Annotated in this window: 29 protein-coding genes and 5 pseudogenes; 14 read left to right on the forward strand and 20 right to left on the reverse strand. The window is 49.7% G+C overall.

Going from position 1 to position 40,420, the window contains the following annotated elements; all coding sequences use genetic code 11:
- Window positions 1–548: autotransporter outer membrane beta-barrel domain-containing protein (locus QUF18_RS18705; protein ID WP_289388792.1), on the forward strand; the 548-nt coding region annotated here is incomplete at its 5' end.
- A gap of 146 nt (window positions 549–694) precedes the next feature.
- Here QUF18_RS18705 and QUF18_RS18710 read toward each other — a convergent pair.
- Window positions 695–1,741: pseudogene (locus QUF18_RS18710) on the reverse strand (IS3 family transposase); the annotation flags it as partial.
- 113 nt (window positions 1,742–1,854) lie between these two features.
- Window positions 1,855–2,079, reverse strand: coding sequence for a hypothetical protein (locus QUF18_RS18715; RefSeq protein ID WP_374807200.1), 225 nt, complete (start codon window positions 2,077–2,079; stop codon window positions 1,855–1,857).
- A 159-nt stretch (window positions 2,080–2,238) separates the two neighbouring features.
- On the opposite strand from QUF18_RS18715, the gene QUF18_RS18720 reads away from it, so the two are divergent.
- The 6 genes and pseudogenes from QUF18_RS18720 (at window position 2,239) to QUF18_RS18745 (ending at window position 9,090) form a co-directional block, all read left to right on the forward strand.
- A complete protein-coding gene (locus QUF18_RS18720) occupies window positions 2,239–3,429 on the forward strand; it encodes a hypothetical protein (RefSeq protein WP_289388793.1) in 1,191 nt (396 codons plus the stop codon).
- A gap of 154 nt (window positions 3,430–3,583) precedes the next feature.
- Window positions 3,584–4,792 (forward strand): hypothetical protein, encoded by a 1,209-nt coding sequence (locus tag QUF18_RS18725; protein WP_289388794.1) that lies wholly within the window; start codon window positions 3,584–3,586, stop codon window positions 4,790–4,792.
- A gap of 284 nt (window positions 4,793–5,076) precedes the next feature.
- Entirely contained in the window at window positions 5,077–6,372 is a 1,296-nt protein-coding gene (locus tag QUF18_RS18730; RefSeq protein WP_289388795.1) for a hypothetical protein, read from the forward strand.
- A gap of 180 nt (window positions 6,373–6,552) precedes the next feature.
- Window positions 6,553–7,120 (forward strand): annotated as a pseudogene (locus QUF18_RS18735) (IS6 family transposase).
- A gap of 263 nt (window positions 7,121–7,383) precedes the next feature.
- Window positions 7,384–7,959, forward strand: coding sequence for a DUF1003 domain-containing protein (locus QUF18_RS18740; RefSeq protein ID WP_289388797.1), 576 nt, complete (start codon window positions 7,384–7,386; stop codon window positions 7,957–7,959).
- A 378-nt stretch (window positions 7,960–8,337) separates the two neighbouring features.
- A pseudogene (locus tag QUF18_RS18745) lies at window positions 8,338–9,090 on the forward strand (IS6 family transposase).
- Between the two features lie 130 nt (window positions 9,091–9,220).
- On the opposite strand, the gene QUF18_RS18750 reads toward QUF18_RS18745, so the two are convergent.
- The 11 genes from QUF18_RS18750 to QUF18_RS18800 all read right to left on the reverse strand — a co-directional run bounded on the left by QUF18_RS18750 (window position 9,221) and on the right by QUF18_RS18800 (window position 21,344).
- Complete coding sequence (locus tag QUF18_RS18750; RefSeq protein WP_353074557.1) at window positions 9,221–9,469, reverse strand: hypothetical protein; 249 nt, start codon at window positions 9,467–9,469, stop codon at window positions 9,221–9,223.
- Window positions 9,470–9,607: 138 nt separating this feature from the next.
- Window positions 9,608–11,278 carry a formate--tetrahydrofolate ligase gene (locus tag QUF18_RS18755; protein WP_289388798.1) on the reverse strand — a complete coding sequence of 557 codons (1,671 nt, stop codon included), beginning with the start codon at window positions 11,276–11,278 and terminating at the stop codon, window positions 9,608–9,610.
- A 184-nt stretch (window positions 11,279–11,462) separates the two neighbouring features.
- Window positions 11,463–11,900, reverse strand: a complete 438-nt coding sequence (locus QUF18_RS18760) for a glyoxalase superfamily protein (RefSeq protein WP_289388799.1) — start codon at window positions 11,898–11,900, stop codon at window positions 11,463–11,465.
- Window positions 11,901–12,176: 276 nt separating this feature from the next.
- A complete protein-coding gene (locus tag QUF18_RS18765; RefSeq protein ID WP_289388801.1) occupies window positions 12,177–12,794 on the reverse strand; it encodes an FMN-binding negative transcriptional regulator in 618 nt (205 codons plus the stop codon).
- 13 nt (window positions 12,795–12,807) lie between these two features.
- Window positions 12,808–14,259, reverse strand: coding sequence for an amidase (locus tag QUF18_RS18770; RefSeq protein WP_289388802.1), 1,452 nt, complete (start codon window positions 14,257–14,259; stop codon window positions 12,808–12,810).
- Window positions 14,260–14,326: 67 nt separating this feature from the next.
- On the reverse strand, window positions 14,327–15,883 hold the full coding sequence (locus tag QUF18_RS18775; protein ID WP_289388803.1) for an ABC transporter substrate-binding protein: 1,557 nt from the start codon (window positions 15,881–15,883) through the stop codon (window positions 14,327–14,329).
- A 24-nt stretch (window positions 15,884–15,907) separates the two neighbouring features.
- On the reverse strand, window positions 15,908–16,759 hold the full coding sequence (locus tag QUF18_RS18780) for an alpha/beta hydrolase family protein (protein ID WP_289388804.1): 852 nt from the start codon (window positions 16,757–16,759) through the stop codon (window positions 15,908–15,910).
- 23 nt (window positions 16,760–16,782) lie between these two features.
- Window positions 16,783–18,417, reverse strand: a complete 1,635-nt coding sequence (locus QUF18_RS18785; protein ID WP_289388805.1) for an ABC transporter ATP-binding protein — start codon at window positions 18,415–18,417, stop codon at window positions 16,783–16,785.
- The gene (locus QUF18_RS18790) at window positions 18,414–19,232 is read right to left on the reverse strand and encodes an ABC transporter permease (RefSeq protein WP_289388806.1); all 819 of its coding nucleotides are present in this window, start codon (window positions 19,230–19,232) and stop codon (window positions 18,414–18,416) included. Before QUF18_RS18790 ends, QUF18_RS18785 begins: the two co-directional genes overlap by 4 nt.
- Window positions 19,229–20,173, reverse strand: a complete 945-nt coding sequence (locus QUF18_RS18795; protein WP_289388807.1) for an ABC transporter permease — start codon at window positions 20,171–20,173, stop codon at window positions 19,229–19,231. The genes QUF18_RS18790 and QUF18_RS18795 overlap by 4 nt, the downstream gene beginning before the upstream one ends.
- Before the next feature lie 4 nt (window positions 20,174–20,177).
- Entirely contained in the window at window positions 20,178–21,344 is a 1,167-nt protein-coding gene (locus tag QUF18_RS18800; protein ID WP_289388808.1) for a C45 family autoproteolytic acyltransferase/hydrolase, read from the reverse strand.
- A 221-nt stretch (window positions 21,345–21,565) separates the two neighbouring features.
- On the opposite strand from QUF18_RS18800, the gene QUF18_RS18805 reads away from it, so the two are divergent.
- Window positions 21,566–22,495 (forward strand): GntR family transcriptional regulator, encoded by a 930-nt coding sequence (locus QUF18_RS18805; RefSeq protein ID WP_289388809.1) that lies wholly within the window; start codon window positions 21,566–21,568, stop codon window positions 22,493–22,495.
- Window positions 22,496–22,529: 34 nt separating this feature from the next.
- Here QUF18_RS18805 and QUF18_RS18810 read toward each other — a convergent pair whose 3' ends face one another.
- From QUF18_RS18810 to QUF18_RS18830, 5 genes are all read right to left on the reverse strand, one after another.
- A complete protein-coding gene (locus QUF18_RS18810) occupies window positions 22,530–23,258 on the reverse strand; it encodes a copper homeostasis protein CutC (protein WP_289388810.1) in 729 nt (242 codons plus the stop codon).
- 9 nt (window positions 23,259–23,267) lie between these two features.
- Window positions 23,268–24,218 (reverse strand): ROK family protein, encoded by a 951-nt coding sequence (locus tag QUF18_RS18815; RefSeq protein ID WP_289388811.1) that lies wholly within the window; start codon window positions 24,216–24,218, stop codon window positions 23,268–23,270.
- An 11-nt stretch (window positions 24,219–24,229) separates the two neighbouring features.
- Window positions 24,230–25,099 (reverse strand): ABC transporter permease, encoded by an 870-nt coding sequence (locus QUF18_RS18820; RefSeq protein ID WP_289388812.1) that lies wholly within the window; start codon window positions 25,097–25,099, stop codon window positions 24,230–24,232.
- Window positions 25,099–26,019 carry an ABC transporter permease gene (locus QUF18_RS18825; protein ID WP_113944296.1) on the reverse strand — a complete coding sequence of 307 codons (921 nt, stop codon included), beginning with the start codon at window positions 26,017–26,019 and terminating at the stop codon, window positions 25,099–25,101. The genes QUF18_RS18820 and QUF18_RS18825 overlap by 1 nt, the downstream gene beginning before the upstream one ends.
- A gap of 81 nt (window positions 26,020–26,100) precedes the next feature.
- Entirely contained in the window at window positions 26,101–27,672 is a 1,572-nt protein-coding gene (locus QUF18_RS18830) for an ABC transporter substrate-binding protein (RefSeq protein ID WP_289388813.1), read from the reverse strand.
- Between the two features lie 136 nt (window positions 27,673–27,808).
- Between QUF18_RS18830 and QUF18_RS18835 the strand changes: the two genes are divergently transcribed.
- From QUF18_RS18835 to QUF18_RS18845, 3 genes are all read left to right on the forward strand, one after another.
- The gene (locus QUF18_RS18835) at window positions 27,809–28,945 is read left to right on the forward strand and encodes an ROK family transcriptional regulator (protein WP_289388814.1); all 1,137 of its coding nucleotides are present in this window, start codon (window positions 27,809–27,811) and stop codon (window positions 28,943–28,945) included.
- Window positions 28,946–28,977: 32 nt separating this feature from the next.
- A complete protein-coding gene (locus QUF18_RS18840) occupies window positions 28,978–30,423 on the forward strand; it encodes a M81 family metallopeptidase (protein ID WP_289388815.1) in 1,446 nt (481 codons plus the stop codon).
- Window positions 30,424–30,510: 87 nt separating this feature from the next.
- Window positions 30,511–32,343, forward strand: a complete 1,833-nt coding sequence (locus QUF18_RS18845) for an ABC transporter ATP-binding protein (protein ID WP_289388816.1) — start codon at window positions 30,511–30,513, stop codon at window positions 32,341–32,343.
- A gap of 243 nt (window positions 32,344–32,586) precedes the next feature.
- On the opposite strand, the pseudogene QUF18_RS20530 reads toward QUF18_RS18845, so the two are convergent.
- A pseudogene (locus QUF18_RS20530) lies at window positions 32,587–32,676 on the reverse strand (IS6 family transposase); the annotation flags it as partial.
- Window positions 32,677–32,801: 125 nt separating this feature from the next.
- Here QUF18_RS20530 and mprF point away from each other — a divergent pair.
- Window positions 32,802–35,405, forward strand: a complete 2,604-nt coding sequence (gene mprF / locus QUF18_RS18850) for a bifunctional lysylphosphatidylglycerol flippase/synthetase MprF (RefSeq protein ID WP_289388819.1) — start codon at window positions 32,802–32,804, stop codon at window positions 35,403–35,405.
- Window positions 35,402–36,811, forward strand: coding sequence for an AcvB/VirJ family lysyl-phosphatidylglycerol hydrolase (locus tag QUF18_RS18855; RefSeq protein ID WP_289388817.1), 1,410 nt, complete (start codon window positions 35,402–35,404; stop codon window positions 36,809–36,811). The genes mprF and QUF18_RS18855 overlap by 4 nt, the downstream gene beginning before the upstream one ends.
- Before the next feature lie 66 nt (window positions 36,812–36,877).
- On the opposite strand, the pseudogene QUF18_RS18860 reads toward QUF18_RS18855, so the two are convergent.
- Window positions 36,878–37,245, reverse strand: a pseudogene (locus QUF18_RS18860) (DDE-type integrase/transposase/recombinase); the annotation flags it as partial.
- A gap of 258 nt (window positions 37,246–37,503) precedes the next feature.
- Here QUF18_RS18860 and QUF18_RS18865 point away from each other — a divergent pair.
- The coding region (locus tag QUF18_RS18865) for an autotransporter outer membrane beta-barrel domain-containing protein (RefSeq protein WP_289388818.1) at window positions 37,504–40,420 on the forward strand (2,917 nt) is incomplete at its 3' end.

Here is a 40,420-nt window from a genome sequence, read left to right on the forward strand (position 1 = left end):
CGCAAGCTATGTGGTATGACAGTGATCTCAACTCAACCACCGCCAATCAATCGCTGATCAACGACAATAAGGGCTTCGGCTATGGTCTGAGCCTTGAAGCTGGCAAACAAGTCGATTTGGATGCCAACTGGTCGTTGACACCACAGGCACAGATGGTGTGGTCATCAGTAAAGTTCGACACATTCAATGATGCATGGGGGGCATCTGTCTCCAATCGTAATGGTGATAGTCTCAATGCCCGGCTTGGTCTCTCTGCGGATTACCGAAATGCTTGGGCAGCGAGCAGCGGCATGATCGCGCGCTCCCATCTCTATGGCATTGTTAATCTTTATCAGGAGTTCATGAGTGGCAACAAAGTCACGGTTGCTGACATGGATTTCAGAAATGAGAATGATACGACATGGGGTGGGATCGGTGCTGGCGGTACTTACGCATGGGCGGATGATAAATATGCGCTCTATGGTGAGGGCTCGCTTAACACCAGCCTCAGCAATTTTGCTGGTAGCTATGCCGTCAAAGGCACTGTCGGGTTCAGGGTTAGATGGTAGCAATCGACGTGGATCTGTTGCAAACGTTTCGACAATAATGTGGGTGATAGCACATAGTTTGACGTACAGTCGTATTGAAGCCGTCGGTTGACTTTTAGGCAAGTTTGAACGACGTGGCTCTCCATTTGGGGTGGACTTGCCCGGAATTAGTGGAGAGCCTCCGCGTGTGATTTTTTTTGTCATCGCTGCGTATGCGATTGGTGATTTATAGCCAAGGGCTGAATGTCTGCGAACCCGATTATAAAAGCCGTCAATATATTCGCCAATAGCCCTTACGGTTTCTTTTCGGGTTGGGAAAACAGTGCGCCATATCGGTTCCGATTTGATGGTTTTAAATACGGTCTCGACTATAGCATTATCATAGCAATTTCCTTTTCCGCTCATGGATGCAAGGATGGCGTGAGTATTGAGGAGCTCTCGATAATCGTACGCGGCATATTGGCTTTCTCTGTCGGAATGCTGAATAAGACCAGGCTTCCTCTGTCGGATTGCAATGACTTTTTGCAATGCACTGATGGCCAGATCTTGTTTCATCCGGTCACGTGCTTCCCAGCCGATAATACGGCGTGAATAAAGGTCAACAACAATGGCCAGATAAAGCCAGCCTTCTGTCGTCCATATATAACTGATATCAATGCCCCATTTCTGATTTGGTGCTTCACACGAGAAATCCTGATCCAGAAGATTTGGGGCGACAGGTTCACGATGATTACTGTCTGTTGTGCGCTTGAAAGCGTCTTTTGCCTTGCTTTCAAGCCGTTTTCGCACATCAGACGGGCTGTTCTATGCCGCCCGACCACAATCCCTTCTTCACACAATTCAATATGCATGCGTGGACTACCATAGGTTTCACGCGACAAGGCAAAGTGATTACGGATGTGAGCCAGAATAATCATATCATCAAGCTGATGACGACTGGGAGCACGATGTTTCCAAATATAATAACCACTCAAACTGATGTCTGCAAAAGCACACAGGCGTGATAGAGACATGGTGGCCTCCTGCGCATCAATGAAAGCAAATTTCATCGACTGTTTTCTTATCCGTCTCAACTCGAGCGAAGAAGGCCGCCGCTTTTTTAATAGCTCATGCTCCTGCCGCAACAATTCATTTTCTTTACGTAGTCGGGCAAGTTCGAGATTGATATCTTCGTGAGGGTCAGAAAGCAGAACCTTTTCTGCAAATTCGCGCTGCTTCAATCGTTGTTCTCCTATCAGATAACACTAACAGAAGCTCTCCAGGTTTGCAGGGCAAGTCCACTCCTCCCTTGCGCCTTCGTGGCGTATCTTCATCAAGATGCCAGACATCAGTGGGTGAAGGTGACTTGCGATGCAATCGTTGCAGTAAGCAAAGAGCCATGCAAGCAGCGCCATCGACGGATCGTTTCGTAAGAAACCTCAACGCCACGCTCAAGCATCATTTCTTCAATTTCACGCAGACTGAGATTAAAGCGGAAATAAAGCCAGATTGCATGCGTTACGATTGAGATTTGGAAGCGATGGTTTTTATACGTCGGGACCTGCTGTTTCATGTTCCCGAAATAGAACCATGACGTTGACGAATAATCAATGTGACAACACTGCGAAGACCCTTACAACAAGCCCGTAATGACCTGTTAATTACTAAAGATAGATAAAAAATTATAACAATATAATATGGATTATATCGTGAGCTACAAAGGAAAAGAGCAATGCCTGTTGCAGATAGCAATAATTCATCGGTTGATGATCTAACATATATATATGATTTAACATTATCACTATCAAACATAAGTGCAGAATTAAGTCCACCTTCAAGTGATTTTGCGAACTCGAATAAAATAAAGGCGACAGTATCATCTTTTTATGTTGATGGTGGGCTACCAGCACAAAATGTAAATATTATACTTCAGATTAATCCACCAGCCAGTATTGTCACGGTTTATGATGAAGATCATGCGTTTATCAGAAGTTATCAGGAAGGCCGATACCGTTTAAAAACAGGTGCAGATGGTAAAGCCGTTATATATTTCGCAAGCACTGGTAATATATATGAATCAATACAATTAATAGCCGAGCGGAACGCCTCATCATTATCTAAGCAGCATATAATATTTTTTGGGGATTATGCGGCCGCGCCGGCCCGTATCCCACCTCCGGTCCTTGATCTTAATGGTAATGATCAATTGGAAATACCGACTGAATCGCCCTATTTTCAGATCACGATCCCCTCACAGACGCCGGCTATTGTAAACACAGGTCTAAATTGTGTTGTAATAACAAATACAAAGCACTTTACGAAACAGAGTTACGCCTCGGCCTTAGAGGAGGGGGTGAAGATACCATCCGCATATCTTGATACTGAAAATAATAACGAAATTGCCTATTTTATTCAAAATAACTCAGATGGTACAACCGTAACCTCACCTAAAGTGACCTTTAAAGCCGTAGGCACGCCCTATACCCATCCGGTGCAATCTGCAGATGGCTCCCGTACTTTGCAGGCACGACCCTATCTAAACGACGGGCAAACTTCAATCACCCCTAATAATGCTAGTAATCTAAAGGTTTTCGTAGAAAATAAAGTAGAAAGCGATGGCAGGCACACATTCGAAGTAGGAGATAAAATAATATTCACGGTCTATATCAATGGTTACTTTAAAGGCAGCGATGTAAAAAAAGTAGATGTCTTTGACCTCCCCGTGATTGAAGTAAAAGAAGATAGACCAGCAAAGATAAATGTAACAATATCTAGCGATAAAATCTCAGGGTTTGGATCCAATACACATAACTCACCCGGTAGATATGAGTTGGATTATGTCGTAAAGCGCTCAAACGAAACAGATATTCCCACGCTGTATCGTCCAGTGAATTGGTTGAAAGGAAACATAGTAACCGTTTGACGGCATCCAATACTAAGTTAATTTAACAAATAAATATACGCTTTCAAGTAATAGTAATTGTTTTAAGAATAGTTTGTTTACTGAATAATATGGCGCAAACGAATATAAGCAAATATTAACAAATATAAATAATTAAATATAAAAGGAATATTAAATGGAAAATAATAACACTAAGACCATTAATGATCAAGATGTTGATTATGTTTATGGAGTATCAATTAAATTTGATAAGACTGGCGTTACAACGAGCTCTTCCCCTATTAAATATGGGACGGCTGACAAAATTAAGGCTACGATTGCTGTTGTTACACTCGTAGATAGCGTTGCTGCAGCAAATACAAAAGTAATAATGCAGATTAATCCACCTTCTGCGGATGTAACTATATTTAATAAAGATGGATCAGTTGCGGTAAATGACGATGACTTAGGGGAGGGTAAATTCTTATTCACCACTGATGGCAGCGGTCAAGTCATCGTTTATTTTGCATCAATTAACAATGGTTACCAGAACGTATCAGCTTACGTGCAGGCAGACGGGAAATCGCCTGCAGTAGAGTACGTTGTCTTCTTTGGGGATTACTCACACGCTGATACTAGCATTCCTTCGCCATCAGTAGACTTAAATGATCAGTCAGTATTAGAGATATCGCAAACCGATCCTTATTTTTACGTTGCATTAATTCAGGCTGATGCTATAGATACCACTCAGGGTAATAGCTGTGTCGCAATAGTTAATAACAAATATTTTAAGAAAATACCTTACCAGGATGCATTGGAATCTACAGGCATGAGCATTCCATCAGCCTGGCTCTCAACTCAAGACAAAAATCAACTCGCTAACTTCATCGAAAATGATGTATCGGCCGTGGTTTTCTCCTCTCCTACATTAGAGTTCCTTGCAGAAGGAACACCGTACAATCATCCAAAGATCGATCCCGTCAACCTACCGCGCAACCTTACCTCTCGCCCCTATTTAAATACAGGGCAGACTTCAATAACGCCAAGTAATTATTCCAATCTTTATGTTTCTATCGATAGGGCTGTAGAGCCAGGCGGTGGCTATACATACAATCTTAATGATAAGATTAAATTCACAATGTATGTAAACGGTTTCTTTGCGGGTTCCATTCTCTCAAACGTCACTGTGTTCGATTTAAATGATTTCACAGTTAAAGCTTCGTGTCCCGACACTGTTAGTGTACAGATTCCTGCGGCAAATCTAGAAGGGTTTGGTGCAAATATCTCAAACACAGCAGGGCGCTATGATATTGATTATGAAGTGATCCCTGCCAATGAAACTGACCCAAAGAAATATGGACGCCCGGTAAACTGGTTGAAGGGTAATATTAATACTGTGGCTTAAGGTATTATCTGGCTAAATAAATTCAACAAATCATTGTAATAATATGAAATAATGAAACTATATATATTATAAATATGGATATAATTATTACTGCAATAAATATCAATATATGTTATATTAAGATTTATTGTTTGATTGATTAAAGTCTAATTTAATAATAATTATCGGTGATATAATTGTCACTGATAATTTACTTAAGTACATGATTGCAATAGTTAAGCTTTATTAAATTTATATATACTGTATTTAGGCCGAACTGTTATTTTAATCAAAAGGATTTTGCAATGAATGAAACATATTTAAGTATGAAGAATAAAGTACTAAAGGAAAAAAGAAAAGAAAATATATCAGATGAAGAATCTAACACTGCATATGGCTATGGTAGCGTGGCGTCTGGGGCGTTAAGTACCGCATATGGCTCCCATAGTACGTCGAGTGACTCCTGTGTAGCTCTGGGTGAATCTAGCACAGCAACACAACAAAGTGTGGCGGTTGGCTCAGGTGCTACAGCTACTGGCTTAAATAGCACAGCTATGGGTATCTGGGCGCAGGCGACAGGCGAATCCAGCTTGGCTGTAGGCAGCTTTACCTTTGCCACCAATGCGAGAAGTATTGCGATCCAGGGGTTTTCCTCGGGTGTCTCTAGCACTACAGTTGGCGGCAATACTTCAGGTGACTACAGTACTGCGTTTGGTAGTGGCAGTACGGGCAACGGCGCCAATAGCACTGCACTCGGTTACTTTGCCAAGGCCACAAATAATAGTACCGCCGCCGGTCATACTAGTGTAGCTACGGGGAATAATAGTACAGCAATAGGTCAAGGTAGTTCAGCTACAGGATTTGATAGTACCGCCGTCGGTTATGCTAGTGTAGCTATGGGGAATGGTAGTACAGCATTAGGTCAAGGTAGTTCAGCTACAGGATGGAATAGTACATCTATTGGTCGCGGAAGTGAAGCCTTATACGATTTCAACACTGCAATAGGCTCCTCGAGTATAGCCTCGGGCCACAATGCAACTGCAATGGGAGAAAGGAGCAATGCCGTTGGTGATTTTAGCATTGCGATCGGTCAACACAGTGGCGCTGCAAAAGAAGACGCCATCGCGATGGGGCAAGCAGCCCTTGCTACTGGTGACCTTAGTATTGCTATAGGCAATGTCTCTGTATCCTCGGGTCATTACAGTACAGCGCTGGGCTATGATAGCACCGCATCGGGTGATAGCAGTATATCTTTGGGTCAAGATAGTTTGAGCTCGGCATCAAATAGTGTCGCGCTCGGTCAGAACAGCAAGGCCTCAAACGATTTCGCTGTTGCTATCGGTTCAATGAGTTACACTTCTCCAGCCGTTTCAACGACAGGTATAACGATTGGTAATACAGCGTATTACTTTTCTGGTGCCGTAGCAAAGGCTACGCTCAGTATCGGAAACGGTCAAGATCCGATATATAGAGCAATAACTAATATGGCTGCGGGTAGAGTAACTGAAACTTCTACTGACGCAGTGAATGGAAGTCAGCTGAAAGCGGTTGTAAATGCCATAGAAAGAATAAATGCTCGACTTGATTCATTAATGAATTAAGTATGTTCGGGGTTTGAATTGTATTACTTATTCTAACATTTTTCCGTTCCCCATTTGTATTCATAAAGGGGGACGGATTAAGGGCATCCAAACCTTAACTTCGACGTAATACCAAAGGGGTGTTGTCGCGTTAAGCAGTTCACGGTTGCCTGCGTGCCAGCTTGGTCGTAAATTTCGGCGATGCAAACACCAATTGTCAATTTCAAGCGCCACCTTTTTGCACCGCAGATCATTGCTCACGCCGTTTGGCTTTACCTGCGGTTCAACCTGAGCCTGCGTGAAGTTGAGGAAATGCTTCTCGAGCGTGGGATGGACGTTTCCTATGAGACTGTCCGACGTTGGATCGCAAAGTTTGGACCTCAGATTGCTCGTAACCTACAGCGACAAGAAGGCTGCTAAGCGTCTGCTGGCAGCATTGATTAAGCGCAATGGTTTTGTTCCGAAACGCATTGTCACCGATAAACTGCGCTCTTATGGTGCGGCAAAGGCGGATGTAGCTCCCAGCCTCGATCATTGGTCGCACAAGGGCCTCAACAACAGGGCTGAGAATAGCCACCTGCCGTTTCGAAAACGGGAACGAACCATGCTGGGGCACAGATCACCGGGAGCGTTGCAACGGTTTGTATCGATGCATTCCGCAACCCGCAATTGCTTTTCAGTTCCATTCCATCATCCTCGCGCACAAACAATTCGCTACCTTCGTCTCGAAGTATTCGAGGTATGGAGAATTGCAGCTTGTCTTGTCTGAAAATTCAGAACCCTGCACCAAGCTCGTCATCCAAACTTAACGTGACAACAGCTTTTAAACTCTTATCTGTCATTATGGTTTTTCCCCGAGTTGAGTATTCTTATTTATTCAGGCGTGTTGTCAGCAGTATAAGATATGCAGATCGCTTATTGAATTTAATAACCGCGACCTCCTTGATCGCGAAAATCAGTTGCTAAATTGTAATGTTGCGAACGATATTTGTTTACTGAAACATAGAACCCAAAAGTTCAGCGGAGATAAGTATGCCTCAAAACGTAAAGTCAGTGACAGAGAAAGAGTATCATTTTTCTGAACAGGCGATCCATTATCTCGGGAAGCCTTTAGAGGCACTTACTGAAAGAGAGATGCGGATTTTTAAGCGATTGGTTGATCGTCAGACTATTGCACGTAACGTGAATATTGCATTTGATGATAAATTAACAATCGGGCAGCGGCTCGCCGATAAAGTTGCTAAGTTTGGTGGTTCATGGACGTTCATACTTATTTTTGCTGTATTGCTTGTTTTATGGGTGGGCTTAAATTCACTTGCTGCGAGTAAGGCATTTGATCCTTACCCTTATATCTTTTTGAACCTCATCCTATCCATGCTGGCTGCGGTTCAGGCGCCTGTGATTATGATGAGCCAAAACAGACAAGCTGCAAAAGATCGTATGGACGCAGGCCATGATTATGAGATTAATTTAAAGGCTGAAATTGAAATATTAGCTTTGCATGATAAGTTCGACAAGATAGTCCCAACTGACCTGAGTGCGTTGATCGAAAAACAACAGCAACAGATTGACCTGTTATCAAGGTTGGTGATGGAGCAAAAGTCATAAACATTGCTCGCAACACACTTTGGAAGAAGTGAAATGGGTGGCTGTGAAATCATATAAAATCTTTTCAGTAGCTTATACTAGCAGACTTAACCCTGCGTCGTGAAATAAAGCAACTCCTATGTTTGAATATATGGAAGCTAGAAGCTTTCCGATTACATCACACTGCAAAATCTGATTTCCGCCATGCTCGGCGCATTGTCAATCTGATGGATAAGGCTGATTTGATTGCAGGTTATGCCCGCGACTATGACAAATAGCTTCTTGCTGAGGGCTATGGTGTTGAGCAGGGTGTCGAGGAGGAGCTTGTCGCAAAGCTTTTAAATTAGTGATAGCTTAATCACAATATTGGATGCTGATCTCCCGATACAGGAGATCTCCATGCTGTTAAATGCTATCGTTGAGAAACTCAAACACCAATCCAGAAATGACTTGAAAGGCCGTCAGTTTGAGGCCTGTGTGATTATTCAAGCGGTGAGCTGGTATTTACGTTATCCTCTAAGCTACCGAGATGTAGAAGAAATGTTTCTTGGGCGTGGTTTTGAAGTCGACCACTCAACTATCAATCGCTGGGTTTTAGCCTATGCGCCGTTGCTAGAGAAACGTCTAAGACAATTTTAACGTCCTCATTGTGGCTCTATTCGTATTGATGAGACCTATCTCAAAATTCGAGGCCAATGGCGTTATTTGTATCGGGCGATAGATAAAACCGGCAATTCGATTGATTTTCTGTTGATTGCCAAACGGGACTTACCTGCGGCCAAACGTTTCTTCAGGAAGATGCTGAAAAGTGAGCCTTTGCTTGCCTCGGATCGTATAGGAACGGATGGAGCCGGAACGTTTCCACCAGCCATCAACGCAGCCTCACAAGACTTACCCCTTCCAAAAGATCCACTGCACTATATTACCAAACATTTACAACAGGGTATTGAAAGCGATCATTTAAGGCTCAAAAAGAACATGCCCAAGAGTGGGTGTTTCCAATCATTCAATACGGTTCGCAGAACGATAATGGGTTTTGAAGCTATGCTATGGCTTCGCAAAGGCTTTGGGTTTTCAGGAGACTGCAATGTTCTCAGCCAGAATGAGTTGATTGCTCAGTGTTTCGGAATTCAAAGGGTTAAGATAACATGAACATCATTCGCATTTACTCAGAAACACAACCTGCGAAAAACCTTGCGACAAGCCCCTAATTTGCAATCAACTGTTTGGCTTTGAATAGCTGATGGAAAATGCTCCGATACAATGTCTTTGGTCGCGTTACTCAGATCAAGAAATTGCTGCGCCAATTGCGGCGCCCAGACAATATCTGTGCGGTACAGAGGTCTATGTCCGTATTGCCTGCAGCCAGCCATAAGCGATACTGAGCAAACTGATCGGACGAATTGGATGGCATATCGACAATCGTGACTTTATTGCCGGTTGCTGTTTCAAAATCATTCAGTTGCTTACGCAGCAATGCCTGACCGTTGCCCGTATCACCGGAAGCAATAGTTAAATCAGCGGCTATCACAGGCCCTGATACAACAATTAAGATCTGCAACGAGACAATTCGATAAAGAATATTTTTTGAGTTGGAGAGGCTTAGTGTGCTTGCAATACAGACCCCTCCAACCTTTCAAAGCAATAGACTTACATGCTCTTCTCTGAATTAAGAAAGCCCCTGAACTTCCCCGCGTTCATTCAAGTTGATTTTTTCCGCTGAAGGCACGCGTGGCAGACCCGGCATTGTCATAATACTGCCGCAGATCGCAATGATGAAACCGGCACCGGCAGACAATCTGACTTCACGAACAGGAATAGTATGTCCTGTTGGCGCACCTAAAGATGTTGGATCGGCGGAAAAACTATATTGTGTTTTTGCCATGCAAACGGGGAAATGATCAAAACCGGCTTTTTCCCATTGTTCAAGTTGTTTCAATGCCTCAGGCTCAATGCTGACCTGCGCTGCGCCATAGATTTCCTGAGCAACTGTTTGAATTTTCTCCAGCAGAGGAATGTTATCTGCATAGAGCAATTGCAACTGAGCTGTATTGGTATCGGCGAGTTTTGCTACGGCATGAGCAAGTTCTTCTGCCCCTGCACCGCCTTCAGACCAATGTTTGCAGAGAATGGCTTTAACGCCCAGCCCGTTGCAAACTTCATTCAGGACAGCGATTTCCTCATCGGTATCGGTTACAAAATGGTTGATCGCGACGACAACCGGCAGGCCAAATTTCTGCACGTTCTGAATGTGGCGAACAAGATTGACGCTGCCTGCTTTCAGCGCAACCGCATTGCCGATCCCCAGATCGCTTTTCGCAACGCCGCCATTCATTTTAAGCGCGCGGATTGTAGCAACAACGACCACCGCATCAGGGCTGAGGCCCGCTTTGCGACATTTAATGTTGAAGAACTTTTCGGCGCCAAGATCCGCACCAAAACCGGCTTCGGTCACGACATAATCGGCAAGCGCCAGACCGGTTCTGGTAGCGATGACGCTGTTACAGCCATGTGCAATATTGGCGAATGGCCCGCCATGGATGAGAACAGGATTGTTCTCGATTGTTTGCACCAGATTGGGCTGCAAAGCATCTTTGAGCAATACGGTCATAGCACCATCAGCGTTCAAATCGGCCGCAGTAATCGGCTGTTTATCGAGATTATAGCCAACAATGATACGCGCTAAGCGTGACTGAAGATCGGCAAGATCATTGGCAAGACAAAGAATTGCCATAACCTCAGAGGCAACGGAAATATCAAAACCGGCTTCGCGCGGATAACCGTTCGCAGGGCCGCCAAGCGCAACATTGATATTACGCAATGCGCGATCATTCATATCGACAACACGGCGCCAGGTAACACGGCGTGTGTCGAACCTTAAAGCATTGCCCCAATAAATATGATTATCAATCATCGCAGAAAGCAAATTATGGGCACTGCTGATGGCATGAAAATCACCGGTGAAATGTAGGTTAATGTCCTCCATCGGTACGACTTGAGAATAACCGCCGCCTGCGGCACCGCCCTTCATACCAAAATTTGGTCCGAGACTTGGTTCGCGCAGGCAGATAACCGTTTTTTTGCCTATTCTGTTGAGCGCATCACCAAGACCTACCGAGGTCGTGGTTTTGCCTTCACCGGCAGGTGTCGGATTGATCGAGGTCACCAGAATAAGCTTGCCTTTCGGCTTGTCTTTTAACCGGTCTACCGTTGCATGGGTGAGTTTTGCTTTATCATGGCCATAAGGCAGCAAGTCATTCAGATCGAGACCCAGCTTTGCAGCAATTTCAGTAATCGGACGCTTATGTGCCGCGCGCGAGATTTCGATATCAGAATACATTTGAAACTCCTGAGACAGAATGACTTCGAATTTGAACCAAAGCCTTGTTTGGTTCCATAGCAGAAATCGTCCGGCTTTTGGGAGATTTGTTCTAATAATTTGTTGGATGCGAGGTGGTTTTGATGTGGATGAACGGGCAAACAATGATGCTGCCCTGCTTCGTTGAGGGCAGGGCAGCATCATATCAAATGTCCAGTATTAACTGTGACAACCCGTTTGATGTTTTGCGTGGTGAGACGCCGGTATGATCGATGAGTGCGGTAATACGCTGGCGAAAAGCGGAAAAGCTCTCAAAAGTAACGACATCCACGGGTTTATCGAAATGGATTGATATTTCGTATAATCCGTCTGAGCGCTCAGTGATTGTGAGGATTTTGCCAGTAAAAGCCTGATTGAGATAGCGTCCGCTGATGGTTGCACCAATCACGAGCGGGAGTTTGGTATCATTGTTCATTTTTACTACAAGTGCTGAGAGTGTGTTCCAGTCGCGTATGCCATATTGTTTGGCAACGAGTTCCAGCGCGGTGCTATGACTGATGGCGTCCCCATGGTCGTTCATGGCTTGACGTAAACGCCGTGCTTGCAGTTTTAATTCATCTATGGGCGGATATTGTGCCGACATAGGATTAGCCTTTTCTAAGGCACGCGATTACGCTTGAATACGGTGCCCGCATTACCGCTAGCCAGCATGCCTTGAAGGGCTGTGACTTTAACAGCGAGGACTTCACCTTGGAATTATCCGCGGGCGGCAGGTGCCTCGAACCACGGGTTATATGAGTTAAGAATTTGGCACTGTCAAGATATTCGTCCGGATATTTAAAACAGAGAGAGCCGCGCAGCAGGTCAGTTTCTGTGCGCGGCTCAGTTTAAGCTAAAATTATGCTCTGATTATAAAGTGTCAGAGTTTGCAATAATCCCGCATCCGGTCAGCGAGTGTTTGCTGGCCATCTTTATCCAACTGTTCGGTTGCGGCTTGCATATCGCCGCTGCGCTCATCCTGCCCGAGCTTGAATTTCACTTCCATCTTGTCGATAGGCATGGTGTAACCGAGAATATTCGGTAGGCGGCGTCCCATGCCACCGGGACCAAGCTCTTTCATCTGCCACGGCTTGTCGCGGCCTCGCTCCATATGGGTCACCAGATCCTGCAAATGCTGAACAGTCTCGGCATCGCTCATAATCTCCGGCTTGCCGTGAATATGCGCGACCATAAAGCTCCATGTCGGAGCACTGTCGCGCTGCGGATAATTCGGATACCACGAGGAGGAAATATAGCTGCCCTGATCCATCAGAATAGCCACAGAGGGCAGGCCGGAACGCAAATATTGTCCGTGATCATTATTCATCGCAATGTGCGAAATCAGACGACGGTTCTGCCGGTCAATCATAAAGATCGGATGGGAGATCGCCACACCATTCTCATGTGGGGTGATTAATGTGCCCAGCACAGTGCGGTCAATAAGATCAAAAATCTCATCGTCATTATGTGGCTGAAAATAGTCTTTAGTATAAAGCATGTGTTTGATGTCCTCAGGCGCAAATCGCAGGGCGGCGGCTATCCCACGGATAATCACGCTCAAGCTGGGCGGCCAATGTCAGCAGGGTTTCTTCCTTGCCATTTGCCGCAATGAACTGCATGCCGAGCGGTGTGTCTTCCATTATTTGCAGCAGCGGAACACTCATGGCAGGCGCACCGGCGGCATTGACCGGATGGGTGAACATGGTCAGTTCCATGAACTGACGGGCAAAATGCTTCCAGTCATTTGAGCGGACATTCAATGTGCCTTTATCGAAAGGCAGACATGGCAGCACAGGAGAGAGAACTACATCCACGGTGCTGAACATACGTCCGAAACTGCGAGCAATCGAGTTGACCTGATTGCGGGCGCGCAGAATATCCAGACCGCTGAGCGAGCGACCATATTCGGCAAGGCCGAGATTGCTAGGCTCAAAGAAATCGCTGTTGATTGGCTTGTCGAAATCACGCGCCAGATCATCCACTTCCATCGCCGTATAGGTGGCAACCAGTCTGGTAAAAGCGTCGCTTAAAACCTGCGCATCATAATCCGGTGTGATCTCAACAATCTCATGTCCGAGAGCTGCGCACATTTCTGCGGTTTTATGTAAAGCTTCCAGCACAGCCTGCTCGACCGGTGTTTCTAAACCGGTTTTTTGCCACAGACCGATGCGCAATTTACGCGGCGCCTGATTGACCGCCTGCATGAATGTGCCGGTTTTGGCCGGCGCACTGTAAAGCGCCCCTTGCTCTGGTGCGTCTGTCAGGTCGAGCATCAAAGCGCTATCACGCACTGAGCGGGTGAGGACGTGATGGCTCACCAGTCCGCCCCAGTTTTCCGTAGAAACAGGGCCGCAAGGAACGCGTCCGCGGGACGGACGCAGGCCAAACAGACCGGAGCAGGCGGCAGGGATACGGATAGAACCGGCACCGTCATTGCCATAGGCCAGCGGCACCATGCGCGCGGCAACAGCAGCCGCTGCACCGCCGGAGGAGCCGCCAATACTTTTGCTGACATCCCAAGGATTAAGCGTTACGCCATGCAGGCTAGGCTCGGTGGCAATGTTGCAAGAGAATTCCGGCAAATTGGTTTTGCCGATGATAACCAGACCGGCAGCGCGATAACGGGTCACCAGTTCATGATCCCGCTCAGACACATTTCCATCCGCAGCGCGGCAGCCATAGAACATTGGAGCGCCAGCATAAGACGGGCAGTCGTCTTTCAGCAAGGTTGGTACACCAAACAGCGCTCCCTGATCCTGCGGGGATTGAGCGGCAAGGTGTTGCAATTGTTCGTCTGCGGCATCGCGCATTTCGCAGATAACGGCATTCAGTTGCGGATTAACACGGGCAATAGCTGCAAAGGCTTCATCAACCGCTTCACGCGGAGAAAGCACTTTGTCCTTAATGGCTTTCGCCAGACCTGTTGCATCGCTGTCAGTATAATTAAATTCAGGCGCGGCCATAAGGGGTCCTGTTCATAAAGTCATAAAGGGAGAGTGATGCCGGAATATCCGGCATCGCGCATTAGCTTTAGTCTTTTTTGCTCACGCCCCAGAGGCGATGGGTACCGGCCGGCCAGCCTTTGTAATCCGCGACTTTAGGATTAAGCGCTGTGATTGTCGGCAGGTTGAACAGCCCGATAATCGGCACTTGCTTTGCCGCCAGCTGATGCAGCTCATTGTAGATTTTCTTGCGTTCTTCAAAGTCCTGCGTATTCGCAGCCTTGGTGCGCAAAGCAATGGCTTCCTTGTCATCCCACTGATGCGCAGGTTCCTGTGCTTTGTCACCGATCAGCGACTGGTACATCAGCAGCGGATCGAGGCGTGCGGAATAAGCGAAGATTTCCATCTCATAATCGCCGCGGCGATAACGGTCGAGCTGGGTTGCCCAGTCACGCACTTCCAGCTGGGCATTGATGCCGGCCATGTTGAGCATGGCCTGTACAATAGTTGCGACCTGCACGCGGTCATCGCGGTTGGAAACCAGCAGACTGATCGGCTCGCCATTATAACCGGCTTCAGCCAGCAGGGCACGCGCTTTCTCCACATCATAAGCAGGCCATGTGGCGGTGCTTTCATCACGATACGGGCTTTCCGATGGGATGATTGACGGGTTGGCAACATAGCGCCCTTCACCAACGGCACCGACAAGCTGTGTCAGGTCAATGGCATGTGCAATAGCCTGACGCATGCGTACATCTTTGAGACGCGGAGCATTGGTTTGCAGATGCAGGGTCATCCATGACGGTGTTTGCTGAATGTCGACATTCATGGATTTTGCGGTCAGCGTGTCGATCAGTGTCGGGTCGACCTCGTCGATCATATCAATGTCACCGGCAACAAGGCCATTGCTGCGGGTGCTGGCATCCGGCACCGTCATGAAGCGCAGGGTCGGAATAAGTGCTTGTTTGTTACCGGCATAGCCGTCTTTGTCGCCGGTAAGAGCGCTGTAATCATCGAATTTTTTCAGCTCAACATAACGGCCGGTCTGCCAGTCGCTAAATAGATAAGGGCCGGTGCCGACAGGCTTGTCAAATTTGCCGTCTGCAGTAACAGAAGAGGGGTGGAGTATCCATGGCGTGCACTGAATTGTCGCCAGCGTCATCAGAAAATTTGGTGCCGGTGCGTTGAATTTCACTGTAACAGTATAATCATCCGCAGCACTCACATCTTCAATCGCTGCGCCGATTGTACCATTATACCGGCCGGCACATTGAAAGTCGGTTTCTGCGTTTAGATAGCGTTTGAAATTCCAGACAACATCTTCAGCCTTCATTTCACTGCCATTGTGAAATTTTACGCCTTTGCGCAAATGAAACACATATTCTGTTGCTTCCGGATTGCTGCTCCAGCTCTCGGCCAGCATCGGCTTAATGGTCAGGTCTTCACCATAGGCAACTAGACCTTCAACCACATGCGCCAGAACCATATCTGACGGACCATCACGGTTCACTCCCGGATTTTTACTGCCGATATCGGAGTGTAGAGCCAACCGCAGGGTCTGCCCTTCCTGCGCTGAGGCAGCAAAGGAGAGGGTGCTTGCCAAGACGCTGAATCCCAGCACTTTCAAACTGTTTTTAAAGATCATGTTATTCCCCTGTTTTTATAATTTTTAGTAACGACCTTGCACAACATCCGTGAAGAAGGCCTCTGCGGGCTCAATCACGCGGAAAGGCTCATGGGCGACACCGGCCACAGTATCGCGGCGCACCCGAAAGCCCTGTGTTTCAAAAGATTTGGCCAAAGCTTCAATGCGGTCCAGCCGGTTTTCACCCATCAGATCGGCACCATCCATCCAGAAGGCGCTGTCACGCGGAATGGCGATTTCCCATGTGAGATTGTCTTCCGTGCCGATCAGGGTCTGCACTTTCACATCGCGCATGGCATCGAGGTTGATTTTCTTGCCAAACAGAGCTTCGATATTGCGGGTGCCGACCCACCAGTCATAATCGGAGTTGAGCAGGGTCACGACGCCCGGTGCGCCGATAGACACAGCGGTCAGACGTTCCGGATGCAGCATGAAAAACCGCTGGCTGAACTGACCACCGCCAGAGTAGCCATACAGCATAAAACGATTATCTTTGAGACGGTATTTGCCAGCTACCTCATCGACCATCGATAGCAGAATTTCATCATAGCGAATGTCGTGAAATTTGATGCGCTTGTAATTGGACAGCTCATCTTTCTGGATAATGCCGACCGGAAACAACGGAGCCAGAATAATGCAGTCGTTTTTCTCGGCGAAGTCAGCAAAACGGTCGCGATATTGCGATGCCGTACGCCCTGTACCATGCATAATCACGGCCAGATTATAGGTCTTTGTATCTGTTTCGCTATAGGATTCAGGCACATAAAGGCAGTAGCTGAAGCGTTGATCCTGCTGACTGGCAAAAAACGGCGTGGCACCGAAATCATAAAAGCTGAGCTTGATGCCGTGGCCTTCGCGTTTAACAGTTGATGACATATTTTCCTCCCCAGATGGGTTCATTATGCGGCTTCGTTGCGCCATTTCAGGCGTACGCCGCCGGTACCGGTCGTTTCTAAAATCGGGATAGCCGAGAGCAGCTGACGTGTATAATCCGTCTGCGGATGGTCAAAGATCGCGTCCCGTGTGCCTTGCTCGATAATCTTACCGTCTTTCATTACCACTACGCGGTCTGCGATCTGTTCCACCACTCCGAGATCATGACTGATAAACAGACAGGCAAAGCCATAGCGCTCCTGCAATTCCGCCAGCAGATCCAGCACTTGTGCACGTACAGTCACATCCAGAGCGGATACGGCTTCATCGGCAATCAGAAAAGCAGGGCGGCGTACAAGAGCGCGGGCAATGGCAATACGCTGGCGCTGACCACCGGAAAGCTCATGCGGAAAGCGTTCTGCAAAATCACCACCAAGGCCGACATCCTCCAGCGTGCTTTTCACCAGAGCGCTTTTTTCTGCTGCGCTTAAACCCTTGGATAAACGCAGCGGCTCTGCCACGAGTTGCCCGATTTTCATCCGCGGATCGAGCGATGAATAGGGATCCTGAAACACAAGCTGGCAATTGAACCGGTAATCATTGAAATGATTGTTTTTGCGGCTGACCTGTTGGCCTTTATAGCTGAGTGTACCGGATTTAGGCTGCACAAGACCGGCGATAACCCGCGCCAGCGTCGTTTTTCCGGAGCCGGAGCCGCCGACAATCGCCACGACTTCTTTCGGGAAAATTGTAACGCTCACATCATCCAGAGCGGTTTTAACCGGCGCTTTTTGAAACAGGCTTTTATTACCGATAAAATCGACAATGATATTGTCTGCCTGCATCAGAGCTTCACCGCTTGCAGGTGCGCGGGCAGGGATGCGGCGTGGCAATGTGGAGAGTAGTTTGCGGGTATAATCATGTTGCGGATTGCTCAGAACCTGCTCAGTCAGGCCTTCCTCAACCAGATCACCGTAGCGCATCACAACAATGCGGTCACAATAGCGCGCCACCATCGGCAGATCATGGCTGATCAGCAAAACGGAGGTGTTGTTCTCACGGGTCAGTTTGAGCAGCAGTTCCATGATTTCACGCTGGACAACGGCGTCGAGCGCAGTTGTCGGTTCGTCCGCAATTAACAAATCCGGCTGCAGCAACATGGCCGAAGCAATCATAATACGCTGACGCATGCCGCCGGAGAACTGGTGCGGATGGGCGCTCAGTGCTTTTTCACCATCCTTGATGCCGACCTTTTCCAGCATGTTAATGATTTTGAGCCGGCGCTCTTTTTTGTTTTCCTGCGGATAGTGTAGTTCCAGCCCTTCTTCCAGCTGTCGGCCAATTGTCAAAGACGGATTGAGCGAGGTCATCGGCTCCTGAAAAATCATGGCAATGCGCTTGCCGCGAATAGAGCGAATGGCTGTACCATTCATGGCAAACACATCTTCGCCGTCGAAGCGGATGGTTCCGTTGATCGGCTGAATGGTTTTCGGCAGCAATTTCATGACGGCGCGTGCCACCATGGTCTTGCCTGAACCGGATTCACCAACCACGCCGACAATTTCGCCAGAACCGACGTGAAAGCTGACCTGTTTTACCACCTGCGGGCCGCTCTGGCCGACACGCAATGTCAGGCTGTCGATTTCAAGTAGCGGGTTCATGAGCGTTTCCTTAGTCGTGGATCGAGCAGATCGCGCAGGGCATCGCCAAGCAGATTGACGCCAAGCAGGGTGAGCGAAATAGCAAGGCCGGGGAAAATACCGAGCCACATGGCCTGCTCAATATGAGCGCGGCTACCGGCCAGCATATTGCCCCAGGTTGGTGCGGGAGGAGCAACACCAAGGCCAAGGAAACTCAAAGAACTTTCTGCCAGCAAAACCCAGCCCAGCATGGAGGTCGCCATAACTGTGATCGGTGCCAGGCAATTGGGCAGAACATGGCGCAGCATGGTGAAGAACTCGGAATTGCCCATCAGACGCGAGGCCTGAATATATTCAAGCTCACGGATGGACAGTACCGTACCGCGTACAATACGGATGACCGACGACATATAGGCCAGCGCCAGTGCGAGAATGATACCTTTTTCATTGGCACCAAAAACAGCAAGCAGACCCAGTGCCAGCAACATACCGGGAAAGGCCATCAATGCGTCGTTGACGGCCATCAGAATGCGGTCGAACCAACCACGTAAGAAGCCGGTCAAGGCACCAAGAAAGACACCAAATATTGTCGCCAGCAATACGGTTAACAGGCTGATGCGTGCGGAAGCGGCCGCACCGCGCATCAGGCGGCTGAGAACATCGCGGCCATATTCATCGGTGCCGAACGGATGGGCAAGGCTGGGTGCCGCAAGCTTGGCAGCAAAATTGAGTGCCAGCGGGTCATAAGGTGTCCAGAAGGCACCGACCAGCATAACACAGCCGATACTGCCGACAAGGATGCCGCCGATGAGAAGGTTTAAAGGCAGAAGTTTCATTGTGCCGTCACCTTCGGATCAAAATACGGATAGACGAGATCAACAATCAGATTCACCACCACGTAGATACCTGCGATGAATAACAAGCAGCCCTGAATAACCGGATAGTCGCGGGCAAAAATCGCATTGACCAGCAGACGGCCAAGACCCGGAATGGTGAAAACCGTTTCAACAACCGCAACACCGGCCAGAAGGTTGCCGAGGATCAGACCCAGCAATGTCCATGTCGGGCCAAATGCATTACGGAAAGCATGGCGCCACATCACAGTGCCTTCAGACAGACCTTTGGCACGGGCATGCATAATATATTCAAGGTTCAGCACTTCCAGTGTCGAAGCGCGCGCCATACGCATGATAACGCCGATCTCATGGAGAAACAGCGTCATCACCGGCAAGATCAGATAGATCAGTGCGGCCTTCGGGCTTTCTGAAAAACTGACATAACCGACAACCGGCAGCCAGCCGAGCTTCATGCCGAAGCCGAGGATCAGCAGCAGCCCCATCCAGAATGTCGGGATAGAGAGCAGTAATGTAGCGCAGCTGACAACAGTAAAATCTGTGAGGCTGTTTTGCTTCCATGCCGCGATCATGCCCAGCGGCACAGCAACCAGAGTTGCCAGTACCACAGCAGTAAATACAATCGTGGCACTGGTGGAAAAGCGGTCAAGGATCAGCCCTAAAACCTGTTCTTTATTGGCGATAGAAACGCCAAAATCACCCTGCAGAATATTACCTGCCCAGATAAAAAACTGCGTGGCAATACTTTGGTTTAGCCCCAGTCTTTCACGCAGGGCTTCCAGCGCTGCGGCATCTGCCGCATCGCCGAGCATCATCGCTGCCGGATCGCCCGGGATCATGCGGACGATGACGAAAACCGCCACCGCCACTATGAGCAGCGTAGGGATAGCCATGACTATCCGTGTCAGTGCAAAACGGAGCATGGCCTTAGCCTTTTATCGATACAGCCTGCGCAGGTTTTCCGGCATCCGCAGGTACCGGCGTGTCATTGCGCAGTGTATAGCTGGTGAAGGTACGGTTGAGCGCCGGCAAAGGAGCAATTTCCATGAAATTCAATGCGGCTTCCATGATAACCATGGCAACGGTTGCGGTGAGATTGCTGGTGTCGCTCGGTCGTGGCGGGCGGCAAACAGCAAATGGCGTAAGGAAATCATCAAACAGGGCGGTTTTCAGCGCCTGACGGTCGAGCTTCTCACCCTGCTGTTCAAGAATTTTACGCACGCGCCAGTCACGATAGAAGCTTTCCGCTACATAAGGGCGGCCGGTATCCATCAGTTTGGACAATGCGACAGGGCTGACCCAGTGATTGGCATGCACGATCAGGTCGTTTTCAGGATAAAGCGGGAAGGCTTCATCCGGCGCACATTCAAAATCAATGCCGAAACCGGCAGCACTCGCAATCATAATATTGTTAGAGCAGGACTTTGGTGTGGTTGCTACGGTCTTGATTGCTTTGGCAAAATGTTCCTGCTCCAACACTTTACGGCGCAGCAGACCTAGCGGTACACCGAGCTTTTTATAGTCGCGGTCGCATTCCAGATAATTGGCAGTAATGGTAATACCTGCCTCATTGAAGCCGCTACGTGCCAGACCGCCAGCCTCAACAAAGGTGACATAATCCGGTCCGTCTTCGCGCTGAACGCGCAGCACAACACCGGTTTCAGCACATTCTGCACGCCAGTCCCAGTTCTGACCATGCACCAGATTGCCGGTTTTGCTGCGTTCCGGCATAATCAGAGCGCCGGTGCAGCCGTCATCCAGATCATCATCTTCCGGCGCGCCGGTCAGGGTGCGTGCCATCGCCACAACTTCGGTACGGGCATTGATCATCACGATATCTTCAAATGCAACACCCGAGCCATCGCTGATGCCGCGCATTTCTTCCAGATAGAGTGGTTCAAATTCGGTAATCTTGGCCGCGCAATCATCAATCAGCTTGCTTTTTTGTGCAGATGAAAGACCGAAGCCGGTCAATGTGCCGGTATAGAGTTCTGCACTGCGTGCAATACGTGATTTCAGCAAGACCCCGTATTGACGACCACGCTCATAGGCTTCTCCGGTCAGGGCTACAAAAGGAAATGGCTCAATCGTCATTGGGTGTCCTGTATTGTATTTTGTATTTATGTAATACACATCCTATGTCTATTTAAGGAAGTCAACAGAATTTTGAATGAAATTATACAAATTTGAAAATCACTGTTTTTTGCGCGGCATATGGATGGACAAGTTGTCTCTTGCAGTAAGGGCAGCACTCGTGCATAGCTGTATCTGCTACAGTGTCTGGATTATGTATAAACAAAAAACAGAAATGGCTCATGGTTTCACAGCGGGAAGTACAGGAAAATACAGCTGAATCTGCCGGTTTCGATTGGGAACTAAGCGGTTTGCAAGCAGATGTGGCGCGCAAGGTTCTCGCGCTGATCGGTTCCGGTAAATGGCAATTGCAAGAGCGTATTTCGGATGCAGCACTGTCGCGTGAGCTGAATGTTTCCCGCTCGCCGGTGCGCTATGTGCTGAATCTGCTGACTGAATATGGTCTTATCGCGCATGTGGCAGGCAAGGGGTATCACCTCACAAGAATGCCTGCGGAAGGTGAACTGATTGATCAGCTGATACCGGAATCAGAAAATACCAATCTTTATAATGATCTGATGACGGCGCGTGCCATGGGCGTTATTGGTACGGAAGTTTCCGAAACAGAGCTGGTGGAGCAGTTTAAAGCAACGCGAGGTGCTGTGCGCCGTGCCTTGATGCGCTTTTCTGCTGAAGGGCTGGCAGAGCGGCTGCCGGGGCATGGCTGGCGTTTTACAGAGTCGCTGGACAATGAACGCGCGGTGCAGGAGAGCTATACGTTCCGTCTTGTGGTGGAATGCGGAGCTCTGATGCAACCCGACTATGCCCCGCAGGAAGACCAGCTTCAGGCATTGCTGCGTCAGCAGCAGGCTATTCTTGATCTGCCGGTTGGTCAGCTTTCCAAAGATGCATGGTTCCATGCCAATGCGACTTTTCACGAAGCCATTGTTTCATGGGCGAATAACCGGTTTTTCACGCAATCTGTGCGCTGGCAGAACAGCTTGCGACGGATGACCGAATATGCGGATTTTGGCAAGCTGAGTGAAAAACGGCTGCATGATGCCTGCCACGATCACATGGCGATTTTACGGGCGATACAAGACGGCGATATCAACTTTGCGGCTGCATTGCTGCGCCGCCATATTTCCCGTTCCAGCCGCGATGATTTGTAAGCGCAGGACGTATCGGATATTGATGATGCTCATCCTACGTTAAATCTTGAGCAGCGATGTTCTTTATCTTCCTGATGTTTTCTGCAGAGGTTTGTGAAGAGAGCGGCAAGGCGAAGCCAAATTCAACACTTTTCACATCTGGATTAGGCTGGCTCACACGTCCTGAACTGTGAATTTCATGCACACCGGTTGCCTGCAAAATCTTTTGTGCATTCTCAGCTTTCACGCCACTGCCTGGCATAATTGAAATCCGGTTGCCCGCATGCTGAACGAGTTGCTGTAAAAGATCAGTCCCGTCAATTGCCTTCAATTGCTGGCCGGATGTCAGAATACGTTCAAAGCCCAGATCAATTGCCTGTTCCAGTGCCTCAAACGGATCGGGCACTAAATCAAAAGCCCGATGCAGCGTTAGTCCCATCCCCTCTGCCTGTTGTACAAAACGGCGCAGTAAAACGGTATCAAGCGACCCGTCAGGCATTGACGCTCCAAGTACTACGCCTGCAAGACCAGCTTTTCGCATAGTCTCAATCTCATGCAGCATGGCGTCAGTTTCAAGCGGTGTGAAGCAGAAATTACCGGCGCGCGGACGGATCATCGCATAGATCGGAACCGGTGCCAAAGCGGCCTGCGCTATCAAGCCGGCTGTCGGTGTTAGTCCGCCGCTATCGAGACTGGAGCAGAGTTCAATTCTGTCTGCGCCACCCTCAAGGGCTGCTGCCAGACCTTCCGGATCATCAACACAAATTTCCAGCATCTTTTTCATGTCATGCCCCTATGATAATTGCCGTGCGGATATAGCTGCGCCGATCAATCCGCCTTCATTGCGGAAACGGCCGGATACTACAACCCGCTGATCTGTCCGTCGCAATATGCGACTGCGAACGGCCGTATCAAGCGCGTGAATTAATGTCTCTGCGGTGGCCAGACCACCGCCCACCGGCACGATGGATGCACCGGTAATATTGATCACGGCTGCCAGCGGATCAGCCATTAAATGCAGGTAAACTTCGATCGTACGTTTTGGCTTTTCAGCATCTCGCTCCCAGCCCGTCACGATTGTGCGGCTATCGCGTTCCTCACCATGAAGAAAACTGTGCAGCCGCTCGATGCCACGTGCGCCGCCAATAGTATCAACGCAACCTTTTTGCCCGCAACCGCAGGAAAAGCGCGGTATATAAAGCGGGGTCGTCTCACCCTCCAGCTCCAGCATCGTATTAAGGATCGGTCCGTGTCCCCATTCTCCGGCGATACCGCCAGCACCACGCACAAGACGCCCGTCAGTAACAAGTCCGCCACCAACACCGGTGCCAAGCACAGCGCAAAATACAACACGATGCCCTCTACCTGCGCCTTCACCGGCTTCTGCCAGTGCCAGACTGTCGGCATCATTGACTGCAACAACCCGACGTCCGAGATGTTGTTCAAGCTCTTTATCAAGCTGATGCCCGTTGATGCAGGGAATATTAGCTGAGAATGCCCGCCCGTCTGCCGGATCAATCAGCCCCGCAATCGACAGCGCAAGCGGTGCCTGATGATCCCTGCCATGCTTATTCAGCAATGTTTTGAGCGCCTGTACAAAACCTGACCAGTCATCGACCGGCGTTGTCACCTTATCAAGAGACACAAGCTCCCCCGCTTTCGGCGAGAATGCCAGACGGATGAACGAACCGCCCACATCCGCTGCGAAAACCGGATTTATGTTTGAAGTTTCTGAATACTGCATCGATGCGTGCCTCAACGGCGCGGATCCAGAAGATCGCGTAGGCCGTCACCAAGAATGTTAAAACCAAGAACGGTTATCATGACCGCGATACCCGGAAACAGCGACATATAGATATTTACACCGAGATAATTGCGTCCGCTCGACATCATTGCTCCCCATTCCGGCAAAGGCGGCTGTGCACCAAGGCCTAGGAAAGAAAGGCTGGCCGCGGACAAAATCACCGTACCTGCTGTCAGGGTGGACTGTACGATAATCGGTCCGATAGCATTTGGCAGAATATAATGGGTCATCACCCGCCAGCGTCGCAGTCCGAGAGAAATCGCTGCTTCCACATAATCCATCGAGCGCAGCCCCAAGGTCAGGTTGCGGGCAAGGCGGGCATAGACAGGGATGGAGAAAATCGCAATTGCCACCAGTAAGTTGACCAGACTGCTGCCGAGAATGGAAACCAGCAGAATGGCCAGCACGATACCCGGAAAGGCAAACAGCACGTCCATGCACCACATAATCACGGCATCAACGCGCTTGCCCGCCATACCTGACAAGATACCAAGCGGAACACCGCTGATAATGGCAAGACCAACGCCGAGTGTGACTTCGAGCAGCGAGATACGCGCACCATAAACCACGCGGGCAAAAATATCACGTCCGCTGTCATCTGTCCCGAACGGATGCTCCCATGACGGCGGCAGCATTGTACTCAGCAAGTCCTGCTCATAAGGATCGGCACTGGTCAGAAGTGGCGCAAAAATTGCGCATAATACAATCAGCGAAACCAGAAAGCCGCCAATGGTAATGCTGGGATGTTGCCCTAACCAATGCATGCAGCGCATGAATGTGCTGCGGCGTGGTGATCGGGCGATAAGATGAGCATTGGACATCAGTTAAACCTTATGCGCGGATTGAGCGTTGCAATCAGCAACTCAGCAATGAAATTCGCCATGACAACACCGGTTACCGCGACAAGCGTAACACCCTGAATGACTGGATAATCACGATAGCGCACGGCATCCACCAGCAGGCGGCCAATGCCCGGCCAGTTGAAAACGGATTCTGTCACGACTGCTCCGCCAATCAGAGCGCCAAAGTTCAATCCGACAATGGTGATGATAGGGATCAAGGCATTGCGCAGAGCATGCCGCCAATAAATAGCGGCAACAGAGACACCTTTGGCTCGTGCTGTACGAATAAAATCCTGCCCTAGCACTTCAATCATGCTTGAACGCGTCATACGGGCAATGAGCGCAGCAGGCAGAACAGCCAATGTCACAGATGGCAGGATGAAGCTTTTCCAGCTTGAGGCGCCGAGCAATGGCAGCCAGCCGAGCTTAACCGAAAACGTATTCATCGCCATCAAAGCCAGCCAAAAATTGGCGATGGAAGCACCCATAATGGCCAGAAACATCACCATCTGATCCGGCCAGCCATGGCGGTAAATTGCTCCGAGCATACCCGCTGGCACACCGATAGCCATTGCCAGCAAATAGGCTGTCAGGGTCAAAGCCAGTGTATATGGCAAACGCTCGGATATTTCACTGGTCACCGGTAATTTTGAGCGGATAGACGTGCCGAGATCGCCCTGCACTGCACCATAAGCAAACTGCGCATATTGTTCCGGCAGGCTGCGATCAAGCCCGAGACGGGAACGCATATTATCAACGGCTTCCTGTGTCGCTTCCGGTCCCGCCATCAGGCGCGCCGGATCTCCCGGCAATGCGCGCAGTGCCAGAAAGATCAGCAGAGACACGCCGATCAGGATCAGCGGCAGGCCGATAAGCTTACGGATAATATAGGTTTTCATACATATCCCGTTCCAGATGGCATAAAGAAAATCACAGAGCGCTCATGATGTGCAAAACACATCATGAGCCTCATGAAGTCATCAGTTCTTGACGGCGTTTTTCACAACGATCTGCCCGCCCGGAATGACGCTGACATGATCAATACCTTTGCGCAGGGCATAGATATCTTTGGTTGTGTAAAGCAGCACATGCGGTGCCTGATCGATAATCTCTTTTTGCGCTTCATTATAGAGCTTGCTGCGCTCGCCCTCATCCTGCACATCAATGGCGTCATCCAGCAATTTGTCGAGTTTGGCATCGCTGAAGAAGCCGAGATTGGCACCGGCCGGTGCCGCACTTGCGGAATAATAGAGCGGACGCAATTGCTGGTCATTGCCATTCATCAGTGTTGACCATGAGGCAATCACAGAGCCAATGCCGTCCGCTTCTTTGTCGGCAGCATCAGCAAAGGCGGCCTTGCTCCACACGCCGCTTTCCATGCGGCGAACATCAAGTTTTACACCGATTTTCGCCCACATCGCCTGTAACAGCTCACCGATACGGGCTTCGGGTTCCTGAACGGCGGTCGACATGCTGAAACCATCCGGATAACCAGCTTCCGCCAATAACTTCTTCGCACGATCAATGTCAAAAGCTGCTGCTGGCAGAGACTTGTTGTAATTGGCAAAAACCGGTGGCAATGGTGAATTTGCCGGTGTTGCATAGCCCTGCATAATCGCCCGCACCAAACCATCACGATCTGTTGCAAGGTTCAGTGCCTGACGCACACGGACATCATCCAGTGGCTTTATTTTTGTGTTCAGGGATACCCAGAAAACGGCTGCGCCGTCAGAGCTTTCAACTTTAATCTCGTCACTGCTGCCAAGCTGTGCAGCAAAAACCGGTGGCAGAGGGCTGACAATATCCGCATCACCGGTCTGAACAGCCATGCTCATGACCGACGGTTCGGATGTCCATGTCCATTTGATCTGATCAACAGTATCGGTTTTACCACCCCAATAATCAGGGTTCTTTTCCTGCAGCACATATTCGCCGGATTTATATTCTGCAAAACGGTATGGTCCTGTCCCGACCGCTTTGGCGCCGATCGTACCAGCCTCATCAGCTGTTGGACTAACCATCCAGCAGGAGGCGGTTGTCAGCAGTGACAGGAATGCAGGATAGCGTTTTTTAAGCGTGATTTTGACAGTGTTGTCATCAACAGCTTCAACTTTATCGAGGATAAGACGCAGGCGGCCGCTGGCTGCAAGGCCGCGCTTGGTATCGAGATGACGGGAGAAATTCTTCACCACAGCATCAGCATTAAAAGCCGTCCCGTCATGGAATTTAACGCCTTCACGCAGTTTAAATGTCCAGATCAGCCCTGTTTCATCACCTGACCATTCGGTTGCAAGTGCTGCTGCATATGGCTCTGTATCACTGCGGCGCAACAGGCCTTCATAAATCGGATCGAGTACCGCTGCGGTATAGGTCGCGGTCTGATCACCCGGATCCATCGAGCGCGGCGCTTCGGTCTGCATCACGGTCAGTGTCGCTGCATAGCTCTGAAATGACAGTAAAGATGCGCTTGCGAGCAGCACACCGGCCATAACAAATTTACGGGCACCTACAGCACTTTGGCGCAGGTTATTGAATGTTCGCCCCATCATCATGCGTAACCCCTTATTACTTATTTAACACGCTAATGTTTTTTTAATTGGATCGATTTTGCACTAATTCCCTATTGATTAGTTCACTAATTGAACTTAGTGTCAAGCAAGAAGTCTTTCCTCATTTCGTGTTGAACCAATGTTTTCTTCGTCCCAACGTCAGATACTCCGAGCCATCAGCGAATCCGGCCCTCTCAGCCGCAGCGCACTGATGTCTATACTCGGCGTCAGCAAGGGGGCGATGAGCGGCTTGGTGCGTGATTTGATTGATCGCGGCATTCTGCAGGAAACTGTGCCGGTTTACGGCTCCGGCCGTCCGTCGCTGTTGCTGGATATTCATCCGAATTGCGCCTTAACGCTGGGTGTATCCCTGATGCAAGACCCTGCACCTGTCGTGCTGACCGATCTTGGCGGAACGATTATTGCACAGGCAACAATTCCTTTGTCTCGCGATCCTGCAACCATTGCCACCAGCATTGCCGAAGCTGTAGCACAATTGCTGGCCAGCAATCCTGATGCAAAAGAACGACTGGCAGGGATCGGCATTGCGCTTTCCGGCTTTGTTGACGAAACGCAAAGTCATTGCATTCAGTCCACATTGCTGGGCTGGCAGAATGTTCCTTTAGCGGAAATGGTGGCGGCTCATGTTGAAGTGCCGGTGTATATTGAGAATGATGCCAAAGCCGTTGCTGTCAGTGAGAAGCTGTTTGGCGAAACCCGTGAGATTACTAATTTCAGCCTTGTAACCTTTGGTGATGGTATTGGTTGCGCGCATTTTATTGGCGGTCAGCTTTATCGCGGCAATCACGGCGGTGCCGGTGAAATCGCCCATCTGACGATTGAACCGGGTGGTTTACCGTGCCGCTGCGGTAAGCGCGGTTGCTTGGACACCGTGTCGTCTATGCATGCAATTCGCGAAGCGGCTCGTGCAGAAGGCATGGTCTGCGAGCAACTTGATGACATTGAAGTTCTGGCTGCAACCGGCAATACCACAGCTATCCGCATCCTGCACCGAGCTGGTTCAGCTCTGGGGCTGGCTATTGCCCATATTGTTCAGCTGAATGATCCGGGTCAGATTCTTGTAACCCATGATGAACATACTTTTGACGGGCTTTTTGGCACTGTGATGCGTCAAGCCATTGAAGCCAATGTGCTGCCGCAACAGGCGGTGCAAACCAATATCCGCACTTTGCGTGTTGATCATAATGTCTGGGCACGCGGTGCCGCAGCCATTGCCGCTCATCGTTTTCTTGTTAATCCCGCAGGGCCCTATTGACCCGCGCCGACCCGATCTGATTGAGGTTATTCATGCGTATTGCCGTAGGCGGAATTCATACTGAATGCAGCACCTATAATCCTGTGCTCGCACAAGAGAAGGATTTTGATGTATTGCGCGGCGATGCCTTGCTTGAAGCCCCGCGATTTGCTTTTCTCAAAGATTATGATGCGGAATTTGCACCAACCTTACATGCCCGTGCTATTCCAGGTGGTCCGGTGTCGCGCGCTACCTATAAGGCCTTTAAAGCAGAGTTTTCTGAACGCTTGAAAGCTGCTCTGCCGATTGATGGCCTGTATCTGGCTATGCATGGCGCCATGTTTGTTGAAGGCATGGAAGATGCGGAAGGCGACTGGATTAGCAATGCCCGCATGATTGTCGGTGATGATTGCCCGATCTCTGCCAGCTATGATCTGCACGGCAATGTCAGCCAGCGCATTATTGATGCGCTGAATATGTTTTCCACCTATCGCACAGCACCGCATATTGATGTGGAAGAAACCATGCGCCGCTCGGTCACGATGCTGGTGAAAAGCCTTGAAACAGGCGTGCAGCCTAGTATGATCTGGGCACCGGTGCCGGTTGTTTTGCCGGGGGAGCGTACTTCAACCGAAGATGAGCCAGCCAAAGGTCTTTATGCGCGCTTGCCGGATATTGATGCAATCGATGGTATCTGGGATGCATCCTTGATGGTGGGCTATGTCTGGGCGGATGAACCACGCGCCACTGCTGCCGCTATTCTTACCGGCACAGATCGTGCAGTTCTTGAACGCGAAGCCAAAAAATTGGCACAGGCCTATTGGGATGCCCGTGAAGATTTTGTTTTCGGTTGCGAAACCGGCACCATTGCTGATTGTGTCAGCCGTGCAATTGCCAGCACAACAGCGCCTGTTATTCTCGCGGAATCTGGCGACAACCCGACTGGAGGCGGCGTTGGTGATCGCGCTGATGTTCTGGCTGAACTGATTAATCAACAGGCGCAAGGTGTGATTTTTGCCGGTATTACCGATGCGCCGGCACTGGAAAAATGCTTTGCAGCAGGTGAAGGTGTAGCACATGAACTAACCATCGGCGCGACACTGGACACAGCAGGCAGCCAGCCGGTCATTGCAGAGGGCACAATTATCCGCCTGCAAAATGCGGATAAACCGGCGGATCGTCAGGCTGTTGTGCGCATCGGCGGTATTGATCTGGTTTTATGTGCCAAGCGCCGCCCGTATCATAATATTGCAGATTTCACTTTGCTGGGGCTTGATCCTTCAAAGGCGCAGATCGTGGTGGTTAAATCCGGTTATTTGTCACCGGAACTAGCACCGATTGCTAATCCCAACCTAATGGCCTTGTCGCAAGGCGTTGTTGATCAGTTTGTTGAGCGCCTGCCGCGCTTGCGTAAAACTCATCCGACATTTCCGTTTGATCGTGATTTCACTTTCGAGCCTGTAGCTATCGGATCAGCTCGCAATCCTGCGGCGACTTAAGCTCTGTAATCAAAGCACACTTGCTTAGAGGAAAGCAGGTGCGTTTGCTTAATATTCAAAACATATCCGCTTGAGGAGGCGCCGGTCATGTCCCTGCCAGATCAGAAGCAAGCCACATCGCCGGTTCTGTCCGTCCGCAATCTGACAACAGCCTTTAATAATGGCGGGATTTGGAATCCGGTTGTCAAAAATGTTTCTTTCGACGTCAACGCCGGTGAAACCGTTGCTATTGTTGGTGAATCCGGTTCCGGAAAAAGCGTGACCTCCCTGTCGATCATGGGGCTGCTAAACAGTAAAGCTACGCGCATCTCCGGTGAAATATTTCTCAACGGACAAAATCTTTTGTCGCTTAAAGAAAACCAGCTGCGCAATTTGCGCGGGCGTGAAATGGCTATGATTTTTCAGGAGCCTATGACTTCGCTCAATCCGGTTTTCACCATTGGTCGCCAAATTTCTGAGGCTTTGACATGCCACGGCGATATTAGTGCCAAGGCTGCAAAAGCTGAGACACTGCGTCTGCTGGATAAAGTGCGTATTCCGAATGCAGCCTCGCGTTTTTCTGATTATCCGCATCAATTTTCCGGCGGTATGCGCCAGCGTGTAATGATCGCTATGGCGCTCGCCAGCCGCCCGAAACTGCTCATTGCCGATGAGCCTACAACAGCGCTGGATGTAACAATTCAGGCGCAAATTCTTGATCTTATTAAGACCTTACAAGAAGAGGAAGGGACGTCCGTTCTCTTCATTACCCATGATATGGGCGTGGTTGCTGAAACCGCCGACCGTACAGTGGTGATGTATCGCGGGGAAATGGTTGAGAATGGTGCAACAGCAGACTTGTTCCGCCAAGCCGCTCATCCTTACACGCGCGCTTTACTTTCGGCTGTGCCGCATCTGGGCTCCATGAATGGCATTGCAGAACCATTACCATTTCCTGTGATTGATATGGCAACCGGTGAAAAGCACGATCCGATACCGGTCAGCAGGCCGGTGGATATGCAAAAGCCTGTTCTGGATATCCGCAGCCTCACCACGCGCTATCATATCACTGGCGGGTTGTTGGGTAAAACTACCGGTGCGGTTCATGCGGTAGAAAATGTTTCTTTCCAGCTTTTTGCAGGAGAGACATTGGCTTTGGTCGGTGAATCCGGTTGCGGCAAATCTTCAATCGGCCGCACGATTATGCGGCTTGCCAATGCCACATCCGGCGAAATCCTGCTTAAAGATGAAGACCTGCTGCGTTTGCCCGCTGAAAAACTCCGGTTGGCACGCCGTAATGTGCAGATGATTTTTCAGGACCCGTTTGCCTCGCTCAATCCGCGTATGAGCGTTGGTAATGCAATTGCAGAGCCACTTATTCAGCATGGTCTACTTAGCAAAACGGCGGCTCGTGAGAAGGCAACTGCGCTACTGGAACGCGTTGGCTTGTCGGCTGATATAATGAAACGCTACCCGCATGAATTTTCCGGCGGGCAACGTCAGCGCATTGCCATTGCCCGTGCTTTGGCACTTGATCCGAAGGTCATTGTTGCCGATGAGGCTGTCTCTGCCCTTGATGTGTCTATCAAAGCGCAAGTCTGTAACCTGATGATGGATTTGCAGGAAAGCCTTGGTCTGTCTTATCTGTTCATCAGTCATGACATGGCAGTCGTCGAGCGTGTCAGCCACCGTGTTGCTGTGATGTATCTTGGTGAGATTGTCGAGATTGGTTCGCGTCAGGCTGTCTTTGAAAACCCACAGCATCCTTATACGCGCAAACTCATGGCAGCAGTGCCGGTTCTTGATCCTGCGAGACGGCACATGAAACGTCAATTGCAAGCTGAAGAATTACGCAGCCCTATTCGTCCTGTCGGATATATGGTTCCCGAGCGCCATTATGCGGAAATCACCCCCGGCCATTTTGTGATGCAAATGAATTAATGAGCACAATGCGGATTTTTACTTGTCTGCAACTCGAGTTTTGGAGCTGGGACAAACACAATATTCTCTGCCCCCATGTCCTGATGGGTAGAATATACACCATTTTGGTGCCGACAAGCGCAGTTCACGCTTTAAAAGCTTTAGATATCGCGTTCAAAAGCTCAACGTTTTGCAAATTTGTACTACTATCTTATTACGTATGTCTTTTTGGTACTATTAATTTTATGTGTGACAGATGCTTATTCTGTAAGTCAGCATGTTTTCAACCGTAGAAAAGCTTAATGGAAAGCGGAAATACAGCCATATGGCTTCCGCAATAATCGCAATTTTCATGTCAAAATGACGTAATAGCACCACAGATTAATCACAATCTGCGGTGTAATATTTTCCGATTTTCACGGTACAGACAGCGATAAATAATGCCTCTGAATGATAAAAAGCAGCTCTCTCAGTACGATATGGCGCAGGCAAATGATGCTACGGATGGTGCGAAGTATTCTTTCGGTCGAATAAAAAAATATCAGCATTTCTTATTGCCTCTGGCGGGCTTTGCTATCGTTCTGCTGGCAATTTATGTGCTGGAAACGATGCTGCAGAATACGTCCCGTTCGCAGACAATGGCGGCGTTCCATGCGATTTCGTGGCAGACGATCGGGCTTGCGATATTTTTTACAATGCTGAGCTATGCGGCGGTCGCACTTTATGATGTGGTTGCCGTAGAGACGATTGCTCCCAATCAGATACCCAAGAAACTGGCCGCAGTTGCCGGTGCCGCCGGTTATGCAATTTCTAATGCTCTTGGATTTTCACTGCTCACCGGCGGCGCGCTTCGCTACCGTATATACGCGGCTGAAGGCATAAGCCTTGCTGATATCGGCAAGATTGTCGGCACATCATGGTTTGCTATCTGGTTTGCTTTGATCATCATGCTCAGTGCGGCAATGCTGATCGATCCGCAGGACGTGCCGTGGCTGTCTTCTGTTGACCGCCGCATTGATATTCTGGTCGGTGTTGTCGTTCTTGGTGGTATCAGCTGGTTGATCTACTGGCTCTCGCATAATGAGCGCCATATCCGGATTGGTTCTTTCAGTTTGCGCTTGCCGGATTCCAAAGGGGCATTGCTGCAGATTTTTGCCGGTCTGGTTGATGTCGGTGCTGCTGCTGCCACACTCTATGTGCTGATGCCGGACAGTGCTGTGCCGAGTTTTGCGATTTTTGCCATTGTTTATGTGATTGCAGTGGTGCTGGGTATTGCCAGTCATGCGCCGGGCGGGATCGGAGCTTTCGAAGCAACGATCATTGCCGGTCTTGGCCTTGGCGGCAATCCGCAGGCGATTGCCGGATTGCTTGCTTATCGAGTGATTTATACGATTTTACCACTGGTCACGGCCGCTACAGGACTTCTGTTCTGGGAAATCATGCGTCGGCGCCAGATGCTCGGTAAACAGGCGCGCGTTGCCAAACGTCTGGTTGAACCGCTCATTCCGGCTTTGACGGCCAGTATTATTTTTCTGGGCGGGATTATTCTGCTGGTTTCCGGAGCGACGCCGGATAAACGCTATCGTGTCGAGTTGCTGTCTGACATTGTTCCGGAATTTCTGGTTGAAATGTCCCATCTGGCAGCAAGCCTTGTAGGCGTTACCCTGCTGGTTGTGGCACGCGGGCTGGCAAAACGGCTGGAGCGCGCATGGTTAGCGGCGATGATCCTGTTGCTGAGCGGGGCCATCTTTTCCCTCGCTAAAGGGTTGGATTGGGAAGAAGCTGTTATTCTAAGCCTTTTTGCTATTCTACTCTCAGGCTTTCGCGGTTCATTCTACCGTCGTCCGATCTCAGGGAATTTCGAACTCAACTGGAACTGGCTGCTGACTGTTGGTACAACAATTTTGGTATCCACATGGCTTGGTTTTTTCGTTTACCGCCATGTTGAATATTCCGGCGATCTGTGGTGGGATTTTGCATGGAACGGTAATGCCCCGCGTTTTCTACGTGCCACGGTTTTAGTTTTTGTGGCTGTTGCAGCCGTCGGATTGCATATGCTGATTAACAATCATAGCCAGCGTAAACGTAATATTGATTACTCTATTCCCGCTGCGGTGCCGGCATTGGTCGCTGCTTGTCCTCATACAGATGCAGCACTGGCTATGGTGGGTGACAAACAGTTTCTGGTCGCACCGGACGACAGTGCTTTCATCATGTATGCGCAATCGGGGGGCAGCCTGATTGCGCTGGGCGAACCGATTGGTGGTGCCGCGACAGCAAAAGAACTGGCATGGTCATTTCATGCTCTGGCAGACAAGCTGGCATTGCGCACAGTGTTTTATGGCGTAGGGCCGCAAAGCCTACCGCTTTTTCTTGATATGGGGCTGGTGGCACTCAAACTCGGGGAGGTCGCGCGGGTTGAACTGACAGATTTTTCGCTGGAAGGGCCAAGCCGCCAGCCTTTCCGCTATGCGGATCGTAAGGTTACGAAAGACGGGCTTGACTTTGAAATCATTCCGGCAGCCGACGTGCCGCCTTTATTACCGCGTTTGCGGGAGATTTCTGACGCATGGCTCGACTTTAAGTCCGGCAGTGAAAAGGGTTTCTCACTCGGTTACTTTGACGAGGATTATCTCAAACGGTTTGATCTTGCTGTGTTGCGTAAGGAAGGTGAAATTGTTGCTTTCGCCAATCTGTGGCGCGGTGGTGAGAGATATGAAATCACCGTTGATCTGATGCGCTATATGCCGAATGTGCATAAACTGCTGATGGATGCGCTGTTCGCAAAATTGCTCATGTATAGCAAGGAGCAAGGCTATCAATGGTTCAATCTGGGTGCCGCGCCCCTGTCAGGTTTAAGCGGCAGCAGGCTTGCCTCCCGCTGGAACCGCTTTGGTTCCTTCATCTACAGGCGCGGTGCGGATCTCTACCATTTTGACGGACTAAAGGCGTTTAAAGAAAAATTTGATCCTGTCTGGACGCCGCATTACATGGTTTGTCCCGGCGGGTTTGAAACGCCGCGCGCACTTCTGGATATCACAAGTCTGATTAACGGCAGCCCGCTGGAGTTCATACGCAAATGAAGACAAAACTGCTTTTGGGTATCTTTGGATTGTTTGTGATTGTCGCGGGCGCTTATCTCGTCCTGCATCCGGGCAAAGTAACCCGTTTCTGGGCAAGTCTGACCGCACCGGAAAAACCTGTAACACAGGTCAGTGCCGAACGCCTGTCGGATATTCCGGTTTATATGCCAAAGAACGATCCGGCGGGTCTTGTGATTGTCATCAGCGATCAGGGCGGGATCGGGGAGCGTGAACGGCGGTTCACCGATGCATTGCTGGCACGGAACCTGATTGTTCTGCCGGTTGACCTTAGAATATGGCGAGCAGCGCTCGATAAAGAAGATGGCGAATGTAATTATCTGGATTCCGATTTTGAGGCGATCACTAAAGAGGCTTTGCGTGCGCTGGATCTTGATGTTTATTTCCATCCGGTTGTGACCGGTATCGGAGAGGGGGCAACGATTGCCTATGCCGCAGCGTCGGATTCACCGGATGCGACAATTGCGGGGGCTGTCGGAATTGATCCTGCACCCGCCCGCATCCGCCTGCCATCCTGTACCGAACAGGCACAGGCAGTCAAAGCAGCGGGAGGCGGCTTCACCTATGAATACGGCAAGACATTGCCCGTGTCTGCTTTGCTTGTTGCTGCCGATGGCCTGCAGGCCAATCAACCGGACACAGCGCGCCAGCAGAATATTGCCATGTTGCAAAATGTGCCTGATTTGAATGCGCGTCTGCGTGTGGCGGCTGATGAAGTGTTGTCTATGGCCGCTCAGGACGCACAAAACGCCACTTTGCCGGTTATTGATCTGCCGGTACATGGCGGCAAGGCCAGTTATGTGGCGATCTTCTATTCCGGCGATGGTGGCTGGCGCGATATTGATAAATCAATCGGTGAATGGCTGCAAACACAAGGCGTCCATGTCATCGGTGTGGATTCCCTGCGTTATTTCTGGAATGAGCGCAAACCGGAAGAGATCGCCCGTGATACTGCGGCATTGATCAAAAAAGCAGATCCGGGCGGAAAATTGCCTGTCGCAGTGCTCGGCTATTCATTCGGGGCGGATACATTTCCATTCGCATGGAAATATTTTGATGCTGAACTACAAAAACGCATCAGAATGATAGGTCTTTTAGGCAGTTCAACGACAACATCTTTTCAGATTTCAGTGGAGGGCTGGTTTGGTGCGGATGGGGATCTGCAAACGCTTCCGGCTATTCTTACCATTCCGCAGGATCGTGTCGTTTGTGTTTATGGAGAGGACGAGGACGATACGGCTTGCACCGCGGATGCTTTAAAAGGTGCTGATGTTATGAAACTCAGCGGCGGGCATCATTTTGACGGAAACTACGAGGCAATTGCGCAGGCCTTACTGCAAAAAATGCAGAAGCTTGCAAATATTGATACAGTTGAAGCGCTGCGCTGATACAGTATATGAGCTAGTGTCGCAAAGTTTTGAGTCGTATAGGAGCGACCATAACTCTGGGCGCAGTTATGCTGCGAGTTTTGCAAAGATTTGAAATGCCGAACTGCTTCTTGCGGATCATATGAGCACTTCGATATCGGCGATTGTGGCTGCAGCTGAATAGGACGCCTTGTATCCCAACATTTGCTTGGTAATCCGCTTGATGAAACGATGGAGCCTGTACCTGTGAGTTTCAGGATCGTGTTTACGGCCCGCAGTCCGGCGAAATTGGCTCCGCTCTTATCAATGACAACTCTCTGTGGAACACCATCGATTGTAACGGCTTTTTTGAAAAAATCGCCGTGCAGCCGTCGATCACGGCGCCCTGACATCAGAAAATTAAAAGTTTGGCCGTCGCCGTCAACCGCTCGATACAAATAGACCCATCGCCGTTTTTTCGTTCATCATACACGCTGACACATCGGAATAGAGATGAAAATTTGCGAAACACCAGTAACACTGATATTTTTATCAGTATTGATAGTAAAAAACAAAAATTAGAATCAATAATTGAAATTAACTAGCATAATTTATAATATATAGTTGCTATATTGCTGCTATAGGCACTCATTTTTTAAGATTATTTTTCGCAATATGTCAAAGCTGCGGAGATTGAAGCATCATCCTCACTAATTCGTTGAGGATAAAAATAGATGAAGCACTCCCCACAGCATATTGTTCGTAGCGGCTTGAAGCATCGAAGCCGCTCCAAATCAGCATATCGCAGCCTCCTTTGTGCCACATGTGCCACTATCGGTCTGCTGGCGGGTACGCAGGCTTTTGCAGCAGCACCGGCTTGCAATAGCGGCGTGAAACAATTGGACGTGATTTCCCGAATATCGACACCCGATCAGACCTTTACCGGTACACAAAACGCGCCATCAGTTGATGAGTGTGCGGTCTGGGAGGCCACTGGTGCTGCAGCCCTGATTATTGTCACAGGCGCTGGCGTGTTGGGTAATATCATTCTGGAAAACAGTGGCACTGTGAATATTTCGGCTGGCGGACAAGTGTTCGGTTATGCGGAAGCCGGTGAAAGTGTCAATCTCGCTGGGGGAAACGCTCTTCAAAACGCCAGCCCGCGCGGCGGGATCGGTAATGTTAATGTGAGCTCAGGCGGATTTCTTGGTGCGGCACTGATCGGTGCGGGTTCGACCTTAACCGTCGATCATGACAATCAGAATCTTGATCGACCTCTGCTGGGGCGAATAAAATCATCGGGCACTGTGATCGTTAAAAACGCGACTATGGATAGCAAGCAGGATCTGCAATTTGTTTATAACGACGCTGCTTTTCGATACACGACAGTTTTTGTCACAGGCGGAACAATGCGGATTGAGAATTCTCTCATTACCGGCATTACAACCGGCGGTCAGCAAGGAATTTATATTGGTCAATATGCCCCTTCCGTCGTCGCTGGCTCGACCGTGCAGCTAGATCTGATTGATAGCACGATCAATGGCGTTGCGAATGGTATTACGGCATTGATAGATCGCGGTTTACATTTTGTATTAAATATTACCAATACGGATGTGACCGTTGACGCCAATGGTATTGGACTAAGGTTGGACGCAATCCAAGGTTCGGTGCCCGCGGCGTTTTCAATGACGGGAGGGTCATTAACCGGCGGGACTGGTTTGCGAATCGCCGATAGCGTAAACATAATCAATGCTGTGATATCTGGCACAACTATTGTCGGCCTTGCCGGTGCGCCTGGCCCCTTTCCGCCTCCTGGAATGGGGGTAGTGATATTGGCTAGCGGGCAGGCGCGGTTCACCAATGCTACAAAGATTACCGGTGATGCTAATGGTGTGTTCATTCAAGGCGCCATATTTCAAGCCACCACAGGGGCACAAATAATTTTCGAACAAGGAACATCTGTGGAGGGCAAAGGTGGTGCCGCCATTCTTGTTGATGGCTCCCTGATTAACGGTGAAGCAGGGCGTACAGACGCCACGGTTACCGTTCGTGATGCAGGCACGACCTTAAAAGGCGTCAATAACCGGTTGCTGGATGTGGTCAATCAGGGGCAGATCCAGTTCAATGCTGACACGGTGACGCTGACCGGTGATATGGTTGCCGATGCAGACAGCAGCATGAATATTGCCCTGCAAAAAAGCACGTCGATGAATGGCAATATCACGCTGGGTGATACTGTTGAGGTGAGCGGAGATTCCATCTGGACAGTGGCCGGTGGCTCCTCCGTCAAACATCTGATTGTCGGCGGCACGGATAAGGGCGTGGTGACGCTCGGCGGCACCGCAAGTTTCAGTTCGGACAATGCTGTGACAATCGCACGCGATGCCGGTTCAACCGGTATTCTTAATATCGGCGCTGCCCCCGCCGATGCTGCCACTAACCCCGGTGCTTTTGCGGTTTCTTCCGTCGCCTTCGGGCAGGGGGACGGCACCATCAATTTCAATCATACGAGCAGCGGTTATCTTTTCGGTGCCGCCATGTCCGGCAAGGGCACGGTCAACCAGATTAGTGGTAAAACCATCCTGACCGGTGATAGCACCTATACCGGCGCGACCACAATTGCCGCTGGCTCCACCTTGCAGCTCGGTAATGGTGGTGAGACGGGGAGCATCACCAGTGATGTGGCCAATGCCGGCAGTTTCATCTTCAATCGCTCCAATGATTTGAACTATGTCGGCAAGATCAGCGGAGACGGTGTCTTCGAGCAGGTGGGAGCTGGCAAAGCCGTGCTTGGCGGTGATAGCAGTGGCTTTGCCGGCAGCAGCTTTGTGCGCTCCGGTATTTTGGCAGTCGACGGCACACTCGGCGGCACGATGGATGTTGTTGCCGGACGTTTACAGGGGATCGGCACGGTCGGCTCTACCACCCACGAGGCAGGCGCGACCATCATGCCGGGCAATGGCGGTTTTGAAACCCTGACCATCAAAGGTGATTATATCGGTAAAGGTGGCACGGTTGAGATTGCGACCGTATTGGGTAATGACAATTCTCAAACCAGCCGCTTGGCTATTACCGGCAGCACATCCGGCACCGGTAATGTCCATGTCACCAATCGTGACGGGCTTGGTTCTTATACAACAGAAGGGATCAGGATTATCAGTGTCGGTGGTAGCTCTGATGCCACATTCACCTTGCAGGGCAATGCGGTGACTAAAGATGGCCAGCAGGCTGTTGTTCAGGGCGCTTATTCCTATACACTAGAGAAGAACGGCATTGCCAGTCCACAGGATGGTGCATGGTATCTGCGCTCGGTTATGCCGCCAGTCACGCCACCCATTAATCCACCAGTAACGCCACCCGTTACCCCGCCACGTTATAATCCCGGCACGCCAGTCTATGAAGGCTATGGGCAGACCATGCAGGCGCTCAACAAGCTGCCAACCCTGCAGCAACGTGTCGGCAACCGCTACTGGAGCGGGGCTGCCAATCCGGTGATTGAGCAAGGCGCTGATGCATTGGGCACGCCGCTTGTGCCTGCCGATGCGACTATTGATACCCGTGGCATCTGGGGGCGGATTGAAGGGGCACATAACCGCTTTGAAGCCAGTCGTTCCACCACGGCCATGAAGCAAGATGTCGATACCTTTATCA

Origin of the sequence: Pseudochrobactrum kiredjianiae (assembly GCF_030362795.1) — a bacterium.
GTDB lineage: Bacteria > Pseudomonadota > Alphaproteobacteria > Rhizobiales > Rhizobiaceae > Pseudochrobactrum > Pseudochrobactrum kiredjianiae.

What these genes read in the sequence shown, in the direction of transcription:
- QUF18_RS18715 (WP_374807200.1), bottom strand. Translation starts at nt 2,079, where the DNA reads ATGAAACAGCAGGTCCCGACGTATAAAAACCATCGCTTCCAAATCTCA.
- QUF18_RS18720 (WP_289388793.1), top strand. Translation starts at nt 2,239, where the DNA reads ATGCCTGTTGCAGATAGCAATAATTCATCGGTTGATGATCTAACATAT.
- QUF18_RS18725 (WP_289388794.1), top strand. Translation starts at nt 3,584, where the DNA reads ATGGAAAATAATAACACTAAGACCATTAATGATCAAGATGTTGATTAT.
- QUF18_RS18730 (WP_289388795.1), top strand. Translation starts at nt 5,077, where the DNA reads ATGAATGAAACATATTTAAGTATGAAGAATAAAGTACTAAAGGAAAAA.
- QUF18_RS18740 (WP_289388797.1), top strand. Translation starts at nt 7,384, where the DNA reads ATGCCTCAAAACGTAAAGTCAGTGACAGAGAAAGAGTATCATTTTTCT.
- QUF18_RS18755 (WP_289388798.1), bottom strand. Translation starts at nt 11,278, where the DNA reads ATGTATTCTGATATCGAAATCTCGCGCGCGGCACATAAGCGTCCGATT.
- QUF18_RS18760 (WP_289388799.1), bottom strand. Translation starts at nt 11,900, where the DNA reads ATGTCGGCACAATATCCGCCCATAGATGAATTAAAACTGCAAGCACGG.
- QUF18_RS18765 (WP_289388801.1), bottom strand. Translation starts at nt 12,794, where the DNA reads ATGCTTTATACTAAAGACTATTTTCAGCCACATAATGACGATGAGATT.
- QUF18_RS18770 (WP_289388802.1), bottom strand. Translation starts at nt 14,259, where the DNA reads ATGGCCGCGCCTGAATTTAATTATACTGACAGCGATGCAACAGGTCTG.
- QUF18_RS18775 (WP_289388803.1), bottom strand. Translation starts at nt 15,883, where the DNA reads ATGATCTTTAAAAACAGTTTGAAAGTGCTGGGATTCAGCGTCTTGGCA.
- QUF18_RS18780 (WP_289388804.1), bottom strand. Translation starts at nt 16,759, where the DNA reads ATGTCATCAACTGTTAAACGCGAAGGCCACGGCATCAAGCTCAGCTTT.
- QUF18_RS18785 (WP_289388805.1), bottom strand. Translation starts at nt 18,417, where the DNA reads ATGAACCCGCTACTTGAAATCGACAGCCTGACATTGCGTGTCGGCCAG.
- QUF18_RS18790 (WP_289388806.1), bottom strand. Translation starts at nt 19,232, where the DNA reads ATGAAACTTCTGCCTTTAAACCTTCTCATCGGCGGCATCCTTGTCGGC.
- QUF18_RS18795 (WP_289388807.1), bottom strand. Translation starts at nt 20,173, where the DNA reads ATGCTCCGTTTTGCACTGACACGGATAGTCATGGCTATCCCTACGCTG.
- QUF18_RS18800 (WP_289388808.1), bottom strand. Translation starts at nt 21,344, where the DNA reads ATGACGATTGAGCCATTTCCTTTTGTAGCCCTGACCGGAGAAGCCTAT.
- QUF18_RS18805 (WP_289388809.1), top strand. Translation starts at nt 21,566, where the DNA reads ATGGTTTCACAGCGGGAAGTACAGGAAAATACAGCTGAATCTGCCGGT.
- QUF18_RS18810 (WP_289388810.1), bottom strand. Translation starts at nt 23,258, where the DNA reads ATGAAAAAGATGCTGGAAATTTGTGTTGATGATCCGGAAGGTCTGGCA.
- QUF18_RS18815 (WP_289388811.1), bottom strand. Translation starts at nt 24,218, where the DNA reads ATGCAGTATTCAGAAACTTCAAACATAAATCCGGTTTTCGCAGCGGAT.
- QUF18_RS18820 (WP_289388812.1), bottom strand. Translation starts at nt 25,099, where the DNA reads ATGTCCAATGCTCATCTTATCGCCCGATCACCACGCCGCAGCACATTC.
- QUF18_RS18825 (WP_113944296.1), bottom strand. Translation starts at nt 26,019, where the DNA reads ATGAAAACCTATATTATCCGTAAGCTTATCGGCCTGCCGCTGATCCTG.
- QUF18_RS18830 (WP_289388813.1), bottom strand. Translation starts at nt 27,672, where the DNA reads ATGATGATGGGGCGAACATTCAATAACCTGCGCCAAAGTGCTGTAGGT.
- QUF18_RS18835 (WP_289388814.1), top strand. Translation starts at nt 27,809, where the DNA reads ATGTTTTCTTCGTCCCAACGTCAGATACTCCGAGCCATCAGCGAATCC.
- QUF18_RS18840 (WP_289388815.1), top strand. Translation starts at nt 28,978, where the DNA reads ATGCGTATTGCCGTAGGCGGAATTCATACTGAATGCAGCACCTATAAT.
- QUF18_RS18845 (WP_289388816.1), top strand. Translation starts at nt 30,511, where the DNA reads ATGTCCCTGCCAGATCAGAAGCAAGCCACATCGCCGGTTCTGTCCGTC.
- mprF (WP_289388819.1), top strand. Translation starts at nt 32,802, where the DNA reads ATGGCGCAGGCAAATGATGCTACGGATGGTGCGAAGTATTCTTTCGGT.
- QUF18_RS18855 (WP_289388817.1), top strand. Translation starts at nt 35,402, where the DNA reads ATGAAGACAAAACTGCTTTTGGGTATCTTTGGATTGTTTGTGATTGTC.